At 49.3% G+C, this 57,671-nt stretch carries 44 protein-coding genes and 3 tRNA genes (2 of these 47 cut by a window edge); 19 read left to right on the plus strand and 28 right to left on the minus strand.

What is annotated here, in order from left to right; translation table 11 throughout:
- The 7 genes from thiD to ACYVJG_RS07590 form a co-directional block, all read right to left on the minus strand.
- A protein-coding gene (gene thiD, locus ACYVJG_RS07560; protein ID WP_460430516.1) for a bifunctional hydroxymethylpyrimidine kinase/phosphomethylpyrimidine kinase crosses the window boundary here: on the minus strand, positions 1-84 show its 5' end (the start). 723 nt of this gene lie to the left of the window's left edge; 84 of the gene's 807 nt are visible here — the first part of the coding sequence; its start codon is at positions 82-84; the stop codon falls past the left edge of the window.
- A gap of 13 nt (positions 85-97) precedes the next feature.
- A complete protein-coding gene (gene thiE / locus ACYVJG_RS07565) occupies positions 98-742 on the minus strand; it encodes a thiamine phosphate synthase (RefSeq protein ID WP_460430517.1) in 645 nt (214 codons plus the stop codon).
- An 84-nt stretch (positions 743-826) separates the two neighbouring features.
- Complete coding sequence (locus ACYVJG_RS07570) at positions 827-1,324, minus strand: hypothetical protein (RefSeq protein ID WP_460430518.1); 498 nt, start codon at positions 1,322-1,324, stop codon at positions 827-829.
- A gap of 114 nt (positions 1,325-1,438) precedes the next feature.
- Positions 1,439-1,867: a hypothetical protein gene (locus ACYVJG_RS07575; protein WP_460430519.1), complete on the minus strand. Its 429-nt coding sequence runs from the start codon at positions 1,865-1,867 to the stop codon at positions 1,439-1,441.
- A 69-nt stretch (positions 1,868-1,936) separates the two neighbouring features.
- The gene (locus ACYVJG_RS07580; protein ID WP_460430520.1) at positions 1,937-2,161 is read right to left on the minus strand and encodes a DUF2188 domain-containing protein; all 225 of its coding nucleotides are present in this window, start codon (positions 2,159-2,161) and stop codon (positions 1,937-1,939) included.
- Positions 2,162-2,317: 156 nt separating this feature from the next.
- Positions 2,318-3,382 (minus strand): ribonucleotide-diphosphate reductase subunit beta, encoded by a 1,065-nt coding sequence (locus ACYVJG_RS07585; RefSeq protein ID WP_460430521.1) that lies wholly within the window; start codon positions 3,380-3,382, stop codon positions 2,318-2,320.
- A 74-nt stretch (positions 3,383-3,456) separates the two neighbouring features.
- A complete protein-coding gene (locus tag ACYVJG_RS07590; RefSeq protein ID WP_460430522.1) occupies positions 3,457-6,288 on the minus strand; it encodes a ribonucleoside-diphosphate reductase subunit alpha in 2,832 nt (943 codons plus the stop codon).
- Positions 6,289-6,684: 396 nt separating this feature from the next.
- Here ACYVJG_RS07590 and ACYVJG_RS07595 point away from each other — a divergent pair, with 396 nt between their 5' ends.
- Genes ACYVJG_RS07595 through ACYVJG_RS07615 form a run of 5 tightly spaced genes read left to right on the plus strand, consistent with a single transcriptional unit; the run spans position 6,685 to position 13,061 of the window.
- Positions 6,685-9,870 carry a response regulator gene (locus ACYVJG_RS07595; RefSeq protein ID WP_460430523.1) on the plus strand — a complete coding sequence of 1,062 codons (3,186 nt, stop codon included), beginning with the start codon at positions 6,685-6,687 and terminating at the stop codon, positions 9,868-9,870.
- 43 nt (positions 9,871-9,913) lie between these two features.
- The gene (locus tag ACYVJG_RS07600; RefSeq protein WP_460430524.1) at positions 9,914-10,837 is read left to right on the plus strand and encodes a diguanylate cyclase; all 924 of its coding nucleotides are present in this window, start codon (positions 9,914-9,916) and stop codon (positions 10,835-10,837) included.
- 50 nt (positions 10,838-10,887) lie between these two features.
- A complete protein-coding gene (locus ACYVJG_RS07605; RefSeq protein ID WP_460430525.1) occupies positions 10,888-11,448 on the plus strand; it encodes a DUF1415 domain-containing protein in 561 nt (186 codons plus the stop codon).
- Positions 11,445-12,344, plus strand: a complete 900-nt coding sequence (locus ACYVJG_RS07610) for a class I SAM-dependent methyltransferase (protein WP_460430526.1) — start codon at positions 11,445-11,447, stop codon at positions 12,342-12,344. Before ACYVJG_RS07605 ends, ACYVJG_RS07610 begins: the two co-directional genes overlap by 4 nt.
- A gap of 9 nt (positions 12,345-12,353) precedes the next feature.
- Positions 12,354-13,061, plus strand: coding sequence for a peptidoglycan DD-metalloendopeptidase family protein (locus ACYVJG_RS07615; RefSeq protein WP_460430527.1), 708 nt, complete (start codon positions 12,354-12,356; stop codon positions 13,059-13,061).
- Here ACYVJG_RS07615 and ACYVJG_RS07620 read toward each other — a convergent pair.
- Together ACYVJG_RS07620 and ACYVJG_RS07625 are read right to left on the minus strand one after the other, a co-directional pair.
- Complete coding sequence (locus ACYVJG_RS07620; RefSeq protein WP_460430528.1) at positions 13,042-14,250, minus strand: YbdK family carboxylate-amine ligase; 1,209 nt, start codon at positions 14,248-14,250, stop codon at positions 13,042-13,044. The two genes, ACYVJG_RS07615 and ACYVJG_RS07620, sit on opposite strands and share 20 nt — an antisense overlap.
- Complete coding sequence (locus ACYVJG_RS07625) at positions 14,243-15,448, minus strand: cation:proton antiporter (protein WP_460430529.1); 1,206 nt, start codon at positions 15,446-15,448, stop codon at positions 14,243-14,245. The genes ACYVJG_RS07620 and ACYVJG_RS07625 overlap by 8 nt, the downstream gene beginning before the upstream one ends.
- Before the next feature lie 185 nt (positions 15,449-15,633).
- Here ACYVJG_RS07625 and ACYVJG_RS07630 point away from each other — a divergent pair.
- A tRNA-Asn gene (locus ACYVJG_RS07630) sits at positions 15,634-15,709 on the plus strand.
- A 105-nt stretch (positions 15,710-15,814) separates the two neighbouring features.
- On the opposite strand, the gene glnE is transcribed toward ACYVJG_RS07630, so the two are convergent.
- Together glnE and yaaA are read right to left on the minus strand one after the other, a co-directional pair.
- Positions 15,815-18,490 carry a bifunctional [glutamate--ammonia ligase]-adenylyl-L-tyrosine phosphorylase/[glutamate--ammonia-ligase] adenylyltransferase gene (gene glnE, locus ACYVJG_RS07635; protein ID WP_460430530.1) on the minus strand — a complete coding sequence of 892 codons (2,676 nt, stop codon included), beginning with the start codon at positions 18,488-18,490 and terminating at the stop codon, positions 15,815-15,817.
- Between the two features lie 81 nt (positions 18,491-18,571).
- Complete coding sequence (yaaA, locus tag ACYVJG_RS07640; RefSeq protein WP_460430531.1) at positions 18,572-19,330, minus strand: peroxide stress protein YaaA; 759 nt, start codon at positions 19,328-19,330, stop codon at positions 18,572-18,574.
- A gap of 129 nt (positions 19,331-19,459) precedes the next feature.
- Between yaaA and ACYVJG_RS07645 the strand changes: the two genes are divergently transcribed.
- From ACYVJG_RS07645 to ACYVJG_RS07680, 8 genes are all read left to right on the plus strand, one after another.
- Positions 19,460-19,536 (plus strand) — tRNA-Pro (locus ACYVJG_RS07645).
- An 18-nt stretch (positions 19,537-19,554) separates the two neighbouring features.
- Positions 19,555-19,630: transfer RNA gene (locus ACYVJG_RS07650), tRNA-Thr, on the plus strand.
- Between the two features lie 175 nt (positions 19,631-19,805).
- Positions 19,806-21,014, plus strand: a complete 1,209-nt coding sequence (locus ACYVJG_RS07655) for a tyrosine-type recombinase/integrase (RefSeq protein WP_460430532.1) — start codon at positions 19,806-19,808, stop codon at positions 21,012-21,014.
- Between the two features lie 258 nt (positions 21,015-21,272).
- Complete coding sequence (locus tag ACYVJG_RS07660; RefSeq protein ID WP_460430533.1) at positions 21,273-21,806, plus strand: hypothetical protein; 534 nt, start codon at positions 21,273-21,275, stop codon at positions 21,804-21,806.
- Positions 21,807-21,982: 176 nt separating this feature from the next.
- Positions 21,983-22,228, plus strand: a complete 246-nt coding sequence (locus ACYVJG_RS07665; protein ID WP_460430534.1) for a helix-turn-helix transcriptional regulator — start codon at positions 21,983-21,985, stop codon at positions 22,226-22,228.
- Between the two features lie 336 nt (positions 22,229-22,564).
- Entirely contained in the window at positions 22,565-23,566 is a 1,002-nt protein-coding gene (locus tag ACYVJG_RS07670) for a DUF7146 domain-containing protein (protein WP_460430535.1), read from the plus strand.
- On the plus strand, positions 23,563-25,752 hold the full coding sequence (locus tag ACYVJG_RS07675; RefSeq protein ID WP_460430536.1) for a DUF927 domain-containing protein: 2,190 nt from the start codon (positions 23,563-23,565) through the stop codon (positions 25,750-25,752). The genes ACYVJG_RS07670 and ACYVJG_RS07675 overlap by 4 nt, the downstream gene beginning before the upstream one ends.
- Complete coding sequence (locus ACYVJG_RS07680) at positions 25,739-26,227, plus strand: hypothetical protein (RefSeq protein WP_460430537.1); 489 nt, start codon at positions 25,739-25,741, stop codon at positions 26,225-26,227. The genes ACYVJG_RS07675 and ACYVJG_RS07680 overlap by 14 nt, the downstream gene beginning before the upstream one ends.
- A gap of 545 nt (positions 26,228-26,772) precedes the next feature.
- Here ACYVJG_RS07680 and ACYVJG_RS07685 read toward each other — a convergent pair.
- The 3 genes from ACYVJG_RS07685 to ACYVJG_RS07695 all read right to left on the minus strand — a co-directional run bounded on the left by ACYVJG_RS07685 (position 26,773) and on the right by ACYVJG_RS07695 (position 30,602).
- A complete protein-coding gene (locus ACYVJG_RS07685; RefSeq protein ID WP_460430538.1) occupies positions 26,773-27,624 on the minus strand; it encodes an HNH endonuclease in 852 nt (283 codons plus the stop codon).
- Positions 27,611-29,191 carry an AAA family ATPase gene (locus ACYVJG_RS07690; RefSeq protein WP_460430539.1) on the minus strand — a complete coding sequence of 527 codons (1,581 nt, stop codon included), beginning with the start codon at positions 29,189-29,191 and terminating at the stop codon, positions 27,611-27,613. Before ACYVJG_RS07690 ends, ACYVJG_RS07685 begins: the two co-directional genes overlap by 14 nt.
- A gap of 253 nt (positions 29,192-29,444) precedes the next feature.
- Complete coding sequence (locus tag ACYVJG_RS07695; RefSeq protein WP_460430540.1) at positions 29,445-30,602, minus strand: GGDEF domain-containing protein; 1,158 nt, start codon at positions 30,600-30,602, stop codon at positions 29,445-29,447.
- Between the two features lie 91 nt (positions 30,603-30,693).
- On the opposite strand from ACYVJG_RS07695, the gene ACYVJG_RS07700 reads away from it, so the two are divergent.
- On the plus strand, positions 30,694-31,908 hold the full coding sequence (locus ACYVJG_RS07700) for an exonuclease SbcCD subunit D C-terminal domain-containing protein (RefSeq protein ID WP_460430541.1): 1,215 nt from the start codon (positions 30,694-30,696) through the stop codon (positions 31,906-31,908).
- On the plus strand, positions 31,905-35,321 hold the full coding sequence (locus tag ACYVJG_RS07705; RefSeq protein ID WP_460430542.1) for an AAA family ATPase: 3,417 nt from the start codon (positions 31,905-31,907) through the stop codon (positions 35,319-35,321). Before ACYVJG_RS07700 ends, ACYVJG_RS07705 begins: the two co-directional genes overlap by 4 nt.
- A gap of 40 nt (positions 35,322-35,361) precedes the next feature.
- Here the strand turns inward: ACYVJG_RS07705 and ACYVJG_RS07710 are convergent, their stop codons facing one another.
- The 12 genes from ACYVJG_RS07710 to ACYVJG_RS07765 form a co-directional block, all read right to left on the minus strand.
- Entirely contained in the window at positions 35,362-35,697 is a 336-nt protein-coding gene (locus ACYVJG_RS07710; protein ID WP_460430543.1) for a hypothetical protein, read from the minus strand.
- Positions 35,698-35,722: 25 nt separating this feature from the next.
- Positions 35,723-36,439 carry a 3'-5' exonuclease gene (locus ACYVJG_RS07715; protein WP_460430544.1) on the minus strand — a complete coding sequence of 239 codons (717 nt, stop codon included), beginning with the start codon at positions 36,437-36,439 and terminating at the stop codon, positions 35,723-35,725.
- Positions 36,436-38,325 carry a DUF294 nucleotidyltransferase-like domain-containing protein gene (locus ACYVJG_RS07720; RefSeq protein ID WP_460430545.1) on the minus strand — a complete coding sequence of 630 codons (1,890 nt, stop codon included), beginning with the start codon at positions 38,323-38,325 and terminating at the stop codon, positions 36,436-36,438. Before ACYVJG_RS07720 ends, ACYVJG_RS07715 begins: the two co-directional genes overlap by 4 nt.
- A 106-nt stretch (positions 38,326-38,431) precedes the next feature.
- Entirely contained in the window at positions 38,432-40,219 is a 1,788-nt protein-coding gene (locus tag ACYVJG_RS07725; RefSeq protein ID WP_460430546.1) for a sodium:solute symporter family protein, read from the minus strand.
- Positions 40,220-40,234: 15 nt separating this feature from the next.
- Positions 40,235-40,516 carry a DUF4212 domain-containing protein gene (locus ACYVJG_RS07730; protein WP_460430547.1) on the minus strand — a complete coding sequence of 94 codons (282 nt, stop codon included), beginning with the start codon at positions 40,514-40,516 and terminating at the stop codon, positions 40,235-40,237.
- A 589-nt stretch (positions 40,517-41,105) separates the two neighbouring features.
- The gene (locus ACYVJG_RS07735; protein WP_460430548.1) at positions 41,106-43,265 is read right to left on the minus strand and encodes a CHASE2 domain-containing protein; all 2,160 of its coding nucleotides are present in this window, start codon (positions 43,263-43,265) and stop codon (positions 41,106-41,108) included.
- Positions 43,266-43,322: 57 nt separating this feature from the next.
- Positions 43,323-43,916 carry an OmpA family protein gene (locus tag ACYVJG_RS07740; protein ID WP_460430549.1) on the minus strand — a complete coding sequence of 198 codons (594 nt, stop codon included), beginning with the start codon at positions 43,914-43,916 and terminating at the stop codon, positions 43,323-43,325.
- Positions 43,916-44,350: a FecR family protein gene (locus ACYVJG_RS07745; protein WP_460430550.1), complete on the minus strand. Its 435-nt coding sequence runs from the start codon at positions 44,348-44,350 to the stop codon at positions 43,916-43,918. Before ACYVJG_RS07745 ends, ACYVJG_RS07740 begins: the two co-directional genes overlap by 1 nt.
- Positions 44,351-44,376: 26 nt before the next feature.
- Positions 44,377-47,376: an HD domain-containing phosphohydrolase gene (locus ACYVJG_RS07750; RefSeq protein ID WP_460430551.1), complete on the minus strand. Its 3,000-nt coding sequence runs from the start codon at positions 47,374-47,376 to the stop codon at positions 44,377-44,379.
- A 171-nt stretch (positions 47,377-47,547) separates the two neighbouring features.
- Entirely contained in the window at positions 47,548-49,200 is a 1,653-nt protein-coding gene (locus tag ACYVJG_RS07755; RefSeq protein ID WP_460430552.1) for a glycosyltransferase family 4 protein, read from the minus strand.
- Between the two features lie 55 nt (positions 49,201-49,255).
- Complete coding sequence (locus ACYVJG_RS07760; protein ID WP_460430553.1) at positions 49,256-50,194, minus strand: ZIP family metal transporter; 939 nt, start codon at positions 50,192-50,194, stop codon at positions 49,256-49,258.
- A 103-nt stretch (positions 50,195-50,297) separates the two neighbouring features.
- The gene (locus ACYVJG_RS07765; protein WP_460430554.1) at positions 50,298-51,533 is read right to left on the minus strand and encodes a DUF1615 domain-containing protein; all 1,236 of its coding nucleotides are present in this window, start codon (positions 51,531-51,533) and stop codon (positions 50,298-50,300) included.
- Positions 51,534-51,643: 110 nt separating this feature from the next.
- On the opposite strand from ACYVJG_RS07765, the gene ACYVJG_RS07770 reads away from it, so the two are divergent.
- Positions 51,644-53,836 carry a YgiQ family radical SAM protein gene (locus ACYVJG_RS07770; protein ID WP_460430555.1) on the plus strand — a complete coding sequence of 731 codons (2,193 nt, stop codon included), beginning with the start codon at positions 51,644-51,646 and terminating at the stop codon, positions 53,834-53,836.
- 177 nt (positions 53,837-54,013) lie between these two features.
- A complete protein-coding gene (locus ACYVJG_RS07775; RefSeq protein ID WP_460430556.1) occupies positions 54,014-54,826 on the plus strand; it encodes a hypothetical protein in 813 nt (270 codons plus the stop codon).
- 241 nt (positions 54,827-55,067) lie between these two features.
- On the opposite strand, the gene ACYVJG_RS07780 is transcribed toward ACYVJG_RS07775, so the two are convergent.
- Entirely contained in the window at positions 55,068-55,859 is a 792-nt protein-coding gene (locus tag ACYVJG_RS07780) for a PhzF family phenazine biosynthesis protein (protein WP_460430557.1), read from the minus strand.
- A 15-nt stretch (positions 55,860-55,874) separates the two neighbouring features.
- Positions 55,875-57,029 carry a class I SAM-dependent methyltransferase gene (locus ACYVJG_RS07785; RefSeq protein WP_460430558.1) on the minus strand — a complete coding sequence of 385 codons (1,155 nt, stop codon included), beginning with the start codon at positions 57,027-57,029 and terminating at the stop codon, positions 55,875-55,877.
- 110 nt (positions 57,030-57,139) lie between these two features.
- Between ACYVJG_RS07785 and ACYVJG_RS07790 the strand changes: the two genes are divergently transcribed.
- Positions 57,140-57,671, plus strand: the 5' portion of a protein-coding gene (locus tag ACYVJG_RS07790) for a pteridine reductase (protein ID WP_460430559.1). The gene runs 230 nt beyond the window's last position; 532 of the gene's 762 nt are visible here — the first part of the coding sequence; the start codon lies at positions 57,140-57,142; the stop codon falls past the right edge of the window.

Genomic DNA, 57,671 nt, shown 5'->3' on the forward strand with positions numbered 1-57,671 from the left:
GGCTGAGAAAGTTTTTAAATCCGCCTGAATCCCCGCGCCGCCACTCGAATCGGAACCGGCAATGGTTAATACCTGATAGACCATAGTATGCCTCTTATTAGAACAAACGGATTTCAGGGAAAAAGGCGCGATTGAGTTGATGGCAGGCGTGAACGGGATCGGCTGCGCGGCATAGCGCCGATACCACCGCCAGCCCTGCTACGCCACTGTCTCGCAGTTGTTCGGCGTTTTCAACCGTAATTCCACCAATCGCCACCACTGGCCGTCGTGTCAGACCGAGGCACTGTTTTAAGCCTTCCACGCCTAGCGGTGGGGCGGCGTCGCTTTTGGTGCTGGTGGCAAACACTGGCCCAACGCCGAGGTAGTCGGCAAGGAGCACGTCATCGGCTTGGAAATGGGCGGGTTGGTTGGCGGATAGGCCTAAAATCGCTTTTTCACCCATCCACCGGCGCGCAACGGCCAGCGGTAGGTCGTGTTGTCCAACATGCAAACCATCGGCTTCGCAACCGAGGGCAATGTCAAGATGGTCGTTGATAATAAAGGGGATGTTGGCTTCTCGTGTGAGGGTTCGCATTTCTTGTGCGAGGGCCAAGAGTTCGCGTTTTTTCCAAGTTGGGGCGCGAAGTTGAACGACGCTGATGCCGTGTGGCAGGAGTTTGTGCAGTAAATTCACCGTCGCCCGCGCACCACCACATTGGTCGGGATCGACAACCCAATACAAGCTGAGGTCAACTGCATTCACAATCGTTACCTTTGTTTTGCTAAAGGGGAGGATTGTGCCATAGCTGGTTAGGTTGGGTGCATTGGGTCTGCTTATTTGATTTAATCATCCTTTTTTAATCCACTGATTAACAATAGATTGTGCCAATGTAAATTCAGGTAAAGCATTCTGTTCCGAAAGAGTCTGCTTTGCCTCAATCAACGTAATATTCTTGAACTTACAACGGTTGAAGTAGCTCTGTAATTTTTTCTGATGGGATTTAATTGGTCTATCTGCTCCAGCTAACACCCAATAAACAATATGAATAAGTGCATCAAAATGCTTGCCTTCCAATCTCAATATATTGGCAAGATTTTCATGAATGGTTGAATCTAATGCTAATGCCTGTCTAACTGTATGACCATAGCGGTTTGCATGTTGCATATAGAAATCTTTTTGATCGTGGTATAGCTTCCAAGCATCATCATATCTATTCTCATTAACTGCAATTTTGGCTTCTCTACCTACTTCAGCAGCTTTTACCAATATAAGTGCATCTGTATGATTTTCAGAAAGCTGTAGAAAATCTGCATTTTTATCTTTCAAAAAATTAAAAAGAGACATGTTTTCTCCTGAAAAGTTATAGTTGGCGTGATAAAGTAGTTGAAAAACTTTTTTTAATTTATTTGGTTTTTTGGTTTTACATTTTATCAATCCAAATATGTTAATCTAATTTAATTAAAAAGAAGGTCGGGAGGATTGATCGGAAAAATCTTTTAAAAATGTCTCGATCAGTACAACAACCGAACGTCGCTGGCCTCCAAAATCAATAAACCAATCACATCCATCATCTCCAACATGCCCTGTACTCTCCCAATAATCAGAATCTTCCCATTCAGTATCGTCGTAGTTTGCTTGTGCTTTCTTTTTACAATGTTTTGTACCATTAGCTATTTTGCGAATAGCGTCCCATTCTGGATAGCGTGCTTTCATAGCATCTCTTTGGGGGTCACCAAAGGATTTTCCGTAATACCAATCTGCTACATGATTTGCTATTAACACTGCCGAGATTAGATCACGGTACTGCTTTGTGATACGTACTTGTTGCACAGCTTCACGAGCTAAATCGGCTATATCATCTGCACAATGTATTTCAGATATACTCATTTCAACCTTTCAATCTCAATTTCTGTGGTTGTAAATGGGCACCATGCCCACTTATTTCGTTAGTTATGTTTAGCCCTTTGGAGGGAAAGGATCGTTACCGTAACTATGCTTTTCACGGATACGGCCATTTGAACAGTGAATGATCAGCTCGGACTGCTGATTACGTGCAATTTCCTTTGCTACATTTTTGGCTTGTTGTTGAGTTTGATGCACAGAAGTAGCACGCTCGTTTCCTTCTCCTTTGACCGCCCAACCATTCTTGTGTGGAACAACATGTTGACTTTTACCTGCCATGATTTTTTCCTGAGAATCTCATAGTGATGACAAAAAACTAATGTCTTTGTTTTTTTGTATGGCAACTCGAAAAAAGTAAATAACCTATTTCGAATCGTCAATAGCGAAAAAAACGCCCCCACCACAGCAGGGGCGTTGTTGAATTGCTGTTTATGGTTAATCCCAGTTCAACGCACCACCGGTTTGATATTCCGTTACCCGTGTTTCAAAGAAATTCTTCTCTTTCTTCAAATCAATCATCTCGCTCATCCACGGGAAAGGATTGTTTGCGCCGGGGAACAGTTCTGGCAGCCCAATTTGCACCATCCGGCGGTTACAAATAAAGCGCAGATATTCTTTAAACATCGGTGCATTCAGACCCAAAATACCGCGTGGCATGGTGTCTTCAGCATAAGCATATTCCAACTCAACCGCCTGACCGAATAATTCAGTGATGTCTTGTTGGAAAGCCTCAGTCCATAAATGCGGGTTTTCCAGCTTAATTGAGTTGATCATATCAATACCAAAATTACAGTGCATGGACTCATCACGCAAAATATATTGATATTGTTCTGCCGCGCCGGTCATTTTGTTTTGTCGGCCCAATGCCAAAATCTGCACAAAGCCAACATAGAAGAATAAACCTTCCATAATGCAGGCGAATACAATCAGCGACTTTAACAGCGTTTGATCGTTTTCTAAGGTGCCGGTTTTGAATTCTGGATTAGTCAGGGCATCAATAAATGGAATTAAGAAATTATCTTTATTTCGAATCGATGGGATTTCGTGATAGGCATTAAATACCTCGCCTTCATCCAAACCCAAGGATTCAACAATATATTGATAAGCATGGGTATGAATCGCTTCGTCAAAGGCTTGGCGCAGTAAAAATTGCCGGCATTCTGGGGCAGTGATCTGGCGATAGGTGCCCAACACAATATTATTCGCGGCAAGGCTATCCGCTGTGACAAAAAAACCAAGGTTGCGTTTTACCACGCGCATTTCATCAGCAGACAGTTGACCAGATTTCCACTGCTCAATATCACGCTGCATATTCACTTCTTGCGGCATCCAGTGGTTAGCACACTGGGCAAGATATTTTTCCCACGCCCATTTGTATTTAAATGGCACTAATTGATTAACGTCGGTTTTGCCATTGATAATTCGCTTATCGACGGCATTCACACGACCTTCGTTACTCGTTGGGCTGGCCACAGCCACATCATCAAAACTTAAACTCACAATCACTCTCCAATTTTTTAAGAATTTGGCACAGCTCACACCGCGCCAAATCCAAATGATTTTTTACGCTGCGTTTACTGGCACGACTCACAATCAGGGTTGTCGATGGAGCAGAATTTCATATCGGTTGCGGGTAACTCTGGCTCAGCCGCTGTTGGGGGGGCAGTGTAAGACACTGCCGCAGGGACGGCGTTCAATTCACCGCCACGACCTGTCGATTTCTCCGCCGCTGTTGCTGCCAACGTACGCAGGTAATAAGTGGTTTTCAAACCGCTAACCCAAGCATGTTTATACAACTCATCCAATTTTTTACCCGACGCACCCGCCATATAAATGTTTAACGACTGTGCTTGGTCAATCCATTTTTGCCGGCGGCTGGCGGCATCAACCAGCCAGCGAGGATCAATTTCAAAGGCAGTGGCATACACAGCACGCAAATCGGCGGGGACACGGTCAATCGGGCCAAGGCTGCCATCAAAGTATTTCAAATCCGATACCATCACCTCATCCCACAACCCCCGTGCTTTCAAATCGCGCACCAGATATTCGTTGACCACCGTGAATTCACCAGACAAGTTCGATTTCACAAACAGGTTTTGATAGGTCGGTTCAATCGAGGCGGAAACGCCAATAATGTTGGCAATGGTGGCGGTGGGGGCAATCGCCAAACAATTGGAATTACGCATCCCATATTCGGCAATCCGCGACCGCAGTTCAGCCCAATCTAAGCGGCTGGAGCGATCCATCTGTAAATATTGCCCACGGGTGTCGGCCAATAAACCAATCGAATCCTGCGGCAAAATGCCACGATCCCACAAACTGCCCGGATAGGACGCATAACGGCCCCGTTCCTGCGCCAGCTCTGTCGATGCCCAATACGCATGATAGGCCACCAACTCCATCGAACGGTCGGCAAAGTCAACCGCCTCATGGCTCGCATACGGCACACGTTTTAAGTGCAAACAATCTTGGAAACCCATAATGCCCAAACCGACAGGGCGGTGTTTCAAGTTGGCATTACGGGCTTTTTGCACCGGATAGAAATTAATGTCGATCACATTGTCCAACATCCGCATCGCAGTACGGATGGTGCGTTTGAGCTTCTCGCTATCGAGTTCGCCATCACGCATGTGGTTGACCAAATTCACCGAACCCAAATTACACACCGCAATTTCTTCTTCGTTGGTGTTCAGGGTGATTTCGGTACACAAGTTAGAACTATGCACCACGCCCATGTGTTGTTGTGGGCTACGCAGGTTGCAAGGGTCTTTGAAAGTCAGCCAAGGGTGGCCGGTTTCGAACAACATCGACAACATCTTGCGCCACAGCGTCACTGCTGGTAGTTTTTTGAACATCTTGATCTCACCACGTGCAGCTTTCGCTTCATAGGCAAGATAGGCTTGTTCAAATTCATTACCGTATTTGTCGTGTAAATCTGGGCATTCGCTTGGGGTGAACAACGTCCACTCGCCATTTTCCATCACTCGTTTCATAAACAAGTCGGGAATCCAGTTGGCGGTGTTCATATCATGCGTGCGGCGGCGGTCATCGCCGGTGTTCTTCCGCAGTTCTAAGAATTCTTCAATGTCTAAGTGCCATGTCTCTAAATAGGCACACACCGCACCACGGCGTTTACCGCCTTGGTTCACCGCCACCGCAGTGTCATTCACCACTTTTAAGAACGGTACCACGCCTTGCGATTTACCATTTGTGCCTTTGATATGGCTGCCTAATGCCCGTACCGCTGTCCAGTCATTGCCCAAACCACCGGCAAATTTGGACAACAGCGCGTTTTCTTTAATTCCTTCGTAAATCCCATCGAGATCATCCGAAATCGTTGTCAGATAACAGCTAGACAACTGACTGCGGCGGGTGCCGGAGTTAAAGAGGGTGGGCGTCGAGGACATAAAGTCAAACGAGGACAACACCTGATAGAACTCAATTGCGCGTGCATTCCGGTCGCTTTCATTCAGCGCCAGCCCCATCGCCACCCGCATAAAGAACGCCTGTGGCATTTCGATACGCTGACCGTCGATGTGTAAGAAATAGCGATCAAACAGGGTTTGTAGGCCGAGATAGCCAAATTGGTTGTCACGTTCTGGTTGTAATGCCTCGCCCAAGCGTGGCAAGTCATATTCGGCTAAGCGTTCATCTAACAGCTCGGCATCAATACCACGACGGATAAACGACACGAAATAATCGGGATAACGCACGGCCATGTCGCTTGGGCTGATGGTTTCACCCAAAATATCGAGGCGGATGGTGTTCAGCAATAAACGGGCAGTGACTTTGTCATAGGCTGGATCTTGCTCAATCATGGCGCGCGCGGCCAAGATGGCGGATTTATTCACCTCATCCACTGACACCCCGTCATACAGGTTCTTCAGCGTTTCGCTGAGAATGTGTTCAGGTTGGGTTTCGGTTTCTAAGCCTTCACACGCCGCCGTAATCAGGGCGCGCAGTTGTGCCATATCCAAGGGCTGGCTTTGCCCGTGACGATCCACCACATGCAACACCGGCACCTCGACGGGTTCGGCGGCTTGTGCTTTTTGTTGGGCGCGTTGACGTGAGCGTTCTTCACGATACAAAACATAGGCGCGTGCCACTTCGTGTTCTCCTGAACGCATCAGCGCCAATTCAACTTGGTCTTGAATTTCTTCAATGTGAATCGCGCCACCTTCTGGCTTACGACGCAAGAGTGCACTGACCACCTGCTCGGTTAACACAGCCACTTCATCCCGAATACGGGCACTGCTCAACCCACGTTGACCGCTGACGGCAAGAAAGGCCTTGCTCATGGCAACGGAAATTTTCGAAGGTTCAAAATCAACCACTGCGCCATTGCGACGAATGGTTTTGTAGTTGGCATACGATTGACGTGCGGAATCGGCAACAGACGTGGACATGCAGCGATCTCTCTGAAATAAAGGCGAAAAAGGGGAATTAAGCTGGAAAAAAACCGCAAAAATTCAGGTACAAGCGCAGTTTTTAATACGGCAGAACGCAACAAAAAAACACAACATATAGTTGTGTCGTTGTTTAATGGCACAAATTGTAGTGGGTTGCGCGGGACAACACAATCTTGACAGACAGCTCAAAATTCGCCATGTGCTGAAGTTGCCACAACCGATACCAACACGCTAAGCAAAGTGGGTTATGACGCTGCAGAAAAAGTTTTATTTAATCGAACAAAAGAATAAAACGGCATAATGGAGGTATCTTAAATTGTAAAAGCATGGCAGAAGGCACCGTGATAATGGTAAATTGTCGGTCTACTTTTTCGATTTAAGCAGCGTATTAGCATGCTTGTTTCTCTACGAACTCTTTCCCTACGGCGTGGGCTTACATTAGCCACCATCGTGCTGACGCTATTTATCACCGTCCTCTATGGGCTGTGGCTTTACAGTAGCCGCCAGCGTGATATTGCCCAAGCCTATGCCGGTGCGACGAATCTTTCGCTCACCTATCAGGCCTTTATCGAACAATCATTCGATGGCCTCGACAGCGTGTTAGAAATCACCCAGCGCCATGTTCGCAATCAAGATGTGTTGCATGTCACTGAGGCGATTCGCACCGCGATTGATGTGCGGATACAACAAACCCCCTATCTACAACATATTGTCGTGATTGACCGCGATGGTTTTGCTCGCAATTCTGCCTTGGCAGAACAACAGCTCAACCTACAGCAACGCCCTTATTTTGTTTTCCACCAAAAAAATACGCTGTTTAAGCCCTATGTCAGTCCGGTCTTTGACTCTGCTTTACGACCTGGGGCTAAGGTGTTCACCATTAGCCGGCGCTTAGAAACCAGCGATGGTGAGTTTGCCGGCGTGGTGGTGGCGGCGATTGACATCATTAAATTGGCCTATCGTCTCGATCAATTACGCGGTTTACCCGATGCTGCTGTTGCCTTAGCGCATCACAATCGCACGTTAGTGACACGGACACCGCTGGTTTTGTCGCGTATTGGTACACCATTGATTGGCCCAGAAAGTTGGTTCCAACACCAAAGTGTGCAATTTGAAGTCGATCAGGGACTCGACGGTAAAGTTCGTTTAGCCCACATGCAGCGTATCCAGCGTTATCCGTTCTATATGTATGTCACCCGTGAAAAAGAGGTGATTTTGCAGAACTGGCAGCGCAATGCTTGGATTGTTGGCTTTGGTTGGTTGATTTTTATTTGTTCAATTTGGTTAGCGCACTATTTGTTGCAAAAACAATTATCACAGCGCGATGCACAAGAACGGGCACTTCGCAATAACGAAGCGGCACTCTTGCGTGCCAAAGAAGATGCCGAACGCGCCAGTCAAGCCAAGGGCGAGTTTTTAGCCAATATGAGCCATGAGATTCGCACGCCAATGAACGCGATTTTGGGGCTGGCGCAATTGATGGAAGATGGCGAATTGGGCCAGCGTGAGCGTGATTATCTCGACAAAATTCAACGCTCTGCCCGTTCGTTATTAGGTATTTTGAATGATATTTTGGATTTTTCGAAAATCGAGGCCGGCCGTCTGGAGTTAGAGGATGTGCCGTTTGCGATGGATGAGTTATTGCGTAATTTAAGCGCGATTATGTCCACCAATGCCCGCGATAAAGGCATTGAAACCATCTTTCAAATCGATCCTGATGTCCCTCGGCAGTTGGCCGGTGATGCCTTGCGCTTGCAGCAGGTGTTAATCAATTTAACCGGCAATGCGATTAAGTTCACCCACGCCGGAGAAGTGGTGCTCAGTATTCAATTACTGCGGCAAGAAATGGATCGGGTCGAATTGGGCTTTGTTGTCCGTGATACGGGTATCGGGATGAGTCCCGAGCAATTACGCAATCTGTTTAATGCTTTCAGTCAGGCCGATGCCTCCACCACCCGCCGCTTTGGCGGGACGGGTTTGGGATTGGTCATTAGTCAACGGCTGGTGCACATGATGGATGGCGAGATTTTGGTGGAAAGCCAGCTTGGTCAGGGCAGCACTTTCCGCTTTACTGCCCAATTCCGCCGCTTACCCGATAGCAGCACCATCAAACCAGCGCCAGTCCGCCATGAGATGCACGCGCTTAACGTGTTGATTGTCGATGACAACGAAACATCGCGTGTGGTGTTGCAACAGCTCTGCCGGTCGTTTGGTTGGGGCGCCGATTTGGCAGCTTCGGCAGAGGAAGGCTTGTCGTATCTCAATCAACCTCAGCAAAGCTACGATCTATTATTTTTAGATTGGCAAATGCCGGGGATGGATGGCCTAGAGATGATGCGGTATGCACAGCAGCATCACCCAAGCCAACTACCACCGGTGATTTTGATGCTGACTGCGGCCAACTTAGAAGAATTAGAACAAGCCGCCGGCGACTTAGAGCTCAATGGTCTGTTGTCCAAGCCGGTGACACCATCAATGGTGTTCGATGCGGTGATTCGTGCGCGCAATCAAGGCCAACAACCGCGCTCGCCTGATACGCCTGCCAAAATCAGTCAGCTTGAAGGCCGCTTGCAGGGAATGCGTGTATTACTGGTGGAAGATAATGAAATCAACCAGTTAGTGGCCTGTCAGTTATTGGGGCGTGCCGGTGCGATGGTGGAAGTGGCAGAAAATGGCCGTGAAGCGGTGCAATGTTTGAAACGTAAGCCAACGGCGTTTGATGCAGTGTTAATGGATGTGCAAATGCCGGTGATGGATGGCTACACCGCCACCCGCGCCATTCGTCAAGGCTTAGGCTTGACCGAGCTACCGATTATTGCCATGACAGCCAACGCGATGGTCAGTGATCGGCAAGAAGCCTTGGATGCCGGAATGAATGCCCATGTCAGTAAACCAGTAGAAGCGGATATTTTGTTCCAAACCCTATTGGAAACCACAGGCTACCAAGTGCAACCGTTGTTGCCTGCTGCCGTCGCGGTGACAAAAACCGAGTTCCGTTTACCCGATCAATTGGCTGGTATTGATGTCGCGGCTTCGCTGGCGCGGGTTGGTGATGCCCGCTTGTTAGCGCAATTACTGGTGCGTTTTGCCGAAACACAGCAAGACAGTATTGAAGATGCGTTACAGCATTGGGAAGCTGACCGACAAGAACAAACAGTACAGATTTTGCACCGCCTACGCGGTGCAGCGGCAAACCTTGGCGCGGTGCATCTTGCCGATTGTGTCGCGCAAGCAGAATCGGCGGCGAAAGCTGCCGCGCCCTTCCCTCGGGCGCAAGAATGCTTCCGCTTACGCACTGCATTAGAAGAAGTGGTGCAATCGGCGCACTTAATTCAACAACAGCTTAAGAATGAGAACGCCTCTCATGCAAATGATGAGGTACATGCCACCTTCAATCACACAGAAATAAATGCCTTACGTGCTTTGTTACTGGAATATAATCTTGCCGCGCTGGAGATGATTCGCAACGATTTACCGCGCTGGGAAGCCACGTTAGGCAAAACAGCGGCGGCGGCTTTGCTTACTGCGGTGGAGTCACTCGACTTTGAAACCGCACTTAAGCAACTTCCCACCAGTTGAACATCATCTGTTGTTAACCTGACTTGCCGAGAGCCCTAATCTGATGCCAACTTCGTTTTCGACCGACCTGCCTTTACGCGGCCGTATTCTGATTGTGGATGACATGATGGAAAACGTGCTGGTATTGAACAATATTTTGAAGGAACAACACGAAGTGTTGTTTGCTTTGAAAGGGGATAAGGCAATTGAGTTGGCACAAACTCGAGCTCCTGATCTGATTTTATTGGATGCGGTGATGCCCGAGATGGACGGTTATACGGTCTGTTCTACACTCAAACACGACCCGTTGACGGCAGATATCCCGATTATCTTTATTACTGCGCTTACTGATGCCCAAGATGAAACACGGGCGCTTGATATTGGCGCGGTGGATTTCATCAGCAAACCGGTCAACCCCTCGATTGTGCAAGCACGGGTACGCACTCACTTAACCTTAAAACGGCAAACCGACTTGTTACGCCGCCTTACTTTGTCGGATGGTCTGACCTGTATCGGTAACCGCCGTTGTTTTGACGAGCAATATCAGCGGGAATGGCGTCGTTGTCAGCGTAACCAACGCCCTTTGAGCTTGATGTTGATTGATATTGATCACTTCAAACTCTACAACGACCACTATGGGCATCAAGCTGGTGATGAAGCCCTACGCCGCTTTGGTGGTTTGTTAAATCAAACCATTCAACGCAGCAGCGACCTTGCTGCACGCTATGGTGGCGAAGAATTTGCTGTGTTGCTATCTGAAACTGACAGCGAACATGCCCTTGTTGTGGCAAATAAAATCCATCAGGCGTTGGCAGAAATGGCCATGCCCCATCTGGCTTCTCCCACGGCTAACATCATCACTGCCAGTATCGGCTTGGCTTCACTGGCGCCTCACGCTGATTTGGCACCCGAGAGTTTGTTAGAGCGTGCCGATCAGGCCTTGTATCGTGCCAAACACTCTGGACGTAACCGGACTGAGATTGGCTAAATCCCTTGTGGCTGGTTGCGTTAAACTGGTGCTTTTGTCAGGAATTGCAGATGACTACGCCAGAAGACGTGATTGCCGCAACCAAAGTGTGGCTAGAGAAGGCGGTAATTGGGCTGAATTTGTGCCCATTTGCCAAAGCCGTGTATGTCAAAAACCAAATTCGCTTTGTGGTCAGCCAAGCGCAACATCTCGATCAGTTTTTAGAAGAACTGGACGATGAGTTAGCGCTGTTGGCGGCAACACCAGCCAGTGAAATCGACACCACCTTATTGATTCACCCGACTTTATTCCCTGATTTCTTAGAATTTAATGATGTGCTGCAAATCGCCGAAGCAGCGCCAGCCGATCAGGGCTTAGAAGGCGTGATCCAAGTGGCCAGCTTTCACCCCGATTTTCAGTTTGCTGACACTGAGCCAGACGACATCAGCAACTATACCAATCGTTCTCCCTATCCCACATTACACTTGATTCGCGAGGAGAGTATTGCGCGGGTGGTGAGTCAAATCGACAACCCCGATACTATTTTTGAACGCAATATCGCCACGATGGAAAAAATCGGTTTGGCAGGCTGGCAAGCACTCGACATTCCAACAGGGAAGCCTTCGGTATGAGCGACAAAAAGAAGAAACATATCAGCTATCGGCCAACCGTGTTGCCGCCCGAAGTCCGCGAGGGCCAATCGGTTGAGTTATTAAAAGCGTTGCATATCCTGACCCGTGATGGACAGCTCAACCAAGACAGCCGCCGTAAACTGAAACAGGTTTATCATCTCTACCAATTTATCGAGCCTTTATTGCAGGAACTGGCAGACGCTGCTGCGCCCTGTACCCTTGCCGATCATGGGGCAGGGAAGTCGTATCTTGGTTTTATCCTGTACGATTTGTTTTTCAAACAACGTGAGGTCGGCCATATTTTTGGGATTGAGACACGGCAAGAACTGGTACAGCGGTCGGAAGAATTGGCCGCTCATTTACAGTTCCCTCGGATGCGTTTTCTGAATCTCAGCGTCGAAGCATCGATTACCTCACCAGACTTGCCCGCGCAAATTGACATGGTGACGGCGTTACATGCGTGCAATACGGCAACTGACGATGCCATCCGCTTTGCGTTGCATAAAAAAGCCCGTTTCATTGTCTTGGTGCCGTGTTGTCAGGCCGAGGTCGCTGCTGTGTTACGCCAACATAAAAATAAAATGTTGGGACAAACTCCATTGTCTGAAATGTGGCGACATGCTATCCACACGCGTGAATTTGGTAGCCACCTCACCAATGTCTTGCGCTGTTTGGCGTTAGAAGCCTATGGCTATCAGGTGACGGTGACCGAATTGGTCGGGTGGGAACATTCGATGAAAAATGAGCTGATTATTGCCCGTTATACCGGTCAACGGCGTGGGAATGCACGGCAACGTTTGTTAGCCATTTTGCAAGAATTTGGATTGGAAGAACTGATCCCCCGCTTTTTGCCAGACATGCCCGTTGCCGCCCAAGGTGAGCAAGAAGCTGTATAATCGGTTTCCATGACTGCTGCTGATTTCCTCCGCCCCCTTGCCGTTGCCGCCTTAGCCTTGAGTGTGCTGTATGGATGTGCGTCTTCAACCACACCTTCCGCCGGTGTCGATGTCAATGCACCGGTTGAACCGGGCTATTATCGCGTTCAGGCTGGTGATACCTTATTTCGGATTGCAAAGCGTTGGGGGCAGAGTGTCAGTACCTTGGTGAAGTGGAACAATCTTGCCGACGCCAGCCAAATTGAAGTGGGACAGGTGTTGCGAGTGGCACCCCCCACTGTTGCGGCAAGCCCAACCACGACGCCCCGTGCCCCAGTGTTACGCCCCACACCAAAAGACCCTGTTGCAACCCCTGCACAAGCGGGTATCCGCTTAGCCATGCCGGTGACCGGTGGCAAACTTGGGAATTTCAATACAACCACCAATGGGGTGGATATTGCTGGTGCAGTGGGGACTCCGATTTTAGCCGCTGCCCCCGGTAAGGTGGTGTATGCTGGTAGCGGGATTCGACAGTACGGTAATATGTTGATTATTAAGCATAATAAAGATTATCTGACTGTCTATGCCCATAACAGCAAATTGTTAGCCCGCGACGGTCAAACCATCAGCACCGGACAAACTATTGCCGAAATGGGCAGCCACGGCGGTAAACCCCTGCTGCATTTCGAGCTGCGTTATCGTGGCAAACCAATTGATCCTAGCGCCTACTTCCAATAACCCGTTCACGACCATACATCCATCGTTCTGCCTGTCGCCGCACCACATCACTGAGTGAGTGGGTGCGGGCATAGGCTTGACGTAGCCAATCACTATCAGAATCTCGTGCTAAGGTGCGTTCGCGCAACGCAGCCAAAATACTGTCTTCCTCCACCGATTCGGATACCCCGCGCAGTTGGTCGAGGGTAACCAAAATATCCTCTAATACCGAGGTTTGTGTGCCTTCTAATGGCTTAACCAACACCCCTTCAAAGCCAAAGCGACAGGCTTGAAAACGGTTATAGGTATAGGTCAAATAGCTGTGGGCATCGGTGGGTTGCATGGGCTGGGCAAAACAGTGTTTGGCCAATAAGCGGATATAACCGGCCAATAACACAGCATTTTCAATACTCAGTGGCGTATCACAAATTCGCACTTCCACGGTGCCATATTCGGGTTTTGGCCGAATGTCCCAGTAAAAGTCTTTCATACTGGCAACAATGCCGAGTTTGGCCATGTTTTGAAAATATTGATTAAACCCTTCCCAATCGTTGACACACGGCATCGAGCCCGATAGCGGAAAAGCGTTCACACTGGTCAGGCGAGAGGTTTGAAAACGGGTATCCACGCCTTGATAAAAAGGCGAGGAAGCGCTCAAGGCAATAAAGTGGGGAATATAGCGCGATAAATAATGCGTTAAACGCACGGCCCAATCCCCATTTGGACAGCCGATGTGTACGTGTTGACCATATACCGTAAATTGTTTGGCCAGATAACCATACAACTCACCGACTAAACGATAACGCTCTTTTGGGTAAATCCGTTGGTCATCCCAATGTTGAAACGGGTGTGCACCACCACCAGCCAACGCCAAATTCAACCGTTCAGCGGCAGCCACCAACAGCGAGCGAATGGCGCGCAGCTCTGCTAATAAGTCATCGGTCGAAGTATGAATTGCCGAACCAATCTCAATCATCCCCTCGGTGATCTCTGGCTTAATATCGTAGCCATGTGGCTTACGGTTAATTAAGTGCAGCAAATCATCCGACCCTCGCGTCAAATTAAAGTCGCGGACATTAACAATCATCAGCTCCAATTCGACGCCCATCGTCAATGGCGACGAGGACTGAAAAAATAGCATCGGTTCAGGTGTTACGGTGGGGGCGGTGAGCGTGGGCAGTGTTTCTACAGTGTGGGTGAGATCAGTCACGGGTTTCTCCTGATGCGATTAAACCGACCCGTGCCACAATCGGGCCCAGTAAATCTGAACACAAAACCAAGGCCAACATCAGACCAGATAGTTGCGCACCAAAAGCAGGAAATAAGCTGCCAATGTGCAACATGAGTAACAAAGTGCTGCTAGACACCGGAAACAGGGTCAAACCCAAGCAACCACCGCGCCGCCACGACAAACCATTCCAACGCGAAAAAGCCACGCCACTGCCCATCAAAACCACTGCCCGTAGGCCAAGGAAAGCCAATGCGACCGGCCACATGGCAATAAAGTGTTCGGGGACCAACACCGCACCGGAATAGACAAAAAACACCAAGAATAAAATATGACCCAAACCTTCTAAATTCGGCTCGATGATGTTGTACCCTCGGTCTAAGACACGGCTCAGACAGCCAAGCGCCAAGGCAGCGATTAAAGGTGATAACGAAAACTTAACGGATAGGCCGACGGTTAAGGCAATTAAGGCCAATAACAGGGCATTTTGTGTAATGGCTTCGCGGCCTAGCCAGCGGCTTAATGGAATCGACAGTAAAGCCATCACTACTCCGAGGCCTAAGGAACCTGCTAACAGTCGTAGAAAATCGGTGAAAGCGGTGGTGGCAATGGCAAACTCGCCAGCCAGTTGTAAGGCAGAGATGCCGGCGGTGAACAATACCAAAGCAAATAAATTATTAACTGCCGTAAAAACCAAGGTGCGCTCACTGACTTGACCCTCGGCGCGCATTTCGCGAATTAGATGTAATAGGATGGGCGGTGAGCTGGCGCTGCCCATGGCGGCCGCCAAACTGGCCAAACCCGAAGGCAAGCCCAACCCCATCATCAGCCCGAGAAGGGCAATAAACACCAGTGTACTGGTTAAAATACTCGACCATAATAATCCGCGATCATGCACCAGCCACCGTACATCTAGGCGCCGTCCTAGCTCGAATAAAAACAATCCAAGGGCAAGATCGACAAATAGCTGAATATCACCCAACACCGTTCGTGATAATAGATTTAATCCAGCAGGGCCAAGCAATAAGCCCGTGAGCAAATAGCCGGTTAAGGCGGGAAGATGGAGTACCCGATGAACCAATTGCCCCCCGAGCACGCCAAGTGCTAACACCAAACCAAAGGCGCCCAAGGAATCCAAGGTCAACGCCCCAGCCCACCATGAGTGTTCTTCACTGAACATACGGTCTTTCTCCACTCATTCTTTGTGAGAGCCGCTAAGGCTGCCTGATCTGTATAACAGTAGTCAATAAAAAACTGTTATACCATTAACATTTATTAAGCTTTTTTCAAAAAAAGAAGACGAAAGATGTTGACAAACAGTAAGAGGATGTCTATTATGCCGACCTATCGATGCACTGCAACGATTCCTCGATAGCTCAGTCGGTAGAGCGCCGGACTGTTAATCCGTAGGTCCCTGGTTCGAGCCCAGGTCGAGGAGCCAAAATTCAAGAAAGCCCCACAGAATTGTGGGGCTTTTCTTTTTTATCAAGTCAAAATCAGTCATTCTGATAAAAAACGGGCGCATTGCCGCGCCCGTTAACTATTTTTATCCCGCAAACACGGCATCCCAGAGTTTTTGAACAGCGGTATAGTGTTGACGCAAAGTCTGATCGACCTCGACCTTTGGCGCTTCATTCAGGCGTTTTGCATGTTGTAAGCGGCGATAGTGCCGATACGCTGCTTGTCCTGCTTCGGCCAATTCACGGTCGATTAAATCGGCATTTGCCGCCAATCCCAATAGTGCAATATTGCCAATATTGCCTGTCAGTTCGGGGAAGTAGTGCGAGTGCGCCAAAACCAGATATTGCACCAAGAATTCAAGATCGATGATGCCGCCGTGGGCATGTTTGATGTCATGATCGACAGCAGGGTGGCTATCACGCATTTTTTCCCGCATCCCCAACACCTCTTGTCGGAGCACTTCGCGATTGCGTGGGGCCGCGAGGACTTCAAAGCGAATTTTTTCAAACTGATCGCCAATAGGTACATCCCCTGCCACAAAGCGGGCGCGGGTAAGCGCTTGGTGTTCCCATAACCACGCTTTTTTCTGCTGATAATTGCGGAAAGCTTCCACCGTACTGACCAGCAAACCAGAGGCACCATCTGGACGTAGCCGCAAATCAATATCGTATAACACCCCAGCTGGCGTGGTGGCTGTGAGCCAAGTAGACAGTTTACGCGCTAATCGTGCATACAAATCTGCTGCGTCGGGGTGGGGATCGTCATACAGAAAAATAATGTCTAAATCAGATACATAGCCTAATTCCTTACCCCCCAATTTACCGTAACCAACAATAGTAAATTTCGGTACCTCGATATGGCGTTTTGAAATATCCAACCACGCATGTTTTAGCGTTGCTGCCAATACGGTATCAGCTAACAGCGAAATTTGGTCAGACAGCGCCTCTAATGGCCACATTCCCGCTAAATCCTGCGCCACTAAACGAAATTGTTGAGCATGTTGGAAATGGCGCAGTGTGTCCATTTTTGCTTCAACATCTTTACCGCAGGCTGTTAATTTTTCGTCGAGTTCAGTGGCGAGTTGTGCCCAGTTGGGTTCGGCGTATAGCACACGAGCATCAAGCAATTCATCAAGCAAAATTGGGTGGCGGTTGAGATAGTTCGATACCCACGGGCTGGCAGAGTAAAGTGTGGCCAACCGGCGCAGCGTTTGTGGATATTCATTTAACAAAGCCAAATATGGCCCACGTCGGCTGATGGTTTCCATCAAACTTAAAATACGCACTAAAGTTTCATCAGGATTAGCAAACCCTGCTGCGACTTCAATTAAAGACGGAATCAAACCATCAAAACGCTTGCGATTGGTGTCAGGAAGCTGGCGATAGCGTTGGCTATTGGCTAGTGTCGCCAGATGGCGGGCAGTTTCACGGGCATGATGATAGCCTAAAATAGCTAAGCGGTTTTCTTGTTCATCGCTGGGTTCGCCGCTGGCATCTTGCCATAAGCTGGTGAGAGGATGCGAGCTGTGGTCATCAGAGGGTAAAACAAAGACTTGTTCAAAATGGCGATGCACCTGATTGCGCAAACGATTTAGCGAAGCAATAAAACCATCCCACCCAGGATAATCCATGCTTTCTGCAATTTTGAGCTGCATCTCAGTTTGGGTGGGCAAGGTTTGCGTTTGCTGATCGTCTAAATACTGTAAGCGATGTTCTAAATCACGCAGAAAACGATAGGACTGTTGCAACTCATCTACCGTATCGGCTTCTAATAATTTCAGATTAGCCAGTTCTTGTAATGCGGTGCGGGTTGAGCGTGTTTGTAAGCGTGGTTCACGGCCACCGCGAATTAACTGAAATACTTGGGCAATAAACTCGATTTCACGAATCCCGCCGGGCCCCAATTTGATATTGTCGGCCATATCGCGCCGCGCCACTTCGCGTTGGATTTGGGCATATAAATCACGCATGGCGCCATAGGCGTTGTAATCAAGGTATTTGCGATACACAAAAGGTCGCACGATATCGGATAGCCCCTGATCTTCACCACTGATAATCCGGCCTTTGATCCAAGCATACCGCTCCCATTCTCGTCCTTGGGTCAGCAGATAATTTTCAAAAGCATTGAAATTCATCACCAACGGCCCTGAATCACCATAAGGGCGTAGTCGCATATCGACACGGAACACAAAACCATCACCGGTTGGTTCAGCAATGGCTGCGATCAAACGCTTACCTAAACGAGTGAAAAATTCTTGGTTCGAGAGACTGCGTGATCCGTTGGTTTCGCCGTTTTCTGGATAGAGAAAAATCAGGTCAATATCTGAACTGACGTTCAATTCATACCCACCCAATTTACCCATACCCACCACAATCATAGATTGTGGCGTCTGGCTTTCGTTGCCGATGGGCTGGCCATATTGTGCTAATAGTGTGGCTTCGATATGGCGGTGGGCCGTATCGACAGTGACATCGGCTAACAAGCTAATCGTGGTTAATACTTCATCGGTATCGGTCAAACCACCCACATCACGCACAATCAACCGCGCCATGACCGCCTGCCGCAATTTACGCAAAGCACGCTTTAAGGCGTCCTCGTCATGGGCGGGGATGTCTTGTAAACGCGCCAACATGGCCTCTTGGGTAAAAGGCTGGTCGTGATGGCGCAGAATATCTTGTGCAACATCAGGGGCAGAATCGAATAAGCGTCGTAAGTAGTGACTATGGCCAAGGGCACGGCTGACAGCAGGGGCATAAGACATCGCATTCTCCTAGAAACTCACACCATTTTCGCACGAATGATGAAGCAATAAATGAGATTCGTCTGCTGGGTAAGGTATACGTTAGCGACGAAACACCCAGCGGTGGGTATCAGATGCTTCTGCGGTAAACCGATAGCCTTCACGGTCAAATTGTTTTAGCTGTTCGGGGTTTTGAATACGATGGTCAATAGCAAAGCGCACCATCAGCCCCCGCGCCCGTTTTGCATGGATGGCAATGACTTTATAGCCGCCATTTTTTTGTTCTTCGAATACTGGTGTGATGATATGAAAAGCAGGGTTAGCCGTCACTGATTTGAAGTATTCCTCAGAGGCAAGGTTAATCAGTTGTTGTGAGCCCATTTCGGTTAGGGTGTGGTGCAAGGTGGTACTGATGCGTTCACCCCAAAATTGATACAAGTTTTTTCCGCGTGGATTGAGTAAGCGTGTGCCCATTTCTAAGCGATAGGCTTGCATACGGTCAAATGGACGCAATACGCCATATAAGCCCGATAAAATACGCAAGTGGCGTTGGGCAAATAGCTGTCCCGCGCTATCTAAACTGGCCGCATCCAGACCTTCATACACATCACCCATAAAGGTATACAGCGCGGCACGGGTGTCTTGTGGCTGGGGAATTTGCCAATCGTGGTAACGAGTGAAATTCAGATAGGCCAATTTGTCGCTGATTTGCATGAGTTCGGCCAATTCAGCAGGGGTTTTTTGCCTTAACACTGCAACCAGCTCTGCCGCTTGTGGCAGTAGTTCAGGATCGGTGTGGTGGGGCAGTTGGTAGGGAGTGTCGAGGTCGAGGGTTTTGGCGGGGGAAATCAGCATTAACATAGTCAAAAAACCTTGGGGAATGGGGCAAGATGGTAGATTGTACCGCCATTCGGAATCTTGCTATGCGCGGTAATTTTGTCTATTATTCATCCCCTCTTCTTTGCCATGCAAAGTGCGCAGTTTTGACTACGGGGTGTAGCTTAGCCTGGTAGAGCGCTACGTTCGGGACGTAGAGGCCGGTGGTTCGAATCCACTCACCCCGACCAATTGTAAAGTTTTGATGTGCCGATATAGCTCAGTTGGTAGAGCAGCGCATTCGTAATGCGAAGGTCGTAGGTTCGACTCCTATTATCGGCACCACAGACACTAAAAGCAGTGCCTAGCATTGCCAAATAAACCCAGTAAAAGCCTTGTGCCTACTGGGTTTTTTGTTATTTGTGGCTATCTGTTGGCAACGATGGGAACAATGAAATTTGTGTATAACTTTGCGTATAGCTAGAATCCGATAGGATGTTGTTATACACAAGGGCCTGCCATGAAGCTAACCGACCCCATAGTCAAAGCCGCCAAGCCACAAGAAAAACCCTTCACACTATCCGATGGCAAAGGCCTTGCCCTGCACGTTCAGCCACAAGGTTCTAAATGGTGGCGCTTTCGCTATCGCTTTAATGGCAAACCCTGCCTGCTATCTCTTGGCACCTATCCCGATGTAACGCTCAAGGAAGCGAGATTAGAGCGTGACCGCTTAAAAGCACTTATCAAGCAAGGCATTAACCCGTCTGTGCAGCGTCAAGAAGATAAGTTCATGGCCGCCAAGAGTCTGACCAATAGCTTTGAATCCGTGGCCCGTGATTGGTGGGATAGCTGGCAAGGTACAAAAACACCTGCCCATGCAACCCGAATCATTCGAAGGTTAGAATCTGACGTTTTCCCGCTCATTGGCAATCGGCCCCTGACAGACATCACGGCCCCGTTATTACTGATGATGGCAAAACGTATTGAATCGCGTGGAGCCTTGGATATTGCAAGGCGTTCACTACAGACATGCAGCCAGATCATGCGTTATGCCGTGGCACATGGGATAGCAGAGAGAAACCCCGCTGCAGACATCAAAGCGTCAGAAGCACTCAAGCCAACAAAAACCAAAAATAACGCCCGTATTGAGGCCAGAGAACTGCCCGAATTGATGCGAAAGATAAACGGTTATCAAGGCCATCCCTTGACCCGTATCGCTTTGCAACTCATGGCCCATACCTTTGTGAGAACGCGGGAACTGATCGAGGCACAATGGGATGAATTCGACCTAGACGCAAAAGAATGGCGTATCCCTGCCAAGCGTATGAAGATGAGAACCCCGCATATCATCCCGCTATCCTCTCAAGTGCTTACCATCCTGCAAGAGCTCAAAGCCATCACCGGCAGTAAGTCGCCTATGTTGTTTCCTTCGCAGCAAGGCCGTGGCAAGGGCATGAGCAATAACACCATGCTTTATGCCCTATACCGCATGGGCTACAAAGGCCGCATGACTGGCCACGGGTTTAGGGGGGTTGCCAGCACGGTGTTACATGAGATGGACTTCAACCATGACCACATCGAATTGCAGCTTGCCCATGCCCCACGCAATGCAGTATCGGCGGCCTATAACCATGCCCTGTATCTCAAACAACGTGCGGCCATGATGCAGCACTGGAGCGACTACTTAGACGCACAGGTAAACGTGCCGGCCTTGTCCTTGGAGGCTTAAAAAATACGTTTTTCTTACGGTTACTGTTTTTTTGTGGTTACTTTGGTTACCGTGGTTACCGCCTTGATTTTATTGGTTATTTTTCGGTAACCGTAAGTTTTGATTTTTGGTTACCGTGGTTACCTTTTTGGCTTTCTCGATTCTTCCACGGTTAGGAATTGTTTTTACGCTGGCATCTAGCCCGACGGGGCGAAAAGTGGGAAACCCTGCCCACCTGATGCTGGCCTCTCTTTTTCAGGGAATGCGAAGGGGGCAATTTTGATTTCAGGTTATCAGGACGGCGGCGCTCTTGCTTATGCGGCTGCCGAAAATCTTAAGAGAGCGACACAAGAAGCAGTATGGCAGGACGGCGGCGCTCTTGCTCATTTGGCTGCCGAAAATCTTAAGAGAGCGAAGCAAAAAGCAGTATGGCAGGAGGATGGCGCTCTTGCTCATTTGGCTGCCGAAAATCTTAAGAGAGCGAAGCAAAAAGCAGAACTGATTGAGTTTCGGAACAATTTCATTAAGAAAGAAATCGACAAGATAAAAGGCTGTATCCCTGATCTATCTAGCAAGCCTACTGAGAGAGAAACCAAACCACAGAAAAGACTAGAGATTGACAGCCCTGCCTTTGACAGACTCATGCAGGCTATTGAAGCCTTCCCCGTTGAGCATCCCGACTATGAAACGAAACCGCCTAAGCAATTAGTCGTAATTTCATGGCTAAACTCTAAGTTTGTCTTTAGCGACAAAGACAGGGAATCCCGTTTTATTGATAAGGTGATCGTAGAGCATTTCAAACTGCCCCGATAGCAAGACATGGCAACAGATGACACCCCTGATTTTTCAGGGGTTTTTTTGTTTTTAATGGATAAAAAATATGAAGTTTCAGCGTTTTGGTGACACCTAATGACACCTAAAAATCATTGCCTGTCAGATCGTAAATGCGGTTTCCTGACAGCGTTCATTCACGACAAGGAACGCCAACGATGGCCACTAAAACACTGCAACCCCATGAAGCCGAACCCCTTACCCTGCCTGCTGATGGCATGAGCCGGTGGGCGCAAATTGCACCCTTCGCACCGATTAGCCGCGAACGGTTCCGCCAACTATCGAACCAAGGCTGCGCCCCGCAACCTATCCGCCTTGGTATTCGCTGCACCATGTATAGCAACCGTGAATTGCACCGCTGGCTTGCCGACCCTGTGAACTATCAGGCAGGAGAGCAAGCGTAATGATCTACCACAATAAAAAAAGCCCCTACGCTTGCAAAAACGTAGGGGGCTCAGTTAACCTGCCGCCGTGCATCGAGCTACCAACTCTTTGCACGCAAATCTGACCGCCCAAACGGTGCAGAAACGGCAGCAGGATTTTACCTGTTTGCCCAAAATCTGAATAGCGCATTTCCTCTTTGTTTTTCTGACAATCTGGCCTTTAACTGCCATACGCCAAGCGTGTGACCGGTCATGCTTTGTTGATATTCAAAATACCTTAGCCCATGGCTGAGCGTAGGATATGCGCGCACCCCGTTAAAGCGGTTTTTACCTTTTTTTTAGAAGGGAAAAACCCTTATGCAAACACAAGACATTCACACAATGCTGGCGCTAGTCGCTGGCAAATGGCCTGACATCCTCACTGCTGCCGGCATCCCTGATCGGTTCTTGACTGGCAAACATGGCCCCTGCCCATTCTGCGGCGGTAAAGACCGTTTCCGCTTCACAAATCACCAAAATCGCGGCGGTTATATCTGCAACCAATGTGCCCCGAACGGGGGCGATGGTGTGGCCTTCCTCATGGCTTGGCGCGGTTGTCGTTTCAAAGATGCCGTTACATGGTTGCGGGACTATTTGCGACTGCCTAGCAGTGTTGCACCCGTTGAGCGTGAATCTGCCACAGGTTTTATTCCTGCCGGCAATCCTGAGCCAATTAGCGAATCAGAATTAACCCGCCGCTATCAAAGCATGTGCAATGTTTGGCGTAAATCACGGGCATTAACCGGTGATTGTTTGGGTTCGATTTATCTGCAATCGCGTGGTGTCTGGCATGGCACTGCCCCTGTCCCGTCTTTAAGGGTTATTGCTAATCTTGGCTATTACACCGGCAAGGATAAACAGGGCGATTTTCCCGCATTGCTGGCAGCAGTCACGGCGCTTGATGGCAGGAATATCAGCATTCACCGTACCTACCTAAACCACGATGGCACCAGCAAAGCACCCGTGCCAGAGCCCAAAAAACTCATGCAATCGTTGGGCACTATTTCCGGCGCTGCTGTGCGTTTATTCCCTGCCGGTGATGTCTTGGGCGTTGCTGAGGGCATCGAGACAGCGTTAGCCGCGTCAATGTTGCATGGCGGATTGCCGGTGTGGGCCTGCCTATCTGCTAATGGCGTTAAGTCTCTCGCGGTGCCTGACACAGTGAAGGAACTGGTCATTTTTGCTGACCATGACAACGAAGGCATCAAGGCAGCCAAAACGCTGCAATCCCGTTACCACGACACAATCAAGACAAAGATACTTACCCCAGAGCAAGCCGGTAGTGATTGGGCAGACGTGGCAAAAGGGGGCGCAAAATGAGCGATAACTTAGACCTGTTTGGCCATGATGAAGCCATCGAACCAGTCGAAACCAACGAACAAGCCAAACCAGCCAAGCAAAAGAAACCGAGCAAGGCAGCCATCAAAGCCGAATTGGAGAGAGAGAAACGGGCGCTGGATGCGGTCAATCAGGAGACAGTAGAAGCACCGGATTATGCCCTGCTAGATGTGCCCGTCCCGATTGAACACCGGCCACGGTATGTAGTTCGCGAGAATTGGAGCAAAACGTATGGCCCTGCTGGTGTCTGGTATCACTCATACAAACTAGGCACGGATAGCATCGAGCCGATAGACACATACATTTGTGCGCCTTTGTATGTTACCGCTATCACCCGCGACAACAGGAACCGCAATTTTGGCCGGTTATTAAGATTGCGTGATTCGTTGCTTGTGTGGAAAGAATGGGCCATGCCGATGGATTTACTGGCAGCGGATGGCGCGGAATTACGCGCTGTGCTGTTAAACATGGGGCTGGAAATCGACCCTAGCGCAAAGTCGGTGCTGTCACGCTACATACAAAGCCAGCACCCAAAACGACAGGTTTTAGCTGCCACAAAACTAGGCTGGCACGATGAAGGCTATTTGCTGCCAGATAGATTCTTTGCCCCAGCCGGTAGTGAGATAGAAGCTGTCTTGCAGGATGGTGCGCTGCCATCGTCAGGACTGTTTGAAAAGGCCGGTGTATTAGCCACTTGGACAGATAGCGTAGCAGCGTTGGCCACGGGTAACCCTTTGCTGATTCTCACGCTATCCACAGCCTTTGCCAGTACCTTACTCAAAGATAGCGGGGTAGCTAACGGCGGCTTTCACTTTTCAGCGGAAACCAGCAAGGGGAAAAGCACCATTACTAGCGCTGCTGCATCGGTGTGGGGTTGCCCTAAAGAGGGTAGCCAAGTTAAGGCATGGCGGGTAACAAGCAACGGTTTAGAAGGCGCTGCAGCATTGGCTAACGATGGCTTACTTGTGCTGGATGAGATCGGGCAAATAGAAGACCCCAGAGAGCTAGGCAACATCATTTACTTTTTGGGCAATGGTTCGGGCAAAAGTCGGGCCACAAGATCAGGCGGCTTGAGAGAAACGGCAACATTCCGCCTACTGTTTTTGAGCAATGGCGAGATGGATAAACAGGCAAAGCTTGAGACTGCGAACGTGAGAGCGCAAGCCGGCATGGATGTCCGCATGATCGAAATTCCAGTGAATCGGCGCTATGGCGCTTTTGATGACTTGCATGGTTTTGATGACGGTCGAGCGATGTCTAATGCCATCAAAGATGCCTGCCATAAGTGCTACGGCGTTGCTGGCCCTGCCTTCCTGCAAAACCTAGTCGCAGACACAAGTAAGAATATCGAGGAACGACACAAAGACATTCTCAGGGGCTTTGAGGCTGAAGCAGGGGCGCAAGGGCGTGTTGCAGCGTTGTTTGCGTTGGTGGCATTAGGTGGTGAGCTGGCAACTGAGTATGGCTTAACAGGCTGGCCACAGGGCACAGCGATTGATGCAGCAAAAACACTGTTTAACGAATGGCGAAAACACCGGCCAAGCGGAAACCAAGAAGCACCCGCGATGTTAGAGGCCGTGCAAAACTTCATTGATAAGCATGGCGGTTCACGCTTTGAAAATGAAAGCGAAATGGACGGGCCGATTATCCGTGACCGTGCGGGATGGTATGAGGATAAAGCGGGCGGTGGTGGCAGGGTTTATCACTTCACAAAATCAGGCCTGAAAGAAGCATTAGACGGTTTCGATTTTGGGCGTGGGCTGGATGTGCTAGAGGCTGCAGGCTGGTTACTTGGCAAGGATGAAAGTTATCCACAGAGGGGGAAGCAAACAAAAATCAGCGGAACCAATCGCCGCGTTTTTTCGATTTTGCCGCTAGACAACCAAAAAAACTTGGTTACCACGGTTACCACGGTTACCGCGTTGAATAATAAAGATTTTTCCGGTAACCAAAAAAATTTTCCTTTGGTTACTTTGGTTACCGATCACGATGAAGCAAGCCGCGATTCTGAAAAGGTAACCACGGTAACCAAAAACAAAGAGAGTTGGTTACCAGATAAAACCCTTGTAAATCAAGGGGGTAACCACGGTAACCAAAGTAACCAAGAAAAATTAGATGAGGGAACCGAAAACGCATCTTTTGAAGGTGGCGACTATGAAGAATTTTAGCCGTCACATCGTCCTTAGCCGGTTTGCGCTAGACCTAAGCCTGTCTGGAAATGGAGAGAAATTGCGCGTTCACCCTGCCAGCAACATCACTCCCCTTGCCCGTGATTACATTGCAAAACACAAGGCGCGGATGATCGAGCAACTACACTGCCTTGCACAGTCAGAAACCGGCATTGTGAGCATGGATTTTTTAGAACCTACCCATGTGCTGATTAAGCCGGTGTTGTTTGTGATCAAGGGGCAAGGCAAAACCTTTGAAGCGGGGGAATGTGTTCACGTTTTTGATCGGGCCAGCAATGCTAGAGCGTTCATCGAGTGTTTTAGACCGTGGACACATGACGATAACAGGGAGACACGCACGAATAAGGACAGGGGTTATAGACTGGCATGGATAGGTGGCGATGTAAGGGGCATCACACCAAAGAAGCTAGAGCCATTGCCATACCTATACGACTATGAGCAAGTAGCCGCATAACCAACAAACCCGCCTAGCGCGGGTTTTTTGTGCCCATAAAAAGGGCGATCTTGTTTGCTTGTCGCTGACAACCTAAAAAAGCAAACCGGCTAACGCTGGTTGTGTGGTTGTTGTGAGTGAAAACCAAAAAAAGCGATCAGCAAAGTGACCAATGGAAAACAAAAAAGGCGATGGTGTTCTAAACACAACAGGCAGGGAGAAACCCAAAGTTTTGCCGTGTTACTGGTGAGGGTAAGCGAGACTGAACGCCCCATAAGCGGTAAGCCTGCCCCAGTACCTGCAAAGGGGGGTACTTTTCAAAATGTGTATAAGTTTGCGTATAACTTTTGGGGTTTGTTTTTGTAGAGCCTAATAACAGCAATGGTTTTAGCGGGTATTGTGATTCCTATTATCGCCACAGACACTAAAAGCAGTGCCTAGCATTGCCAAATAAACCCAGTAAAAGCCTTGTGCCTACTGGGTTTTTTGTTGTTTGTAGTGGCTGATTGGCAACTGCCGTAATATGACGAACATGATTTCGCTTATGTAACCTAGCCTATCAAATTTTAGCTTAAATAACGGTATCCTTCCTCACAAAACCAATCAGAACCAGCTAGCGCTCTGTACATTGCCGCTTGCCAACCGTTCAGGTTGGCTTTGCTCCATGAGCGCGTATCCTCGCTTAGAATAAATCGAACCTCATCTTTACCACCACGATCACCTGCCGCTTTCAGTTTTTCAGCAATACCAGCGAGTGTTTTTCCTGCTTGCGAGGCATAGAGTTTCGCTAAATCAAGTTCTTCAAAGTGCCAAACAAGACGCTTAGCCAGCGTTTTATCACAGTCGTTTGGCGGCGAAACGCGAAATCTGAGCGCGGGAGGTCTAGTTTGATCCAAATCGGCGACCAACCAGGTGTCAGCTGGCAATTCGTCGTAGTACGGGTGAATAAACTGCTGATCAGCAGCCGCTGGGTGGTATTCGCTTTTTGTATGGTTGCATTCGTGGCAGACAGGAACCAGATTAATTGGAGTTACTGCAAGGCTTGGATTTTTGGCTTTCGGTAAGTAATGATCCAGTGTTGATACATCGCGTTGGCCACACATTGGACAAGTGCCGTTTCTCGGAGTCAGCATCAACTTATCATAGTATTTCTTTCGAACTGGGGAGGATTTTCTGGCGAAAACGGTGACGTACAGGTCCTCCATTTCCGAAGTTGTTACGGATTTTGCTACACCTTGTTCGGTCTTGATTTCATAGAAAGCAAGTGACTTAGCTTTTGCTTCGTAGGTGCTTTCCGCCGCGACTATGTCTGCTGTAATTTCCTCAAGTCTTGTCTTGAGATTTTTATCTCTTTTTACAGGGATGCATTCTTTAAAGACAGCAGAAGCGGAGTATTCGGGACACTCAATTTCCAGCATCTTGCTTCCCCCTACTGCTTGCGGCAATCAGACCGCGTGTAATCGCTCTTGCCTCCGACCCTAGTTGATCACCGAAATGATCAAGCACTTCTTCATAGCCTAACCCCGTCTCCACGGCCTTCTCCAGCAGGCTGTGGAAACCTGAGCGCGTGACCTCTAAACCAAAGACCTCGCTGGTCAATACTCCGACATTCTCACCAAATGTCTCAAGCGTTGGCCGTTCGGCTACAGACACCACACCAGAACGACGCAGTTTCCAGACGCAGGACATCGGAACTTCTTGCAGAACGACCGGGGAGTGGGTAGCCACAATCGCAACCCCGTTGCGCTTACCCAGTAAGTCAGCTACCGCTCGAATGAATGCAGCAAGGAGAGGGGGATGAAGATGCCCTTCCGGCTCATCCAAAATCACTAGCGTCCGCTCGTCAACGAGCTCTACCAAGCGAGTAATTGTCAGTAGAACGATTGCGTGCCCTGAGCTTAGCCTCCTGAATAGCCACTTGGCGGCATCGCGCCAAGTGGCTTCATCGAGCTGAAGCAACTCTCCAACACCAGCATCTTCAAATAATGGATCGGCTTCAAGTGTCGCTAGAGATTGAAGCCAACGCTTTGCTCGTGGTCCGCTTCTGCATGCGCTAAGGCTTTGCACAAAATCCTCGGCCAGCATTTCAGGTGTCTTTACCTGAAAAATTTCTCCTCTACCTTCTTCGATTTTATGTCGCAAGCCAACCTGGGAGGCACGCATTCCCGAATCAATCGCCGGCGGGATATCAAAATCATCGAATGCGCTGAACGAAACGGAAACTACGCCAGCGAATTCCCAATCATTGGCGTTATCTCCTAGACGCTCCAGCAGCCCGCTCTGTGCATCGGCCTGCGTGCCGCGTAAAACAGACCGGATTAAGTGTTGAATGCATCGCGTCTTTCCGACACCATTCCGCCCAATCAGCACATGAACATTTGTGGGAGGCTCCGTGTGAGGCTTTACCTTGAAGGTTAAAGTGGGTGGCTTTTCTCCCCTTTCGCTTACGGGGAATGTGAAGCTGAACTCAAAGCGGGTCAATACAGCATCCCCCTGAGCTAGTCGGTGATAGCGATTTCGGACATTACGCTGCTGAACATCTCTAAGGAGCGATTCCGACATAACGTCTTCCGAAATGTTCTCCTCGAAGATGGCCAAATCGTAGGCACAGTCTCGCAGTCCCTTCAGGATTGCAATCCTGAAATCTTCATCAAGCTCGTTTAGCGTCTCGTAGTAGTTTTCACTTTGGCCTATCGAGAAATGTTGCTTGTCGAGATTGTCAAACTCAGTGGGAAGAGTTGGTGCTCTGAATGCTATTTCCAATACTTCGCCCCTGCCTCGGGGTTGCAACCCCTTTTCACCAATTTTTACTGAGCCAGGGAAGTGGTTTTTTCCGGCACCGTCAATTACATGTACCGAGAATTGAGTTCTGTACTTAGCCCAATCATCCCATCTGTCGATAATCAGATAGACGTGATCTCTTTTTCGAGATGAGGAGTCTGGAAGATTTTCCATAACTGAAAAAAGAGGAGAAGACAATTGCATTGTGTAAAATCCTCGCATCAAACGTGTGCTTGAAATCTGGATCGGATTTGTATCACTTGTAGATATCTCATCCCCACAGCCTCTGATGCTGATCACCAGTTATATCATTTCCGTAGGGGCCGTTTTTGTACTCACTAAAATAATTGCTTTCCATTGCAGTTTTTTGCAGTTGCTGGCCATGTCGTGAGTTGAGTTTGTTATTCTCAATTTTCCGCTAAAAGCCGTTGCCAGCGGGGTTTAGCCACTGGTAGTGCTAAGCTGATTCAGCAAATACAGATTGTTCTTCAAAACAAGACACCCGATTACGTCCTTGGGACTTGGCAACATACATTGCTTGATCAGCATGTTGTTGGATTTCAAACATTGACTGATCATCATATTGGTTGCGGGCGACGCCAATACTGGCGGTAATTCGCAGTCGTTGGGTGTTATCAATCATGGGCATAAGCTGTTCAACCGTTTGCCGCAGGCTTTCAGCCAACAACAGCGCGTCATGCAGTGAGGTGTGAGGTAAGAAAATAGAAAATTCCTCACCCCCTATTCGTCCCAACATATCTTGTGAGCGAATGTGATCGTTAAGCGCTTTCGCCACGGTTTTTAAAACAATGTCTCCTGCTGCATGACCGTAATTGTCGTTAATCGATTTAAAATGATCGAGGTCAACAAATAACACCGCATAGTCAGTGTGATGTTGTTTGGCAGCAGCAATCGCCGCATCACAGCTTGCATAATAAGCACGTGCATTGAGCACGCCGGTCAGCGTGTCGTGGCTGGCCATGTGGCGCAGTTGATGATTCGATTGTTGCATCCGCACAAAATAAGAAATAGCGCGGTTGACGTAGACATGAAAAAACACCGCAAGATAGAGAATACTGATAAGCAACGTTGCCATTGCATTCGGTGAATAGGGGGCGTCAAGATGGCGATTACCCAATGCCAACCCCACTACTGTTACTGCTGTGACCAACGCGCCCGCTCGCCGACCAAGTAAAATATATACACCCGGAATATTGACCAAAAACCACAACACCCGTAGCTCATCTTCCGAGACAAATATCAGCGCCGAGGTATATTCCAATAAGCAAACAATCTCGTATACACAGGCAACCCAAAAAAATCGCTCTTTATGCCCACGCAACAGCCACCACAACAGCGTTGCGCTAAAAGTGAAATAACCCATCGAGCGAACATGGTCTGCCGACATCGGGTTGACTTTGGATTGTTCTCCCAAAATAAATAAGGCGGTACAAATTGCGCCCGAAATCAACACCACACACAGAAAACGGTAGCGAAATTCTTGTAATTCTTCCCGCTCGCCAAAGCTTGCCCGACCAAATAGCAGTTTCTCAAATGCCGTCATTGCTGTCCTCGCTGTGCGGTGTTGTTGAGAAACACTATAGGCGAATATCATAATTATTTCAATATTGGCAAAAAAAGTATATTTAATCAGGTAATATCTTCACGGCATGTCAGATTGTTTTTGATTAAGGTAGGAAATCACGATGCGTATTTTGCACACGTCCGACTGGCATTTAGGCCATCTCCTTTTAGGACAATCACGCCATGCCGAACATCAACGACTGATTGCATGGTTGGGCGAACAAATTCGGCAACAGCAAATTGATGTCGTGTTGTTGGCTGGGGATGTGTTTGATAGCGCAACGCCCACCAGTGCCGCACGTGAACTGTATTTTGAATTGGCGATGACGGTTGAAGCAGCGGGAGCGCAGTTGGTGGTAGTGGCGGGAAACCATGATGCGGCAGCGACTTTGCAAGAAAGCCGTGTATTACTGGAAAAATTACAGACTTGGGTGATTCCACACCGCCTGTCAGCAGCAGACCATGTGCGATTGCTAAAAAACCGACACGGCGAGCCGGCATTGTGGTTGGCTGCTGTGCCGTATCTGCGGCCACATGAAGTATTGCTCAGTCGAGCAGGGCAAGATGCAGAAGAAAAAGAATTGGCTTTGCAGCAAGCGATAGCCGATTGCTATGCCGAAATCTTTTTCTATATCCAAGCGCAACAAACCACCCTTGCTCGGCCTGTGCCGATCATGATGACCGGCCATCTCACAGTATTAGGTGGCAGCAGCAGTGAATCAGTACGTGAAATTTATATTGGTAAGTTGCGCGGTTTTCCGGCGACAGCCTTTCCAAAGGTTGATTATGTGGCGCTTGGCCATTTACATCAGGCACAGCATATTTCCGCCCCCTTGCCGATCTATTACAGTGGCTCACCGTTGGCGTTGAGTTTCGATGAAGCAAGCCAACAAAAATCCATGAATCTGATCGAGTGTCAATCCGATGGGCTGCAAGTTCATACACTGCCCGTACCGTGTTGGCAAGCCCTCGCCAGTATTCAAACGTCGATGGAAACTTTGGTGGCTGACGTCGAATCACGGTTGTCACAACTTGCCATTTCACCACCACACACCCTATGGCTAGAAATTGTGTTGACCGATCCGCAAACCAGCCGTGATGTGGTGGATCAGGTGCGTGAACAACTGGCATCGTATCCGGTGCAAGTATTACGGGTGAAACGGGCTCTGCGAGAGGTCAGCCTATTGCAACCCGCTCACACGGTAATGTTGCATGAATTATCGGTGCAAGAGGTATTTGAACAATGTTTAAGCCAAACCGAATTTGATGCAACAACCTGCCAAGCGTTGCAACAGCGTTTTGACTTGGTTTGTCAGCAACTGGAAATCATGCGATGAAAATCCTGAAACTGCGGCTTAAAAATCTCAATTCACTGCGCGGCGAATGGACGATTGATTTTAGCCAAGCACCGTTTACACAAAGCGGCTTATTCGCGATTACCGGCCCAACTGGGGCAGGCAAATCAACTTTGTTTGATGCGATTTGTTTGGCCTTATATCACGAAACCCCACGCTTAAAAGTCATCTCGACCAAACAAAATCAGCTGATGACCCGCCATAGCACCGAATGTTTAGCCGAGGTGGAATTTGCGGTACAAGGTGAGGTGTACCGCGCTTTTTGGGGGCAACGGCGCGCCCGTGGCAAGATGAATGGCACATTGCAAGCCCCGACAGTAGAACTGGCACGCGGGGACGGTACGATTCTGTGTCATCAAATCCAAGACAAACTGAAAACCATCGAAAGCTTAACTGGCCTGAATTTTTCGCGTTTTACCAAATCGGTTTTACTGGCACAGGGTGGCTTTGCTGCCTTTTTACATGCCCCGATCAATGAACGTGCCGAGCTATTAGAGCAACTGACCGGCACCGAAGTGTATGGCCAGCTGTCACGGCAGGTGTTTGAACAAACCCGAGAAAAAAAACAGGCGCTATCACTGTTAAAACAACGGGTCGCTGATACTGCGCTGTGGACGGAAGAAGAACGTCATCAATATTTGCAACAACAGCAGCAGGGGCAACACGAACTGCAACAATTGAAGTTGGCGATTGCGGAATGTGAGCAACAACAGGCGCGTTGGCAAACATGGCAACAGGTCTTGGCCGACTATCAACACGCGCAGCAGGTATTAAACAATATTGAACAGGCAGCGAATGACTATGTCGAGCAAGATCGTTGTCTAGCACAAGCCAAATTGGCCCGCGACATTGCCCCAGATCATCAGCGTTGGCAGGAGGCCGAACAACGTTATCAGCAACTGACAACGCAATTTCACAGTGAACAACAACGCCAACAGCAGCAACAGCAACAACTCCACCAATTGGCAAGACACGGTGCTCGTTTACTGCAACAGGCACAACAACAGTGGGCGGTGGACAATCAAAAGACCTTAGCTACCTTACAACACTATCAAGAGAAATTAGCACACAGCCCACACATTGCGACATGGCAAACTCAATATGCCCTTTGGCAACAGCAGTGGCAGATGCTGCAACAAGAACAAGTCAAAATAGATGGCGTAGCCGCACAACTTGCCGAACAACAACGCCAACTCACCACCGCGCAAACGGCTTCACAACGGCAACAACAGGCGGTAGAACAAAAAAAACGGTATCTGTTTGAGCAAGAGCAACAGCAACAACAATTACAACAACAGCTTGCCGAGCAACTGGGCGATCAGCCTAACCTTGCTGCTTTGTATGAAAGTTGGCAACAACAGCAACAGTACCAACAGCAATGGCAAACTGTGTTGGCATCGGTGGAATCATGGCAACAGCTGGCTTTAGACATCTCGACCCTCGAACAACAACAGCAACTCGCACAGCAACAATATACCGCCGCGACAGAAAAACGAGATGAGGAAGCGGATTGCTATCAAAAACTGAAACAGCAGTTACAAACCCTCCAACAACAAGCCGAACAAGCCCGTTTTATCGAACAATTCGCCGACCACCGCGCCAAACTACAACACGGTGAACCATGTCCGCTGTGTGGTTCGCGAGAACATCCGGAAGTGGCGACCTATCACCGTATTGAGAGTGATGCGTTCACCGTCGAGATAAAAGCGTTAGAACAAAAACTGGCGGCTTGTGAAGAGCGTGGCAAGACGCAGCGCGATGTGATGACACGGGCTGAACGGGATAGCCAACACCTACAACAACGTGGTGAGGAGAAGCAAAAACAACAAGAAAAACTCGAGCAAGAATGCCAAGGATTGATACAGGCTTTGGGGATGCCGCTATTGGCATGGCAAGACACCATGACGCTGCTGCCACAGTACCAGCTAGATTTCCAACAACAATATCAACAGTTTAAGCGACGTCTTGATGCGGTGCAGGGCTTGCATCAGGCACTGATTGACATTGAAAAAGCAATACAGCAGGCAACACAGCAATATCATGCTGCCACTCAGCAATGGCAACAACAGCAAACGGTGTTACATGAAGTGCTCACCCAACACCACCAGTTAGCCACCACCTTGCAACTGTTACAACAGCAACAACAACAACGTGAGCAACACCTTCAATCCACTTTGCCCGGAGATGCCGCAGACCTTGCACAGCGTTTAGCACAGATTGCCGAGCAGCTGAAACTCTGGCAACAGTGGCAAGCCGCACAGCAAGAAGCGGTTTTACAGCTGCAGCAACAGCATCTGCAACAGCAACAACTGGCACAGCAAGCGACGTTGTGGCAACAACGGTTAGCTGAAACAGCAGACAGCGTGGGGCAAGCAAGCGCAGAGGATAGCGTGTTTCCTGCTGATGAAACCCGTTGTGATGAAATGTGGCGAAAACACCAGCAACAGGTCTTGCATACCGCCGGTGTGTTAAGCCAATTACAACAACAATTGACTGCACAAGCGTTAGCACGACAACAGCAACACCAGCGCTGGCAACAGGCCTTGCAACGGGTTGGGTTTGCCGATGAAGCGGCGTTTTTACAGGCTTGGCGAGATGACACGGCGTATCACACGTTGTTAGCACAACAGCAACAACGACAGCAACAATGGCAACAAGCACAACATGAATGGCGGATGCGAGAAAAGCTGTGGCAACAACAGCAAGCACTTGGCTGTCCGGCCTTATCAGAGACAGAACTCGCCGCCCAGTTAGCGCAACGGCAAACAGCGCAAAACCAGCTGCAAACACAGTTAGCACAGTGGGCATTGTTGCTACAACAAGATACCGAAAAACGACAACAACAGCAGTTGTTACTACAACAATATGCGCAGCAACAACAAGACTATGATTATTGGGAAAAACTTGACCAACTGATTGGCTCAGCCCAAGGCGACAAATTCCGCCGCTTTGCACAAGGGCTGACCTTGGCACATTTAATCACGCTGGCGAATCAACATTTGGCAATCTTGGAGGGGCGCTATCGGTTACAGCGCAAACTGGATGCGGAATTAGAGATGGAGATTATCGATTTATGGCAGGGTGAGGTTGAGCGTGACACCCGCACTTTGTCAGGGGGGGAAAGTTTCTTGGTCAGTTTGGCCTTGGCTTTGGCGCTGTCGGATTTAGTCAGTCACCAACTGCGATTAGATTCGCTATTTTTAGATGAAGGGTTTGGTACTCTCGATCCTGATACCCTTGAAACAGCATTGGCTGCCTTAGACCGCTTGCACGCACGCGGCAAAATGATTGGCATCATCAGCCATGTGGAAGCCCTGAAACAGCGCATTCCGGTACAAATTAAAGTCAGTAAACAATATGGCTTGGGTGTGGCGAAGTTAGAGATTGTTGGCTAATACCATTGCCAGCAGGGGAATCCCTGCTGGCGGGTCAGACTTAGCCCCGTTGCAATTGACGCAAACGCCAAATCATCAGCTGCAACGCGGTGAAATACATCCACAGCACCAAAGCACAAATACTGGTCCATGCTTCCAATTGCAACGCGAATAACAACACTGCAAATCCATTGAGCAACAGCAAAATGGCACAGACGATATTGAGGGCGACAAAGCGCGTTTTTAAGAAAGCCGCATGATCGACTGCGCGCCCGCGCCAATCGCGTATTTTATCTACCTCGCCCCGTTTACCGACTAAAAAGGCAAGACGAATAAAATGTCCGGCCATAAAAAACATAAATAGAAATAAAGCCCAATAGAAAATAAGCGATAGCATGGTGTCCAATCCTCAGGTGTGTCATTTATAAGCGGCTGGCCCGCCGTTTGGCATTTTCTAGTGCGGCTAACCCTTGTGCATGATAAATCCCTTTTTTGCGTGCCCGTTCGATCGCAATTCGGGTCAGTTGGGCCGTGGCCAGACAGTCGCTGATGGCGTTGTGACGGGCAAAAACGGTGATACCAAAGCGCTTGAGCCAAGTATCCAATCCCACCGGCCCACCATAATGCTCAGGAAACAAAGCGGGTAACAACCAAGCTAAATCTAACCACGGCGCTTGATATTGAAAACCAAGATAGTGCCGCATCGCGCGCGCCAACATCGCCTCATCAAAAAACGCATGGTAGGCAACCAAAGGGCGCTTGCCATTAAATTCTAAAAAATCTAGCAAAGCTTCGGCAGGTTCACGGCCATTGCGTTGGATATTGCCGCTGATGCCATGAATTAAAATATTTTCGTGGCTAGAAACAGTTTCTTGGCGCAACACCACTTCGAATGCCGCTGTGGGTTGTAACAACAGTCGATCTAACGACACCGCGCCAATCGCAATCAAACTGTCTTTACGCAAATTGAGGCCACTGGACTCAACATCAACAATATCCAATCGCGCACTACCAAATGGCTGTTCCCAATCGTCAGCACGCGGCAACGCCTGCCAACGGGCTAAACGGTCTTGTTGTAGCGCCGTCAGCTGCACGCTTGGCGTGCGCCAAAAAGCCAATTTTTTCAGCCAAGTGCTCATAAGCTATAGCGGGTTTTTAGGTGAGATTGCAAACGCCGCGCTTGTTGTAACGACTCTTTTAACATTCGCCGTTCTAGCGGATTTAACTCATCAACACGCAATAAATTGGCTCGTGATTTGTCGGTATTCGGCTCTTGTTGTAGCCGCAGGCGCAGTAATTGAATAAAACGGAACGCATCTAATATGGCGTGTAACACATCGGGATGAATGCCACTTCTTGGCGCGGCTTGTTCTAAGCGCGATAAGGTATTGGTCGCCGCCACGCCATGCGCCAAGGCCAACACCCGCGCCGCATCAACAAACAAACGTGCCCCAGATTTTTTCAGGTCTAACCAACCGCTTTGACCTTGGTGGGTTTCGGTCACAAAGTCGCGTACCAAACCCAGAGGAACATGAGAACTGAGGGCATTGCCGGCTAACATGTGTTGGAACATGGTATTGCTGCTGACGTGGTGTAAAAGATATTTTGTCAGACGCTGTGCCAGTGATTCCTCGCCGGCTAAAGGGCGCAAGTCAAAGAAAATAGTGGCGGCTAACAAGGCTTTGGGATCGGGCGAGCTGATCCAATGGCTGAATTTACGTTGCCATGCATCCAGCGATAGCGTGAGGTCGGGATTGCTGGCCATGATATGCCCCTGACACAGTGGGAAACCGCACTGATCGAGACCCGCCACGACTTCAGCAGCAAAAGCAAGCAAATTGGGTTTGACCTCTTCCTCTGGCCGTTCGCTCAGATACACCAAGCCGTTGTCTTGGTCGGTGCTGAAAGTTTGTTCCTCGCGGCCTTCCGAGCCAAAGGCTAACCAACACCATTGAACATCATGTAAATCGTGTTTAGGCAGAGTTAGGGCAATCACCTGCCGCACAATACAATCGTTCATTGCTGACACAAATTGGGTCAATTGTTCTGGCCCAAGCCCCTGTGCCAACAAATTATAAGAAAGCTGCTGTAAATCTTGCCCTGCCTGTACCAAACTGGCTAAGTCGCTGGCGTGTTCAATCCGTTGACGCAATTCGCGCAGGCCAACACGCTGCATCGCGAATAAATCACGCTCAGAAATCACGCCACGCAAACGGCCTGCCCCATCGACGGCCAGCACATGGCGAATACCACGGGTGGCCATGGCTAATGTGGCATCGTATGCCGTTGCATGTTCTGAGAGGGTGAAGGGGGCATGAGTCATCACTTGACTGATCGGCGTGTCCAGCGGCGTGTTCGGTAGCAACACGCGTGGCAATAAATCCGATTGCGTCAAAATCCCGATTGGGACACCGGCTTCGGTAATCACCATCGAGCCGGCCCGTGCCGCGTGCATGGCGGTAAACGCCTCGGCTAATGATGTGTCGGGCGCGCAGGTAATCGGTTCTCGCCGAATTAACCGCGACAGTGATGCCGCCATGCCTTGTTGTTCTAAGGCTTTTTGTTGAAACGACTGCTGCATATTGAGATGGGTTTGCCCCAACAGGGTAGCAAGGTAGGCGGTACAAAAGCGATTAAACTCGCTGCTTTGTTGTAAGAGCTGATGAAAGTCTGCACTGGCCAGTTGATAACAAAAGGTATCTTCTGCTGCCGTGTAGCGATTGACGGTGGGACGGTCGCCACTGGCTGCGCCAATTGGGAAACATTCGCCTTCTTCTAATAAAGCATGGGTGTCTTGCGTCGGGCCACTGGTGGCACCGTCCACACGAATGGCTCCACGTTGCACAATATAGAAATAAGCAGGGGCGCCCATTTCTGGCTCTAACACAATATGCCCTTCGGGGTAATAGGCGAGGGCCAGACGTTCGGCAATAAACGTCAAGTCCTCTGCTTTCATATTGTCAAAGGGCGCATGTTTCGACAGAAATTCGACCGTGGCAAGACACAAAGTAGCGTTAGCAGTCATAGGGTGTTCTATCTGTGGGCAGGGTTTTTCTCAAGCAGACCCAACAATCGGTTTTCTTGAGAAAAACCCCGACCGAGAGGTCGGGGTTATCTGAAGCAACTCAGGATTAGTGAGCGTGGGCTGTACCTGCACCACGTGGTGTACGGATATCTTCCACCAAGTGTTGGATATGGTCAGGGCAGGCTGGTGTGACACGAGACACAATCAGCGCAACCACCACGTTCAAGATGGCACCCACACTACCGATGCCCTCTGGCGAGATACCAAACAGCCAGTTAGCAGGAATGTTCTCTGCCATAGGTGTGATAAAGATACCTTTGAAGTAGAGAATGTAGCAGAAGGTGAAGATCAGACCGGTCAACATCCCTGCAATCGCACCTTGGGTATTCATCTTCTTCGAGAAGATACCTAACAAGATGGTTGGGAACAGCGAAGCGCAAGCCAGACCGAAGGCAAACGCCACCACCTCCGCCACAAAGCCGGGTGGGTTGTAGCCTAGGTAACCGGCGACCAACACCGCCACAGCCGAGGCTGCACGACCGGCCATCAATTCGCTCTTCTCGGAGATATTCGGTGCAATCACGCCTTTCAACAAATCATGCGAGATAGCGGCCGAGATCACCAACAACAGACCAGCAGCAGTAGACAAGGCGGCTGCAATACCACCAGCAGCAACCAAGGCAATCACCCAGTTAGGCAACTGTGCCACTTCAGGGTTGGCCAACACCATGATGTCACGGTCAACGGTCAACTCATTGCCTTTGTAACCCAGTGCTTCTGCTTTCGCTAACACCTCTGGGTTTTTCGACTTGTCGTTGTAGTGTTGAATCAGGCCATCACCGTTTTTATCATCCCATTTCAGCAGACCGGTTTTTTCCCAGCGTTTCATCCACTCTGGGCGATCTTCTGCTTTCAAGTTGGCTTCTTGTGCCAGCAACGGCTTATCTTGAGCAACGTGGGTGTTCACGGTGGCGATCACGTTGTAGCGAGCCATTGCACCCACTGCTGGCGCAGTGGTGTAGAGAATGGCGATAAACACCAAGGCCCAACCAGCAGAAGAACGGGCATCACGCACTTTTGGCACAGTGAAGAAACGCACGATAACGTGAGGCAAGCCCGCTGTACCCGCCATCAGAGCAAAGGTAATGGCGACAATATCCACCATCGATTTGCTAGAAGTGGTGTAGTTGGCAAAGCCAAGATCGGTAACCACGGTGTTCAAGCGTGCTAAGAACGGTTGACCATTGGCCAAGTCAGCACCCAAACCGGTTTGTGGCAATAAGTGGCCGGTGAGTTGCAACGAGATAAAGATGGCTGGAATGGTGTAAGCAAAAATCAACACCACATACTGCGCCACTTGGGTGTAGGTAATGCCTTTCATGCCGCCTAATACGGCATAGAAGAACACCAAGCCCATCCCGATAATCAAACCAGTGGTGATTTCCACTTCGAGGAAGCGTGAGAACACAATCCCCACACCACGCATTTGACCAGCAACATAGGTGAACGAGATAAAGATCAAGCACACCACAGCCACAATCCGCGCTGTTTGCGAGTAGTAACGGTCACCGATAAATTCTGGCACTGTGAATTTACCGAATTTCCGCAGGTACGGGGCGAGCAACACCGCCAACAGCACATAGCCCCCAGTCCAGCCCATGAGATAGACCGAACCATCGTAACCCATTGCAGAAATCAAACCTGCCATCGAAATAAACGACGCCGCCGACATCCAGTCCGCCGCCGTTGCCATCCCGTTGACCACGGGGTGCACCCCACCCCCCGCAACGTAGTAGTCTTTGGTGCTGCCAGCACGTGCCCAAACAGCCACACCGATGTAGAGCGCGAACGACAGCCCCACAGCGATATAAGTCATGAGTTTCAGATCATCCATGATCTACGCTCCAAGTTAGTCTTCGTGCACATCGTGCTTTTCGTCGATCTTGCCCATTTGCTTGGCGTACCAGAAAATCAGCACCACAAACGCATAAATGGAACCTTGTTGCGCAAACCAGAACCCAAGCGGGTAGCCTGCGAGGTGAATGCTATTTAACGCGGATGCAAAAAAAATCCCCGCAAAGTAGGAAACAACCGCCCACAAGGCAAGCACGATCCACAACAGCTTGAGCGTGTCTTTCCAGTAGGCATCGGCATTTTGTTGCGCCGTTGCGTCTTTCTTGATCGATGACATCGTTTCGATCTCCTCATGAAATTGTTTTTGTTGACCTGTTCTAACGAGAACGTCGCGGGAATGTGTTTCCCTCCTTCATCAAAGAACAATCCATTCAGTTTTGGCATCAAATTTTGTGATGTTAGCCATCACCGATGTCGATATTGCACAGCAAAAACTGTTATCTGATAAGGCTTCACGCGTGGTTGAAAATGGCATGAGGGATTTTTTTATGCTCTGCAAAAAAGTGTTTCTTTTTTGCAACATGAGGGGATTTGTCTCAAAAATACATTCTTTTGACGCAAAAACAACATAGCTTAAAGCAGTCTTAACAGACTTAAATAAGATTTAAGCATGCTGGGTTTGATCTCGTCATGCAGGGGAGTTTGGCGAGGAAAACAGGGTTTTTGCTTCGAGAAAAGCATCTTGAAAAAACTTTTTATAATGTTTTCATTAGCTTAATTTTTTATTAAGAAAAAACGATGGTCTGCCACAGATCACAAGTTGTCGGCTCATCCCCATAAGGTCAGTGCGGTTTTTTTAAAATAAAAAATGTCAAGCCAAAACTGTGGGCTTGACATTTTTTCATCTGCAAATGACAAAAAAATACCTATTTGCTGTGCATGACCAGAACATCGCCCGTTTCGCCTTGCAGTAGCCGTTGCTGGTGAAGTTGGATTAACGGGTCGGCTGGATAGCGGGTGGCGAGGGCGGTAATGTGTGCTTGTAAAGCAGGCAAACTCGCATCGTCATTGGCGCTGGCTTGGAGTTGTTGATAAAAAGCTTGGTAGTCTGCTAAGGGCGCATCTTGCTCTGGTCGGGCTGCCGCAACTGGTTCGAATACTTGCAACGCCTGTCGTTTCCCTTTTAAGACCAGCTTACCCACGGGTCGGGCTGCGACTGTGTCAGCGCAGGCATGGAGTACGGCCTCTGACACACAAACCGTTGTGCCAAGGTGTTTATTAACACTTTCTAAACGAGCGGCAGTGTTCACTGCATCGCCCAAGGCGCGATAATCGAAGATGGTTGACCCCCCGAAGTTGCCAACAATCACTTCACCACAGTGCACCCCAATTCGTGTTTTGCCAAACTGAATCCCTTTTGCTTGTAGCGTGGCGGCATAGCGGCTGGCAAAAGTGTGCATTTCTAAGGCACAAGCGAGGGCGCGGGCTGGGTGATCGGCTTGCGGAACGGGGGCAGAGAACATAATCGCCACGGCGTCGCCGACAATCCGATCCAGCGTACCTTCATAGCGAAAAGCAATCCCAATCATTTCGTCCAGATAGGCGTTCAATAACGCTACGGCTTCGCTTGGGTCGATGCTTTCCATCAGCGAAGTAAAACCTGCCAAATCGGTGAAGATAAAACTGCATTGCTGCCGCCGGCCTCCCAACGCCATTGCATCAGGGTGATCGACAAGATAAGCAACCCGATTAGGTGAAACATAGCGTGAGAAAGCGTCTTTAATCCAACGCTGTTCGCGTTCGCTTAGCCAATGATGAATTAAGCTGCCCAAGATAAAAGTCGAGAGACCCACGATGGCCGGGGTGAGGCTATTGAGTAAGAGTTGCTGATCACGGAAGGCGAACCAACCGCCGCCTAACACGAGGGCCAATAACACGCTGGTCACCAAGGCGGCAATCATTGCCCCTAGCCGCAACGAGACAAAGCCAATCGACAAAGTCACCAGCAGCAGTGTTACCACTTCAGCCGCCTTTGCCCAGCTAGGCCGTTGTAAGTAATGTTCGGTCAAAATTTGTTCTAAGGCTTGGGCATGGGCTTCCACCCCCGGCATGATGCGGCCCAAAGGGCTAAAACGTAAGTCCATTAACCCTTGGGCAGAAGCCCCAATCAGCACCAGATGTCCCTGCAATAGCTCTGCCGGCACCTGACCGGCCAATACTTGCCAAGCCGGTAGATAACGCCCAGCAACTGGCTCGGAATAGTGCACCCACATCTCACCGTGGGCGGTGGTGGGCACAGTGAAATCGCCGATACGTATCTCGGCAAGGCCAGTGTCTGCCTCATCTGCGGCTTTGAGAATCAGATTTTTTGCTCCTTGTCCCACGCGCAAGGTTTCGGTCACCAAAGTAGAAACCGGCTGTCCTCCGGCGCTTAATACCAACGGTACCCGCCGCACCACACCATCATTATCAGGGACAAAAGATAAGGCACCGTTACCTTGTGCCACTTGTTCAAACTGCGATAGCGAGGTCACAGCGGCAGCAAAGGGATGAAACCAACGGTCGGGAGATTCACCTGCATGGATATACCGAAATGGTCGTGCCGGTTGTTTGGCTGTTGCTGTGGCCGTTCGTTCAAGGGCAAAACCCAAGACTACCGGCGCTTTTGCCATGCTGGCGGCAAATTGTTGGTCATGATCGGGTAGTTGCTGCAGTTTATGTTGCCAATCATCAGGCAATGACCATAGCTGTGACACTGTTTGCGGTGAGGTGCGATCCGGTTCAGCAAATACCACGTCAAAACCAATTGCAGCGACGTCGGCTTGTCGTAGCTTATCTACCAATTCGGCCATCCGTGTCCGAGGCCACGGCCATTGCCCTAGGCGCGTCAAACTTGCTTCATCAATATCAATAATCCGCACGGGTACGGCTTGATAGGGGCGAGGGTGCCAACGTTGATATTGGTCAAAAACTGCATTGCGTAGGGTTTGCAACGGCAGGGGATCGGCCAATAACAACCCGATTCCCAACAGTGCAGCGACAATAGGCCATAACCAAGATAGGCGTTTTAACAAAGAGGAAGACATCGGATATCACCGATCAGCAGGCGGGAGGAGACAAGACGGGGATACCGTCTTGTCAGATTAACGAATGGAGATTTCGACGCGGCGGTTGCGCGGTTCGGCAGTGTTGTCAGGTGTTTTTACGAGAGGGTTACGTTCACCGTGTGATTCCACTGTCAGGGCGTGGACTTTTAACCCTTGTTTTCGCAATAAATTAGCAACAAATTGTGCGCGTTCTAACGATAAACCACGGTTGTATTCTTTATCGCCGACGGTATCGGTGTGACCAATCACTGAAACATCCACTGCTGGCCGTAAGCTCACCGCTTTTAATACTTTAGGCAGTAAAGCGGCAGATTCGGCAGTGAGGTCGGCCCCACCTGATTTGAAATACAGCAAAAAGCGTTCTGGGATCAGCGGACGAGCCGCAATCGCTGCACCAAAATCACGTTGAATTTTGTCACCTGAAATCGCTTCTGGCGCTTTAGAACCATCTAAAGGTACGGCAGCACTGACTTGGTCGATGACCTGTTGCCCTTTTTTGCCAGTCACAATCACTTTGCCGGTAGTGCCATCGGGATTAGGCAGTAACACCACATAAGAATTGGCACAGCCAACTAAGCTAGCCGCTAACGCCAAGCCGCTTAACCGTTTAATCAGCGTGGTCATCATCATTATTCCTCCACTTTAACCGCAAACTGTGTGCCTCGGACGCCAATGGTGCCAGTGGGAGTGGTGACGGTGACTGCCGAAGGTTGTAATTTGGCAATCACACCAGAGACATAATTCAAACTGCCTTTGGTAAGTTTGCTGCCCAATTTCAGTTTGTTTTGGCTGGGGTTGTAGAGGTATTCATCAACCGTTAATTCGGTTTCAGGGCCGAATGACATCACGGTTTCATCCTTAAAGGTGATGCCCATACTGCTTTTCGCAGCAGTTTTTAATTGGCTGCCTTGAAAGATCGCGGTACCCACTTCGGCTTTTACTTTTTTGCCAGCGGTGGTGATGGTGGCTTCACCGTTGACGGTTTTGACATAGCCGATGGCATTGGCATCGGCTAAGACTGTGCTGCTCAACAGCATCCCTGCAAGCAAGATAGCGGTACGCATCTGTTTTCCTCTCTGAAGATCAACGCTTATTGGCGGGGGGTGAGATAAGGCGTGATATCCACCTCATCAATCTGCTCTGGTTTTAAGAAACGCTCGGCATAACGCCGGTACACCCCCGAAGTCAAAAAGAGGTCGAACAATTCGCCATCGATATGCTGATCTTTCTTAAAGAAAGACAGAATTTTGATCGATTCTGACAGCGTTTTGGCCTTTTTATAGGGGCGATCAGAGGCCGTTAAGGCTTCAAAAATATCGGCAATAGCCATAATCCGTGCCGGCACCGATAACTGTTCTGCTTTTAATTTACGCGGATAGCCGGTGCCAATCAGGGTTTCGTGATGCGTGCCGGCGTATTCAGGGACGCGCTTAAGATGTTTCGGGAATGGCATATTTTCTAACATCACAATTGTTTGAATAATATGCTCATTGATTTTGAAACGTTCTTCTTCGGTGAGGGTGCCACGGGCAATTGATAAGTTATACACCTCGCCAAAGTGATAGAGATGTTGTGGCACTTTAATTTCAAAGCCATATTTTTCATCAAAAGCGCGCCAATCGACACGCGGCAGAATATGCCAAGGCTTGTCATCCAATAGTTTTTCGATGGCGGGTAAGCTGGCCGGTGGGTGGGCCTCATAACGGCGCAATTCCTCATGCGACAGACCCAGTCGGTCATCAAAATGTCGCCACCACGTCTGTTGTGCAATCGCTTTGACACGGTCGATTTTTTCCGCCGCCATAAATTCACCGCCAATATTGCACTCGGCAATAAAGGCAAAATCATCTTGTAATTGTTGCTGACGCATCGCCAACGCTGCATCAGCGTCTGCCACCGGTTGTCCTGCAAGAATGGCCTGCAAACGGGCAATTTCTGCATCACGCCACAACACTTCAAACCGAGTGCGAATTTCGTGAATACGGTTATAAATGGTCTCTAGTTTCGTGGCCTTATCCACCACATACTCCGGCGTGGTCACCTTGCCGCAATCGTGTAGCCATGCGCCAATTCGGAATTCTCGCCACTCGTCTTCATTGCGGAAAGCAAACTCGGCCAAGGCGCCTTGTTGCACTTGGCAGGCTTCCTCCGCCAACATCACGGCCAGTTCAGGCACACGGGCACAGTGGCCACCGGTATAGGCACTCTTCGCATCAATCGCGCCAGCAATGATTTTAATCATCGAGTCCATCAGCACTTTTTGTGCCTCTACCAACTGGTGATTTTCCAATGCCACAGCAGACTGCGCCGCCAATGCTTCAACAAAAGTGACCATTTCTGGTGGAAATGGCACGATTTCACCACTCAGAGGATCGACAGCATTCATTAGTTGAATCACACCAATCACCTCACCATCACGCGGTGACAAAGGCACGGTCAACATCGAAATGGTGCGGAAACCAGATTCTTCGCTAAAGCGTTTGGTACCACTTAAATCAAAGCGGGTTTCGCTATACACATCATCAATCACCACTGTTTCGTTATGCAGCGCAACATAACTTGACACATAACCCGTCATCGGGGCACCGGTGTCGGGGTGATACAGCGGTACTTCAAAATCGGGCAATTTATCGGCATTGGTGCGCATGGCAAAGCGCAGCGTATTGCGCTCGGTTTTGAGATATAACGTGGCAGCGGCACAATTTGCCAATTCACGCCCACCATGCAGGATATGGCTGAGCAGTTTTTCGCGGTCGTGTTCTTTGGCTAACAACAAACCGTTGCGGACCAGTTGGGCAAGTTTTTCTTGTGCTTGGTTGAGTTCTTTGGTTTTTTGCTTGATGGAGTGATGCATCACTTTCTGTGCATCGTTGAGTGCATTGATTTCATATAAAAAAGAGTCGGATGTTTTGGGATCTTCTGAAAAATCGAGGGATTTAATTCGTTCAGAGTTGCTGGCCAATAACACCAAGGCTTTTACTACACGCCGTGAGCCTAAAATCGCTAACGGCACCAACACCAATAGCACCAAAACCGAGATCAGCAATACATCACCACGCGCTTTTTCAATTGGGCCGATAAAGTCACTGACCGGTGCCAACATCAACACTTGAAACTGGGCTCCCGGAAAGGCTTGCGCGCGTTGGCGAATGACGACAAAACTTTGTTGAGCGTTGCCATCAAGCGGTAACTGAATCAGCTTGGCCTGTTCTTGCAACGGTACTTGATTGAGGCGAGAGAAAGCAGGATGTGTCAGTTGTTCTAATTTTGTCAGTGCAGATAAGGAGAAATTCTCTAATAACTGACCTCGCACACTGTGGGCAATCACACGATTTTGCGAGTCCAACATCAAAATAGCGGCATTGTTCGACAGAGGCAGCTCGGCGATAAATTTTTGTAGCGTGGCTAAATTGATATCCGAGCCCAATACGCCGTTCTTATGCAATAAGGGTTGAGAAATGGTGATCCCCAAATCGCCAGTCGAAGCAAACACATAGGGGTCGGTAATAATCAGTTTTTGTTGTTGATTGGCGCTAATAAACCACGGCCGCTGTGTCGGTGAATAGGTTGCCATTGCTTCACTGCGGCCTAATAGCTGGCGCTCGCTGCCTAAAAACTCCCATCGTTCAATACGACGGTTATCTTCTTGGGTGATACGGCGAATTGCAAACCAAGTGTCTGCGGGTGCTTTGAGTGCGGCTAGCACTTGTGGGTGGTTACGGATGGCGATGGCTTGCACAAAATCATTATTCTGTAATGCAAAGTAATGGCCATAAAGATTGTCGTCTACTGCCAGTGAACTGACAAATGCCGAGATTACGCCATCGGGATTGATCCGCTGATGGCTATCAACAAATAAACTTGGGTTGGCGTGGCTTTGGGTAGTAACGAATTTCCCCACTCCGCCGACTAAATTCAGCAGTTGTGAAGTGGCTTGTTGTGCGACGGTTTCGAAACGCTGTTTGGCATTTTCTTCCGTAAGATGACGAAATTTGCCCAATACGGTTAACAAAAACACCAGCGTAAGAATCAACACAATCGTGATTGTGGTTCCTAGCACCCAATGTTGAAAACGGATATTTAATTTCACAGTTGTCTCACAGGCAAAAAATCACACACAGCAGCACATCAAACAGATCATTCTTGGCGCAAAATCAATAAATAAGCTTTTTTTATCGGTAAACAACAAATAACAAGTCAAAATACTAAACAGACAGTAAATTATGCCATAGGTCATGTTATTTTTTTGATTGAGAGAACATTAAATCTTCTGTCGGTGCAACAGATTGAGCTTGTATAACCACAGCAAACTACGAAATATCAGCTTTTGTCGTAAGACAGGAAAGTGACTGACTAACTGTCGTGCTGATCGTGGTTGTTCCGCTAGTTGGTCTAACAGCGCGGACAACTCGGCCTCGCTTGGCAAAATAGGCGTTGCATGTTCCACCATACTTAACTGCCAATAAGCGCGTAGTCGTTGTTTGCTGACCGCCACCTCTGCATCCACCAACGCCAACACATGATCTGGATGTAAACAAAGCGATGGGTAACCGCGAAAAGCCTGAAAAGGATCAAGACGGGCCGGCCAAGTGGCGGGTTTCGGTTCGCCAGCGGCATGACGTTGTTCGGCCAGCGTAGCCCATAGCTGTTGATAACGGGGAATGATGTGTTGCCAATCGTAATGTTGTTGTGCCCGTTGTTGACCTGCGGCTCCCATCATCTGCCGCAATCCCGGTTGCGTTGCCAGTAATAACAAGGCCTCACTTGCTGCTGCCACATCAACCGCCACTAAGCTCGACACCAACCCACAATAACGATCATAGCTGTCAAGCGAGAGGGCATGGCGCAAAGCCAAATTCCGTCCCAGTCCTGCTGGTGGCATGGCTGTATTCACTAAAAAACCATCCACCCCATCACGCACGGTATCGCGGTAACCATCCCAATCTGATACCACCACCGGCAAGCCTGCTGCCATGGCTTCTAATGGTGTGATACCGAATGTTTCTTGGATGTTGTCTGACAGCGAACAAAAAATATCTGCCGCCGCCCATGCTAAATCGCGTTGCGCCGGTTGTCGTCCATCTAATTGTTCGATGCGTACCGCAGGGCAAGCCAGTTGTGCCGCTTGTCGAAAGGCATCTGCAATCGCTTGATTTGCGTGCCAACCACATTCCACTAACACCAGTGGGACGTTGATTTGCTCCGCTACGCGTTGCAGGGCTTGATACATGGCTAAAGGATGGGCTTTGGCATGGAATGACAGCCGACCCATATACAACACCACGATGCTATCGGGTGTCAGTTGGAGCTGTTGTCGGGCGCGTTGTTTTTGATCAGTTGTGAAGGTGAAATCTTGGCTGTGGATGCCCAGCGGAATGACAGGCAGTTGTGGCCAGATAAAATCCTGACAACGCAGCCGTTGCCGTAGGTAGTCTTGCTGTGCATAAAGCATCTGTTCAACATGGCTTTTCACTGCCTGAGAGGTACAGATGAGCGCATCCCACGGTTGTAACGGGGCGGTGAGATAGTCAGTGATGTTATCCATTGCGCCAGCACTGGCGGTGGTATGGGTAATACCACATAAGCTCCATGCGTTATGGCCATAGGCGGCGCGTTGCCAAGCCAAAAGGCCAAGGCTGGGGCTAGGATAAAAGAGACAACCCGGTTGTTTCAGTTGGCCAAGGCTGCCTTGGTGCAGGTGATGTACGGGTAACTGTGGCCGCCATTGCTGGGCATGACGCAGAAAGCTCGGCATATCAGCCGCTTTTTCGGTCAACACCCAAAAGGCATCGCTGCTGCTATACCGTAAAAAGCCCCGTAAAAACGAGGCACCTGCCGCATGGCGACCCATGATATTTTGTTGTGGGGCGACTTCAAACGCATCGGGTTGGTAATACAGTGCAGCAGCAGACATGATGCAATTCCTAAACCAATCAAACAGAACTGCATCATGCTAATCATAAAATCAATTAACCTAAAGTGGTATCCAACACCATCATCAGCGCAAAGCCCACCATCAAACCCAAGGTTGCTGCAGTTTGATGGCCGTGGCGATGGGTTTCCGGAATCACTTCGTGGGATACGACAAATAACATCGCCCCAGCGGCCAAACCCAAACCAATCGGGTAAGAGATAGCCAAACCACTCGATAACCCCAAACCAACTATCGCCCCGATGGGTTCTAACAAACCGCTGGCCGCAGCGACCATCACTGCCAACACTGGCTGAAACCCAGCATTACGCAAGGCTAACGCCACCGCTAAACCTTCGGGGATATCTTGCAGGGCAATCGCTGTTGCCAACGGCAGCCCGACAGCAATATCACCTTGCGAAAACGCGACTCCAATCGCCATTCCCTCCGGCAAGTTGTGTAAAGCAATCGCAAATACAAATAACCATACTCGACTGCAACGCTGATAACCCGGGCCACAAGGGCCGGTTTGTGGGTGTTCGTGAGGTGTGAATTGGTCTAAGCCCAACATTAACAACACCCCTAACGCCATACCCAACACCACGATGCCAGCGCCAGCCATCGGATGGTTTACCAAATTTTCAGCCGCCGCTAAGCCGGGCAATAACAAGGAAAAAGCACTGGCGGCCAACATCATCCCCGCTGCGGCACCTAATAAAGCATCTTCAACCTGTTGCGGCAATTGCCGCAATACCAACGCGGGCAATGCGCCCAAAGCTGTTCCAGCAAACCCTGCTGCACCGCCTAACAAACCATAACCAGCAGCAGTGCTGATACCCTCGGTGCTGAGTTGCCAAGCACTTTGCCACAACAATAACAACACCAGTGCCATCGCCAAGGTTAAGCCGGCGGCTGTCCACGGGTGTTGTGCCACGTGCTGCCACCAGAGTTGGCCAAAGCGGGATTCAGGCTGAAGTACCGCGCTAGGTGTTTTCATGATCTTGCCCCTGCTGCTGTCTTGAATATCTGTTTCCAGTGTGGCAGCGATAGCAAACAGAGGGAAGTTGTTTTAATTTATCTAAGCAATAGAAAAATTAAAATCATTGCTTATAGCTATTGATACGTTGTAAACAACGTTGATAACGGCCTTCGACGCGTTCGGTAAACCATTCTGTGGTGAGGCGACGACTGATTTTTGGGCTGTTTAAGCGAATATACGGCACCACTTCCCGCGCCATTTTCCCTTGGCTGGTTTGATCGGCAAGGCTAAACACACGTTGATACAGTCGAGTTTGTTCAAAGCTGTGGCGTTTTTCTTGGGCTAAATCGTGGTCGATCTCTTGTCGCGATAGTCCTAGGCGACTGGCCAAAGGATACAGCCGTTGTTGTGTTTGGCTGGCTTGGGCAAGGGCTTTGCCATCTTGATAACGCAATAAATCACCATCGGCTTGCAACGGCTGGCCACTTAAACGCGCCACGGCCAGTTGAAAAGCGGCGTTGCGTGAGGAGTAATGACCCGCATTGAAATCAGCAAAACGATAGCGCATGTGTGAATACGACACCGGATGTTCCAGTAAATGGGCGATACCAAAATACAACCCACCACGGCGGGTAAAGGTTTCTTGTCGAATATCGACCCGACCATAGGGGTAGGGTTTTTGTCGGATGTGTTCTTGTGCAAAGGCAATGCTGACCTGCATTGGGCCAGCAGTTCGAATCGGATTGTTCATCGACAGTTTGTCGCGTACTAACGGAATGCGCTCCATCATTTCTTCATATAAAGCGTTCAGTTCCCGTTCGGTACGCAAGCTATCAATGCGCGCTTTATAGCTGCGGCCATCGCGAGAGGGAATGAGCAATGCTGTCTGCACGGCCAACAAAGGCACCCCATAGCGTCCAGCTCGCTGTTCAATTTCACGCCAGACAATTTGGCTGATACCGGCCACCACTGGCTCGGCTTGCCAATTCGACACTTGCTCGATCACTGCTGCTGTTGCACAAAAATAGTCTGCTCGATAGGGCAGTTTTAAGGCAGTAAACGCTTGTGCCATATCTTGTGCCCATGCACCACGTTGGCTCACCGATTGTGGAATGACTTTATCTAATAGTTGCCGTGCCTCGGTTTCAGAGGTTGCCGTGGGGTAAGGTGAACGTGGTGGCGGTGGTGGTGTGCTTGGTGTGGGGGAGGGGGCTGGCGCCGGTTTGCTGGTCGGCGATGTGGGTTCGTGGGTTTGACTGATAATCGGGGCCGGAGTGGGCGTGCTGATAAGTTGTTGCGTGGCACAACCAGCCAATAACCCTACTGTTGAAATGGAGATAACGATTTGTTTTAACACAAAAAACACTTTCTGATAAAGAAACACCGCAACGGTGCAAACGGTAACGGACAAGCCCAGCTCAACTCAGGCACAATAGCGGCCTTCATTCTGTTTCGGTTTTTTCTCGCATGAATCCTGTTGCTCTATCTCCCAAGCCAATCCACAGCTATCGTCCTTATCGTCGCCTATCACGGCCAGCGCCATTTTTGCCCATGTCACAGCAAGAAATGGCCGAATTAGGGTGGGACAGCTGCGACATTATTTTAGTGACTGGTGACGGTTATATCGATCATCCTAGCTTTGGGATGGCGTTGATTGGTCGTTTGTTAGAGGCACAAGGCTTTCGCGTTGGGATTATCAGCCAACCCGATTGGCACAGTGCCGACGCTTTTCGTGCCTTAGGCCGGCCCAATCTGTTTTTTGGTGTGACGGCAGGCAATATGGATTCGATGATTAACCGTTATACCGCGGATCGTCGCCCTCGTTCTGATGATGCTTACACGCCCGATGGTTTGCCAGATAAACGTCCCGACCGTGCCGTGGTGGTCTATGCGCAGCGTTGTCGTGAGGCGTTTCCCGGCATCGGGGTGATGATTGGCAGTATCGAAGCCAGTTTGCGTCGGATTGCTCATTATGATTATTGGAGCGAAAAAGTCCGGCAATCGGTGTTGATTCATTCAAAAGCCGATATTTTACTTTATGGTAATGCTGAGCGCGCCCTGATTGAAATTGCCCATCGAGTCGCTGCCGGCGAGAAATTATCCGAAATTCGCGATGTGCGCGGCACCGCTTTTATTGCACCACAGGGTTATTTGCCAGATGGTGGTTGGATTGAGGTCGATTCCACTACCGTCGATGCCCCCGGACGTGTAGAGCCACATCCCGATCCCTATGCGATGGAACCCACGCCAACCGCAAGCGATACCAAGACTGACAACGGCGAGCAAACCGTTCAGCCAGTTCGTTTTATGTCATTGGCCGAGCGTGTCGCGGCACGGCGGGCGCAACGTCACAAAACGGTGGTGCGGATTCCAGCTTTTGAGGCGGTGGCTTACGATCCTGTTTTGTATGCCCATGCCAGCCGCACCCTGCATCTTGAGTCCAATCCGGGTAATGCCCGCGCCTTGGTGCAACTACATGGTGAACGTGATGTGTGGCTCAACCCACCGCCTTTACCGTTAAAAACCGAGGAGATGGATCATGTGTATGGTTTGTCATACGCCCGCCATCCACACCCTAGCTATGGTTCTGCGCGTTTTCCGGCGTGGGAGATGATTCGTTTTTCGGTCAACATTATGCGTGGTTGTTTTGGTGGCTGTACGTTCTGTTCTATTACCGAACACGAAGGGCGGATTATTCAAAGCCGCTCGGAAGGCTCGATTCTGCGTGAGATTGAAGAAATTCGTGACAAAACCCCCGGCTTTACCGGCCAAATTTCCGATTTAGGTGGGCCAACGGCAAATATGTACCGTTTGACCTGTAAAGATCCAAAAATTGAATCTTCCTGTCGTCGCTTGTCTTGCGTCTATCCCGGGATTTGTGAAAATCTGAACACCGACCACGATCCGTTAATTCGCCTGTATCGCAAAGCACGCGCCCTACCCGGTATTAAAAAAATCACCATCAGCTCTGGCCTGCGTTATGACTTAGCGGTGGAGTCGCCGGAATATATTAAGGAACTGGTAACGCACCATGTCGGTGGTTATTTAAAAATTGCGCCGGAACATACCGAAGCTGGGCCTTTGTCGAAGATGATGAAGCCGGGGATTGGCAGTTATGAGCGTTTCAAGAAATTATTTGAGCGTTTCTCGCGTCAAGCAGGGAAAAAACAGTATTTAATCCCTTACTTTATCGCTGCCCACCCAGGTACCAGTGATGAGGATATGTTGAATTTAGCGTTGTGGCTCAAAGCAAATGACTTCCAGCCCGATCAGGTGCAAACCTTCACCCCCACGCCGATGGCGCTGGCAACGACGATGTGGCATACCGGCCGTAATCCGTTGAAAAAGCTGGCGCGGAGTTCGGAAAAGGTGGATGTGGTGCGTGATGGTTATCGTCGGAAGTTGCATAAGGCGTTTTTGCGTTATCACGATCCGAAAAATTGGCCATTGTTGCGCGAGGCGATTGAGAAAATGGGGCGTAGTGAGTTAATTGGCTATGGGCCGGAGTGTTTGATTCCGCCGGCGGATAACCAAGCCGGTCAACGCCCCCGCTCACCTCGCGCCAACGGCTTGCCGCCTCGGCCAGCGAATAAGGTGCAAATTAAACGCCCCGGCCCCAAACCCCTCACCGCCAGCGCTGCACGAAAACGGGCGCGTTGATTGTTTGAAGGGTTGGGTTGACAACATCAACCCAACCTACGTTGGCTGTAATGATTTGTAAAAAAATGGAAGATTTTTTTGTGATACTCACACAAAAACCACACCTGCAAAGGTGTAGATTTCACGTTATTTAGCAGGAGGATATTAGTGAGTTACATAGCTACGGCATTCAACGTAATGATTGCTTCGCCTGGCGACGTGGCATCCGAACGGGCAATTGTTCGCGATGTAGTTTATGAATGGAACGCCGTCAATTCCAGCGTGCGAAGGATCGTTTTGCTCCCCGTTGGCTGGGAAACCCATTCCTCCCCTGAGATGGGCGCGCCTGCACAGCAAATTATCAATCACCAAGTTTTGAATAAATGCGATCTTCTAGTAGGCGTCTTCTGGACTAGGATTGGAACACCAACTGAAAAGCATCTGAGCGGCACTGTGGAGGAGATCGAAGAGCATATTGCTTCTGGCAAGCCGGCCATGCTGTATTTCTCAAGCCAGCCTGTTGCGCTGGACACAGTCAACCTCGATCAGGTCCAGAGGTTGAAGGAGTTCAAACATTCGTGCCAAAGCCGTGGTCTTTATGAGGGCTATGACAGTCATGCGGAGTTCAAGGAAAAGTTCTACCGACATCTGCAATTGAAATTGAATGAGCACCCGCTATTTCAAGTGGATGAAGCAAGCCCAGATGACAAAATCATTGTTGAATCCCGCACCAAGATTCCCGACCTGTCGCAAGAAGCAAAAGTACTACTGAAGGAGGCTAGCCAAGATAGCAGAGGCATGATTATCCATACTCGTTATGTGGAAAGGGTTACCATTCAAACAAATGAAAAAAATTTGATTTCGTCTAACGATCGGCGTGAAGTGGCGAAATGGGAGGACGCTCTTCAACAACTCAGGTCTTACGATCTCGTGGTTAATAATGACTATAAGGGCGAAATATTCGAGATTACAAACTTCGGGTATCAAGTCGCCGACATGATCGCGCTATGAGCAACATAATCTGTCGCTCCGGTGGCCACACGATATTGTTTCAAGATTGCTGGGTGTCTTTCCAAAGCCAAGTTTGGGAGAAATGTCCTTGTTCTACAATCTTGGTGCTTGCTTACCCAATAGCGTGTACTTCTGCGCTAGGTTGGGTTAACAACAGTAACCCAAGTTACTCTGCTGGTGTGTATGACTTTACGCCAAAAGCCAAAACAGTGGGCACAAGACAGTGCCCACTCTATACAACTTAGACGCTAATTTTCCCTTTCAGATATAAAACAGCATGACCAGAAATGATAATGGCGTTCTCTTTCACGAGGCATTTAAGCACTCCGCCCCGCTTTGAAGCCTGATAGGCCAACAAATCTGTTTTTCCCAATTTTTCAGACCAGTATGGTGCCAAACCTGAATGAATTGAGCCTGTGACAGGATCTTCCTCTCCACCATTTGCTGGCCAGAAATAACGAGAGATAAAGTCATATTCACTAGATGCAGACGTCACAACCACATCGAAAGGTGCAAGTTGTTTCAGTTGATCTGGCGAATAAGTGACTTCAATAACCTCTTGTTCGTGTTCAAATACAGCAAAGTAAGCTTGTCTATTTTTAAGAACTTCTATGGGCTTTTTTGACAAACCATGAAACAACTGCGGCGGAGCAGTCAAAACAGGCTCTGGTTTCTGGTTTGGGAAAGTCATTTCGATTTCACCTTCTGGGTTTCTGATGACTGTTAGCGTCCCAACCTCACGGGTAATAAATTCAATTTTCTCTTCTACACCAAATTCGCTAAACAAAATGTAGGCAGAAGCTAAGGTTGCATGACCACAAAATGCGATTTCGGTTAACGGCGAGAACCATCGGATTTCGTATTGGTTTGCACTGATACATTTGATAAACGCTGTCTCTGATAAATTATTTTCTGATGCAATATTTTGCATTAGCGTATCAGATAACCAATCTTTAACTGGAACAACAGCTGCCGAATTGCCTTTGAATTGTTGATCTGTAAAAGCATCAACCACGAATAAATCTAATTCCAAAATTATTTTCTCCATTTAGAGATACCGACAACGATCGCCGCGTAAAAACCCCTGCCATTCCAAAGGCAGGCCGCGAGAGAAGCCAATTACCTTAAATAACTCACCCATTTCCGCCGTTGACAGCAGTTTTTGCACTGCATTGGCGTGTGGCAAATAATGGGTGATGTCTTCAGGATTGAACTGTGCCAGCTGGTCGAGAATGCCCGCGTTAATCAAATATTGTGCTTGTGTGGTATAGCCTTGCAAATCCAGTCCATGTTGCAAACCAATCTCTGCCACCGTGGTAAAGTCAATATGCGTGGTGATGTCCTGCAGCCCCGGCCATAAAAAAGGATCGGCATGAGCATGATGGCGATAGTGACACATCAATGTGCCTTGCCGCCGTTGTGGGTGGTAATACTCATCACGAGGAAAACCATAGTCAAACAACAAAATCGCGCCACGCTGCAAACGCTCGGCTAAGGTGTGCATAAAACCCGCCGCCGCCAGTTGAACTTCGCTCAGATAATCCGGCCCGGGTTCCAACAAGGCAACAGCAGCCTGCAAGCGTGGGTCTTGAATCGGTCGATCAGCCCAGACAAAACCATCCTCTGACCACGCCACCCCTCGCTGCCAAGGCTGTTGGGTGGGATCCCAATACACCAACTCACATGGGATGGCATCAAGCACTTCATTTCCGATCACCACCGCTTCAATCTGGTCTGGTAATGCACTGAGCCAAACTACCCGTGACAATAACGCTGGGCATTCTTGCATTAAATAATCGCGCTGTCGGGCGGCAAGATCGGCTGATATTTCAACAATATAGTAATGCGTTGGCAGTGCCTGTTGTTGTGCCAGTGCTTTCAATAAATCTGCTGCCAAACGGCCACTGCCTGCACCAAATTCGATCACCGTATTTCCGCTCAACGGTAACAGCGGGGCAATGTCGGCGGCGAGGGTGGCGGCAAACAGGGGGGTGATTTCTGGTGCGGTCACAAAATCACCGCTGCTGCCAAATTTATAGCTGTGGCCGCTGTAATAACCGAGGTGTGGGGTATAAAGCGCCGCCTGCATATAGTCAGCAAACGAGATCCACCCCCCCCTATCAGCAATCTGTTGTTGTATCTGCTGCATCAAACGTTGGGAACTTAACAGCGCGTTGTGGTCAGGAATAGGTAAAGCACTCACAGCAATCTTTCTGTTAGCAATTGGGCAAAGGGTGCATTATTACATTGTTTTTCGCGCCTTTTCGCAGGCACAATCTGCCGACAATTTTTTCATGGTGATAGGGATTTCAGATGACAGTGATGCCACAGGAAACAGCCCCTGTTGTTCTCATCACAGGTGGAGCAAAACGGGTGGGCGCGGCGATTGCGCGTCAACTGCATCAAGTCGGTGCGCGGGTGATGTTGCACTATCGCGCTTCAGCAACCGCAGCAGAAGCCCTAGCGGCTGAACTGAATCAACAGCGTCCACACTCGGCAGCCTGTGTGCAGGCCGATTTATTAGAGACTGCGCGCTTGCCCGAGATGATCCATCACACCCTCAATTGTTTTGGGCGTTTAGATGGTTTGGTGAATAACGCTTCCAGCTTTTTCCCAACCGCACTGGGCAATATTACCGAGGCCGATTGGCATGATTTGATTGGTAGCAACCTCAAAGCACCGCTGTTTTTATCACAAGCCGCTGCGCCCTATTTACGGGCAGCAGGTGGGGCAATTGTTGGCCTGATTGATATTCACGCAGAACGCCCGATGCCGGGGCATGTGGTGTATAACTTGGCCAAAGCAGGGCATGCACAGTTAATTCGTACCCTTGCGATTGAGCTGG

Source organism: Aquaspirillum soli (genome assembly GCF_054781915.1).

Bases quoted from the DNA above. Each gene is read 5' to 3' on its own strand.
- ACYVJG_RS07770 (WP_460430555.1), top strand. From the start codon at position 51,644: ATGAATCCTGTTGCTCTATCTCCCAAGCCAATCCACAGCTATCGTCCT.
- ACYVJG_RS07730 (WP_460430547.1), bottom strand. From the start codon at position 40,516: ATGTCATCGATCAAGAAAGACGCAACGGCGCAACAAAATGCCGATGCC.
- ACYVJG_RS07610 (WP_460430526.1), top strand. From the start codon at position 11,445: ATGAGCGACAAAAAGAAGAAACATATCAGCTATCGGCCAACCGTGTTG.
- ACYVJG_RS07755 (WP_460430552.1), bottom strand. From the start codon at position 49,200: ATGTCTGCTGCTGCACTGTATTACCAACCCGATGCGTTTGAAGTCGCC.
- ACYVJG_RS07575 (WP_460430519.1), bottom strand. From the start codon at position 1,867: ATGAGTATATCTGAAATACATTGTGCAGATGATATAGCCGATTTAGCT.
- ACYVJG_RS07705 (WP_460430542.1), top strand. From the start codon at position 31,905: ATGAAAATCCTGAAACTGCGGCTTAAAAATCTCAATTCACTGCGCGGC.
- ACYVJG_RS07590 (WP_460430522.1), bottom strand. From the start codon at position 6,288: ATGTCCACGTCTGTTGCCGATTCCGCACGTCAATCGTATGCCAACTAC.
- ACYVJG_RS07675 (WP_460430536.1), top strand. From the start codon at position 23,563: ATGAGCGATAACTTAGACCTGTTTGGCCATGATGAAGCCATCGAACCA.
- ACYVJG_RS07595 (WP_460430523.1), top strand. From the start codon at position 6,685: ATGCTTGTTTCTCTACGAACTCTTTCCCTACGGCGTGGGCTTACATTA.
- ACYVJG_RS07690 (WP_460430539.1), bottom strand. From the start codon at position 29,191: ATGCAATTGTCTTCTCCTCTTTTTTCAGTTATGGAAAATCTTCCAGAC.
- ACYVJG_RS07745 (WP_460430550.1), bottom strand. From the start codon at position 44,350: ATGCGTACCGCTATCTTGCTTGCAGGGATGCTGTTGAGCAGCACAGTC.
- ACYVJG_RS07625 (WP_460430529.1), bottom strand. From the start codon at position 15,448: ATGTTCAGTGAAGAACACTCATGGTGGGCTGGGGCGTTGACCTTGGAT.
- ACYVJG_RS07570 (WP_460430518.1), bottom strand. From the start codon at position 1,324: ATGTCTCTTTTTAATTTTTTGAAAGATAAAAATGCAGATTTTCTACAG.
- ACYVJG_RS07740 (WP_460430549.1), bottom strand. From the start codon at position 43,916: ATGATGATGACCACGCTGATTAAACGGTTAAGCGGCTTGGCGTTAGCG.
- ACYVJG_RS07695 (WP_460430540.1), bottom strand. From the start codon at position 30,602: ATGATATTCGCCTATAGTGTTTCTCAACAACACCGCACAGCGAGGACA.
- yaaA (WP_460430531.1), bottom strand. From the start codon at position 19,330: ATGTTAATGCTGATTTCCCCCGCCAAAACCCTCGACCTCGACACTCCC.
- ACYVJG_RS07720 (WP_460430545.1), bottom strand. From the start codon at position 38,325: ATGACTGCTAACGCTACTTTGTGTCTTGCCACGGTCGAATTTCTGTCG.
- glnE (WP_460430530.1), bottom strand. From the start codon at position 18,490: ATGTCTTATGCCCCTGCTGTCAGCCGTGCCCTTGGCCATAGTCACTAC.
- ACYVJG_RS07735 (WP_460430548.1), bottom strand. From the start codon at position 43,265: ATGTCTTCCTCTTTGTTAAAACGCCTATCTTGGTTATGGCCTATTGTC.
- ACYVJG_RS07775 (WP_460430556.1), top strand. From the start codon at position 54,014: ATGATTGCTTCGCCTGGCGACGTGGCATCCGAACGGGCAATTGTTCGC.
- ACYVJG_RS07615 (WP_460430527.1), top strand. From the start codon at position 12,354: ATGACTGCTGCTGATTTCCTCCGCCCCCTTGCCGTTGCCGCCTTAGCC.
- ACYVJG_RS07670 (WP_460430535.1), top strand. From the start codon at position 22,565: ATGCAAACACAAGACATTCACACAATGCTGGCGCTAGTCGCTGGCAAA.
- ACYVJG_RS07655 (WP_460430532.1), top strand. From the start codon at position 19,806: ATGAAGCTAACCGACCCCATAGTCAAAGCCGCCAAGCCACAAGAAAAA.
- ACYVJG_RS07580 (WP_460430520.1), bottom strand. From the start codon at position 2,161: ATGGCAGGTAAAAGTCAACATGTTGTTCCACACAAGAATGGTTGGGCG.
- ACYVJG_RS07700 (WP_460430541.1), top strand. From the start codon at position 30,694: ATGCGTATTTTGCACACGTCCGACTGGCATTTAGGCCATCTCCTTTTA.
- ACYVJG_RS07725 (WP_460430546.1), bottom strand. From the start codon at position 40,219: ATGGATGATCTGAAACTCATGACTTATATCGCTGTGGGGCTGTCGTTC.
- ACYVJG_RS07680 (WP_460430537.1), top strand. From the start codon at position 25,739: ATGAAGAATTTTAGCCGTCACATCGTCCTTAGCCGGTTTGCGCTAGAC.
- ACYVJG_RS07685 (WP_460430538.1), bottom strand. From the start codon at position 27,624: ATGCTGGAAATTGAGTGTCCCGAATACTCCGCTTCTGCTGTCTTTAAA.
- ACYVJG_RS07600 (WP_460430524.1), top strand. From the start codon at position 9,914: ATGCCAACTTCGTTTTCGACCGACCTGCCTTTACGCGGCCGTATTCTG.
- ACYVJG_RS07715 (WP_460430544.1), bottom strand. From the start codon at position 36,439: ATGAGCACTTGGCTGAAAAAATTGGCTTTTTGGCGCACGCCAAGCGTG.
- ACYVJG_RS07710 (WP_460430543.1), bottom strand. From the start codon at position 35,697: ATGCTATCGCTTATTTTCTATTGGGCTTTATTTCTATTTATGTTTTTT.
- ACYVJG_RS07605 (WP_460430525.1), top strand. From the start codon at position 10,888: ATGACTACGCCAGAAGACGTGATTGCCGCAACCAAAGTGTGGCTAGAG.
- ACYVJG_RS07760 (WP_460430553.1), bottom strand. From the start codon at position 50,194: ATGAAAACACCTAGCGCGGTACTTCAGCCTGAATCCCGCTTTGGCCAA.
- ACYVJG_RS07665 (WP_460430534.1), top strand. From the start codon at position 21,983: ATGGCCACTAAAACACTGCAACCCCATGAAGCCGAACCCCTTACCCTG.